General features: G+C 55.9%; 57 protein-coding genes (2 of these 57 running past the window's edge). 38 read left to right on the forward strand and 19 right to left on the reverse strand.

Features of this window, described 5'->3' with window-relative positions; all coding sequences use genetic code 11:
* Together M5M_RS17735 and M5M_RS17740 are read right to left on the reverse strand one after the other, a co-directional pair.
* On the reverse strand, positions 1 to 47 hold the beginning of the coding sequence (locus M5M_RS17735) for a pirin family protein (protein WP_015048890.1). It extends 754 nt beyond the left edge of the window; 47 of the gene's 801 nt are visible here — the first part of the coding sequence; the start codon lies at positions 45 to 47; its stop codon lies off the left edge, out of view.
* A 9-nt stretch (positions 48 to 56) separates the two neighbouring features.
* Complete coding sequence (locus M5M_RS17740) at positions 57 to 623, reverse strand: FMN-dependent NADH-azoreductase (RefSeq protein ID WP_015048891.1); 567 nt, start codon at positions 621 to 623, stop codon at positions 57 to 59.
* Positions 624 to 736: 113 nt separating this feature from the next.
* On the opposite strand from M5M_RS17740, the gene M5M_RS17745 reads away from it, so the two are divergent.
* The 5 genes from M5M_RS17745 to M5M_RS17765 all read left to right on the forward strand — a co-directional run bounded on the left by M5M_RS17745 (position 737) and on the right by M5M_RS17765 (position 4,880).
* The gene (locus tag M5M_RS17745) at positions 737 to 1,639 is read left to right on the forward strand and encodes a LysR substrate-binding domain-containing protein (RefSeq protein WP_015048892.1); all 903 of its coding nucleotides are present in this window, start codon (positions 737 to 739) and stop codon (positions 1,637 to 1,639) included.
* 155 nt (positions 1,640 to 1,794) lie between these two features.
* The gene (locus M5M_RS17750) at positions 1,795 to 2,514 is read left to right on the forward strand and encodes a putative porin (RefSeq protein ID WP_015048893.1); all 720 of its coding nucleotides are present in this window, start codon (positions 1,795 to 1,797) and stop codon (positions 2,512 to 2,514) included.
* A gap of 123 nt (positions 2,515 to 2,637) precedes the next feature.
* Positions 2,638 to 3,831: an alkane 1-monooxygenase gene (locus M5M_RS17755; protein WP_015048894.1), complete on the forward strand. Its 1,194-nt coding sequence runs from the start codon at positions 2,638 to 2,640 to the stop codon at positions 3,829 to 3,831.
* A 12-nt stretch (positions 3,832 to 3,843) separates the two neighbouring features.
* Positions 3,844 to 4,326 (forward strand): DUF4124 domain-containing protein, encoded by a 483-nt coding sequence (locus tag M5M_RS19755; RefSeq protein ID WP_015048895.1) that lies wholly within the window; start codon positions 3,844 to 3,846, stop codon positions 4,324 to 4,326.
* 131 nt (positions 4,327 to 4,457) lie between these two features.
* Positions 4,458 to 4,880: a group II truncated hemoglobin gene (locus M5M_RS17765; RefSeq protein ID WP_015048896.1), complete on the forward strand. Its 423-nt coding sequence runs from the start codon at positions 4,458 to 4,460 to the stop codon at positions 4,878 to 4,880.
* A gap of 27 nt (positions 4,881 to 4,907) precedes the next feature.
* Here M5M_RS17765 and M5M_RS17770 read toward each other — a convergent pair whose 3' ends face one another.
* Genes M5M_RS17770 through M5M_RS17800 form a run of 7 tightly spaced genes read right to left on the reverse strand, consistent with a single transcriptional unit; the run spans position 4,908 to position 11,731 of the window.
* Positions 4,908 to 5,774 (reverse strand): MOSC domain-containing protein, encoded by an 867-nt coding sequence (locus M5M_RS17770; RefSeq protein ID WP_015048897.1) that lies wholly within the window; start codon positions 5,772 to 5,774, stop codon positions 4,908 to 4,910.
* A gap of 13 nt (positions 5,775 to 5,787) precedes the next feature.
* Positions 5,788 to 6,102: a DUF1244 domain-containing protein gene (locus M5M_RS17775; protein WP_015048898.1), complete on the reverse strand. Its 315-nt coding sequence runs from the start codon at positions 6,100 to 6,102 to the stop codon at positions 5,788 to 5,790.
* A 2-nt stretch (positions 6,103 to 6,104) separates the two neighbouring features.
* Positions 6,105 to 6,623, reverse strand: a complete 519-nt coding sequence (moaB, locus tag M5M_RS17780) for a molybdenum cofactor biosynthesis protein B (RefSeq protein ID WP_015048899.1) — start codon at positions 6,621 to 6,623, stop codon at positions 6,105 to 6,107.
* The gene (mobB, locus tag M5M_RS17785; RefSeq protein WP_015048900.1) at positions 6,607 to 7,134 is read right to left on the reverse strand and encodes a molybdopterin-guanine dinucleotide biosynthesis protein B; all 528 of its coding nucleotides are present in this window, start codon (positions 7,132 to 7,134) and stop codon (positions 6,607 to 6,609) included. The genes moaB and mobB overlap by 17 nt, the downstream gene beginning before the upstream one ends.
* 36 nt (positions 7,135 to 7,170) lie before the next feature.
* A complete protein-coding gene (locus M5M_RS19760; protein ID WP_015048901.1) occupies positions 7,171 to 8,580 on the reverse strand; it encodes a cytochrome c3 family protein in 1,410 nt (469 codons plus the stop codon).
* Between the two features lie 56 nt (positions 8,581 to 8,636).
* On the reverse strand, positions 8,637 to 9,479 hold the full coding sequence (locus M5M_RS17795) for a hypothetical protein (RefSeq protein WP_015048902.1): 843 nt from the start codon (positions 9,477 to 9,479) through the stop codon (positions 8,637 to 8,639).
* Complete coding sequence (locus M5M_RS17800; protein ID WP_015048903.1) at positions 9,476 to 11,731, reverse strand: FAD-dependent oxidoreductase; 2,256 nt, start codon at positions 11,729 to 11,731, stop codon at positions 9,476 to 9,478. Before M5M_RS17800 ends, M5M_RS17795 begins: the two co-directional genes overlap by 4 nt.
* A gap of 150 nt (positions 11,732 to 11,881) precedes the next feature.
* Here M5M_RS17800 and M5M_RS20420 point away from each other — a divergent pair, with 150 nt between their 5' ends.
* The 8 genes from M5M_RS20420 to M5M_RS17835 all read left to right on the forward strand — a co-directional run bounded on the left by M5M_RS20420 (position 11,882) and on the right by M5M_RS17835 (position 17,697).
* On the forward strand, positions 11,882 to 12,022 hold the full coding sequence (locus M5M_RS20420) for a hypothetical protein (RefSeq protein ID WP_156025693.1): 141 nt from the start codon (positions 11,882 to 11,884) through the stop codon (positions 12,020 to 12,022).
* A 134-nt stretch (positions 12,023 to 12,156) separates the two neighbouring features.
* Positions 12,157 to 14,208, forward strand: coding sequence for a DNA polymerase III subunit gamma/tau (gene dnaX, locus M5M_RS17805; protein WP_015048904.1), 2,052 nt, complete (start codon positions 12,157 to 12,159; stop codon positions 14,206 to 14,208).
* A 13-nt stretch (positions 14,209 to 14,221) separates the two neighbouring features.
* The gene (locus M5M_RS17810) at positions 14,222 to 14,545 is read left to right on the forward strand and encodes a YbaB/EbfC family nucleoid-associated protein (RefSeq protein ID WP_015048905.1); all 324 of its coding nucleotides are present in this window, start codon (positions 14,222 to 14,224) and stop codon (positions 14,543 to 14,545) included.
* A gap of 43 nt (positions 14,546 to 14,588) precedes the next feature.
* Positions 14,589 to 15,182 (forward strand): recombination mediator RecR, encoded by a 594-nt coding sequence (gene recR / locus M5M_RS17815; RefSeq protein WP_015048906.1) that lies wholly within the window; start codon positions 14,589 to 14,591, stop codon positions 15,180 to 15,182.
* Entirely contained in the window at positions 15,182 to 16,333 is a 1,152-nt protein-coding gene (gene rnd, locus M5M_RS17820) for a ribonuclease D (protein WP_015048907.1), read from the forward strand. The genes recR and rnd overlap by 1 nt, the downstream gene beginning before the upstream one ends.
* Entirely contained in the window at positions 16,330 to 16,626 is a 297-nt protein-coding gene (locus M5M_RS17825) for a YcgL domain-containing protein (RefSeq protein WP_015048908.1), read from the forward strand. Before rnd ends, M5M_RS17825 begins: the two co-directional genes overlap by 4 nt.
* A complete protein-coding gene (locus M5M_RS17830) occupies positions 16,626 to 17,075 on the forward strand; it encodes a YcgN family cysteine cluster protein (protein WP_015048909.1) in 450 nt (149 codons plus the stop codon). Before M5M_RS17825 ends, M5M_RS17830 begins: the two co-directional genes overlap by 1 nt.
* A gap of 253 nt (positions 17,076 to 17,328) precedes the next feature.
* Positions 17,329 to 17,697 (forward strand): hypothetical protein, encoded by a 369-nt coding sequence (locus tag M5M_RS17835; RefSeq protein ID WP_015048910.1) that lies wholly within the window; start codon positions 17,329 to 17,331, stop codon positions 17,695 to 17,697.
* A gap of 67 nt (positions 17,698 to 17,764) precedes the next feature.
* Here the strand turns inward: M5M_RS17835 and M5M_RS17840 are convergent, their stop codons facing one another.
* Together M5M_RS17840 and M5M_RS17845 are read right to left on the reverse strand one after the other, a co-directional pair.
* Positions 17,765 to 19,345, reverse strand: a complete 1,581-nt coding sequence (locus M5M_RS17840) for a sensor histidine kinase (RefSeq protein WP_015048911.1) — start codon at positions 19,343 to 19,345, stop codon at positions 17,765 to 17,767.
* On the reverse strand, positions 19,342 to 20,133 hold the full coding sequence (locus M5M_RS17845) for a response regulator transcription factor (protein ID WP_015048912.1): 792 nt from the start codon (positions 20,131 to 20,133) through the stop codon (positions 19,342 to 19,344). Before M5M_RS17845 ends, M5M_RS17840 begins: the two co-directional genes overlap by 4 nt.
* Positions 20,134 to 20,241: 108 nt before the next feature.
* Between M5M_RS17845 and M5M_RS17850 the strand changes: the two genes are divergently transcribed.
* The 3 genes from M5M_RS17850 to M5M_RS17860 all read left to right on the forward strand — a co-directional run bounded on the left by M5M_RS17850 (position 20,242) and on the right by M5M_RS17860 (position 23,414).
* Positions 20,242 to 21,687 carry a hypothetical protein gene (locus tag M5M_RS17850; RefSeq protein ID WP_015048913.1) on the forward strand — a complete coding sequence of 482 codons (1,446 nt, stop codon included), beginning with the start codon at positions 20,242 to 20,244 and terminating at the stop codon, positions 21,685 to 21,687.
* Between the two features lie 2 nt (positions 21,688 to 21,689).
* Positions 21,690 to 22,355, forward strand: coding sequence for a vWA domain-containing protein (locus M5M_RS17855; protein WP_015048914.1), 666 nt, complete (start codon positions 21,690 to 21,692; stop codon positions 22,353 to 22,355).
* 117 nt (positions 22,356 to 22,472) lie between these two features.
* Complete coding sequence (locus tag M5M_RS17860) at positions 22,473 to 23,414, forward strand: sodium-dependent bicarbonate transport family permease (RefSeq protein WP_015048915.1); 942 nt, start codon at positions 22,473 to 22,475, stop codon at positions 23,412 to 23,414.
* Here the strand turns inward: M5M_RS17860 and mobA are convergent.
* Entirely contained in the window at positions 23,398 to 24,030 is a 633-nt protein-coding gene (gene mobA / locus M5M_RS17865) for a molybdenum cofactor guanylyltransferase (protein ID WP_015048916.1), read from the reverse strand. The two genes, M5M_RS17860 and mobA, sit on opposite strands and share 17 nt — an antisense overlap.
* Positions 24,031 to 24,091: 61 nt before the next feature.
* Here mobA and pdxH point away from each other — a divergent pair, with 61 nt between their 5' ends.
* The gene (gene pdxH / locus M5M_RS17870) at positions 24,092 to 24,727 is read left to right on the forward strand and encodes a pyridoxamine 5'-phosphate oxidase (RefSeq protein ID WP_015048917.1); all 636 of its coding nucleotides are present in this window, start codon (positions 24,092 to 24,094) and stop codon (positions 24,725 to 24,727) included.
* Here the strand turns inward: pdxH and M5M_RS17875 are convergent.
* Complete coding sequence (locus tag M5M_RS17875) at positions 24,705 to 25,364, reverse strand: hypothetical protein (protein ID WP_015048918.1); 660 nt, start codon at positions 25,362 to 25,364, stop codon at positions 24,705 to 24,707. The genes pdxH and M5M_RS17875 overlap by 23 nt on opposite strands.
* On the reverse strand, positions 25,365 to 25,871 hold the full coding sequence (locus M5M_RS17880; RefSeq protein WP_015048919.1) for an RNA polymerase sigma factor: 507 nt from the start codon (positions 25,869 to 25,871) through the stop codon (positions 25,365 to 25,367).
* 236 nt (positions 25,872 to 26,107) lie between these two features.
* Between M5M_RS17880 and M5M_RS17885 the strand changes: the two genes are divergently transcribed.
* From M5M_RS17885 to M5M_RS17965, 17 genes are all read left to right on the forward strand, one after another.
* Entirely contained in the window at positions 26,108 to 27,085 is a 978-nt protein-coding gene (locus M5M_RS17885) for an NAD(P)H-quinone oxidoreductase (protein WP_015048920.1), read from the forward strand.
* Positions 27,086 to 27,092: 7 nt separating this feature from the next.
* On the forward strand, positions 27,093 to 27,581 hold the full coding sequence (locus M5M_RS17890) for a TIGR00645 family protein (protein WP_015048921.1): 489 nt from the start codon (positions 27,093 to 27,095) through the stop codon (positions 27,579 to 27,581).
* Positions 27,581 to 27,949: a VOC family protein gene (locus M5M_RS17895; protein ID WP_015048922.1), complete on the forward strand. Its 369-nt coding sequence runs from the start codon at positions 27,581 to 27,583 to the stop codon at positions 27,947 to 27,949. The genes M5M_RS17890 and M5M_RS17895 overlap by 1 nt, the downstream gene beginning before the upstream one ends.
* Entirely contained in the window at positions 27,946 to 29,157 is a 1,212-nt protein-coding gene (locus M5M_RS17900) for a CaiB/BaiF CoA transferase family protein (RefSeq protein ID WP_015048923.1), read from the forward strand. Before M5M_RS17895 ends, M5M_RS17900 begins: the two co-directional genes overlap by 4 nt.
* Positions 29,154 to 31,280, forward strand: a complete 2,127-nt coding sequence (locus tag M5M_RS17905; protein WP_144062493.1) for a tetratricopeptide repeat protein — start codon at positions 29,154 to 29,156, stop codon at positions 31,278 to 31,280. The genes M5M_RS17900 and M5M_RS17905 overlap by 4 nt, the downstream gene beginning before the upstream one ends.
* A 242-nt stretch (positions 31,281 to 31,522) precedes the next feature.
* Positions 31,523 to 31,888, forward strand: coding sequence for a hypothetical protein (locus tag M5M_RS17910; RefSeq protein WP_144062494.1), 366 nt, complete (start codon positions 31,523 to 31,525; stop codon positions 31,886 to 31,888).
* 55 nt (positions 31,889 to 31,943) lie between these two features.
* Positions 31,944 to 32,351 (forward strand): hypothetical protein, encoded by a 408-nt coding sequence (locus tag M5M_RS17915; protein WP_015048926.1) that lies wholly within the window; start codon positions 31,944 to 31,946, stop codon positions 32,349 to 32,351.
* 73 nt (positions 32,352 to 32,424) lie between these two features.
* Complete coding sequence (locus M5M_RS20855) at positions 32,425 to 32,811, forward strand: hypothetical protein (protein WP_024330107.1); 387 nt, start codon at positions 32,425 to 32,427, stop codon at positions 32,809 to 32,811.
* Between the two features lie 62 nt (positions 32,812 to 32,873).
* Positions 32,874 to 33,296 (forward strand): GFA family protein, encoded by a 423-nt coding sequence (locus M5M_RS20020; RefSeq protein ID WP_081640221.1) that lies wholly within the window; start codon positions 32,874 to 32,876, stop codon positions 33,294 to 33,296.
* Between the two features lie 597 nt (positions 33,297 to 33,893).
* Positions 33,894 to 34,328 (forward strand): DUF4348 domain-containing protein, encoded by a 435-nt coding sequence (locus M5M_RS17930; RefSeq protein ID WP_015048930.1) that lies wholly within the window; start codon positions 33,894 to 33,896, stop codon positions 34,326 to 34,328.
* A gap of 86 nt (positions 34,329 to 34,414) precedes the next feature.
* Entirely contained in the window at positions 34,415 to 34,738 is a 324-nt protein-coding gene (locus M5M_RS17935) for a barstar family protein (RefSeq protein WP_016389910.1), read from the forward strand.
* A gap of 344 nt (positions 34,739 to 35,082) precedes the next feature.
* A complete protein-coding gene (locus M5M_RS17940; protein ID WP_015048932.1) occupies positions 35,083 to 35,526 on the forward strand; it encodes a hypothetical protein in 444 nt (147 codons plus the stop codon).
* 150 nt (positions 35,527 to 35,676) lie between these two features.
* The gene (locus tag M5M_RS17945) at positions 35,677 to 35,985 is read left to right on the forward strand and encodes a transposase (RefSeq protein WP_015047685.1); all 309 of its coding nucleotides are present in this window, start codon (positions 35,677 to 35,679) and stop codon (positions 35,983 to 35,985) included.
* 165 nt (positions 35,986 to 36,150) lie between these two features.
* Complete coding sequence (locus M5M_RS17950; RefSeq protein WP_015047992.1) at positions 36,151 to 36,828, forward strand: IS3 family transposase; 678 nt, start codon at positions 36,151 to 36,153, stop codon at positions 36,826 to 36,828.
* 96 nt (positions 36,829 to 36,924) lie between these two features.
* Entirely contained in the window at positions 36,925 to 37,944 is a 1,020-nt protein-coding gene (locus M5M_RS17955; protein WP_015048933.1) for a DUF4062 domain-containing protein, read from the forward strand.
* 512 nt (positions 37,945 to 38,456) lie between these two features.
* Positions 38,457 to 38,819, forward strand: coding sequence for a hypothetical protein (locus M5M_RS17960; RefSeq protein WP_015048934.1), 363 nt, complete (start codon positions 38,457 to 38,459; stop codon positions 38,817 to 38,819).
* A gap of 99 nt (positions 38,820 to 38,918) precedes the next feature.
* The gene (locus tag M5M_RS17965; RefSeq protein ID WP_015048935.1) at positions 38,919 to 39,719 is read left to right on the forward strand and encodes a polysaccharide deacetylase family protein; all 801 of its coding nucleotides are present in this window, start codon (positions 38,919 to 38,921) and stop codon (positions 39,717 to 39,719) included.
* Between the two features lie 137 nt (positions 39,720 to 39,856).
* Here the strand turns inward: M5M_RS17965 and M5M_RS17970 are convergent, their stop codons facing one another.
* The 4 genes from M5M_RS17970 to M5M_RS17985 form a co-directional block, all read right to left on the reverse strand.
* Positions 39,857 to 40,492 carry a flagellar brake protein gene (locus M5M_RS17970; RefSeq protein WP_015048936.1) on the reverse strand — a complete coding sequence of 212 codons (636 nt, stop codon included), beginning with the start codon at positions 40,490 to 40,492 and terminating at the stop codon, positions 39,857 to 39,859.
* 123 nt (positions 40,493 to 40,615) lie between these two features.
* Entirely contained in the window at positions 40,616 to 41,461 is an 846-nt protein-coding gene (locus tag M5M_RS17975) for an HDOD domain-containing protein (protein ID WP_037433659.1), read from the reverse strand.
* Between the two features lie 144 nt (positions 41,462 to 41,605).
* The gene (locus tag M5M_RS17980; RefSeq protein ID WP_015048938.1) at positions 41,606 to 43,768 is read right to left on the reverse strand and encodes a M3 family metallopeptidase; all 2,163 of its coding nucleotides are present in this window, start codon (positions 43,766 to 43,768) and stop codon (positions 41,606 to 41,608) included.
* Positions 43,769 to 44,036: 268 nt separating this feature from the next.
* Positions 44,037 to 45,215, reverse strand: coding sequence for a dipeptidase (locus tag M5M_RS17985; protein WP_015048939.1), 1,179 nt, complete (start codon positions 45,213 to 45,215; stop codon positions 44,037 to 44,039).
* 470 nt (positions 45,216 to 45,685) lie between these two features.
* Here M5M_RS17985 and M5M_RS17990 point away from each other — a divergent pair, with 470 nt between their 5' ends.
* On the forward strand, positions 45,686 to 47,311 hold the full coding sequence (locus tag M5M_RS17990) for a CocE/NonD family hydrolase (protein ID WP_015048940.1): 1,626 nt from the start codon (positions 45,686 to 45,688) through the stop codon (positions 47,309 to 47,311).
* Between the two features lie 38 nt (positions 47,312 to 47,349).
* Here the strand turns inward: M5M_RS17990 and M5M_RS17995 are convergent, their stop codons facing one another.
* Positions 47,350 to 48,483: a helix-turn-helix domain-containing protein gene (locus M5M_RS17995; protein WP_015048941.1), complete on the reverse strand. Its 1,134-nt coding sequence runs from the start codon at positions 48,481 to 48,483 to the stop codon at positions 47,350 to 47,352.
* Between the two features lie 318 nt (positions 48,484 to 48,801).
* Between M5M_RS17995 and M5M_RS18000 the strand changes: the two genes are divergently transcribed.
* From M5M_RS18000 to M5M_RS18010, 3 genes are all read left to right on the forward strand, one after another.
* Positions 48,802 to 51,918: a glycosyl hydrolase gene (locus M5M_RS18000; RefSeq protein WP_015048942.1), complete on the forward strand. Its 3,117-nt coding sequence runs from the start codon at positions 48,802 to 48,804 to the stop codon at positions 51,916 to 51,918.
* 619 nt (positions 51,919 to 52,537) lie between these two features.
* Complete coding sequence (locus M5M_RS18005; protein WP_015048943.1) at positions 52,538 to 55,474, forward strand: TonB-dependent receptor; 2,937 nt, start codon at positions 52,538 to 52,540, stop codon at positions 55,472 to 55,474.
* 231 nt (positions 55,475 to 55,705) lie between these two features.
* Positions 55,706 to 56,400 carry the start of a tryptophan halogenase family protein gene (locus M5M_RS18010; RefSeq protein ID WP_015048944.1) on the forward strand. The gene runs 868 nt beyond the window's last position, so only the first 695 of its 1,563 coding nucleotides appear in the window; its start codon is at positions 55,706 to 55,708; its stop codon lies off the right edge, out of view.

Genomic DNA, 56,400 nt, shown 5'->3' on the forward strand with positions numbered 1-56,400 from the left:
CCATCCCGGCTGGGTTGTGCTTTCAGAATACGGATCGGCTGTCTCACCTTGTCTCCTCAGGCCGCAATGGCGGTCTTGGCGTTGTTGAGCACCTGGTCGCGGTTCGGACCGGCAAGGGTTTCGGCGTAAATGAAATCCACGGATTTCAGGCCGATAAAGCCCAGAAATTGTTTCACAAACGGTGCCTGATGATCCATCGGTGTATCGGCGTAGGCGCCGCCGCGGGTGGCAAATACGGTCACGGGTTTATCGGCCAGCAGACCTTCGGGGCCGTTTGCGGTGTAGCGGAAGGTGCGACCGGCCCGGGCGATGTGGTCCATCCAGGCCTTGAGCTGGGTGGGCACGCCGAAGTTGTACATCGGCAGGCCGATAATGATCTGATCGGCCGCTTCGATTTCAGCGATCAGCGTGTCGGACAGCGCCTGAATGGCTGCCTGGCCCGCATCGGGCGTGGTGGCATTGATGGCCGCAAAGCGTTCGCCATCGAGGTGGGGGATGGGATCTTGTGCCAGATGGCGCTCCACCACGTCAGCGGGTTGGTGTTGTGCCAGCCAGTGATCCAGTAACTGATCGGAGCTGGAGTTTTCGCCCAGAATGCTGGTGCGGAGGACAAGTACACGCATGGGAATCACCTTTGTTCACTAAATTTGAAGATGAATTCACTATATATATTTGCCCTACCTATTAATAACGGTATATTTTGACGCTATCAATCAAAAATATTGAATAAAAGGCCATGATTACACTCGATGCGTTGCAGGTACTCGATGCCATTGATCGCCACGGCTCCTTTGCGGCAGCCGCCAATGCGCTGCACCGGGTGCCGTCTGCCTTGTCATACACGGTCCGGCAGCTGGAGGACGGGCTCGGCGTGGCCCTGTTTGATCGTTCTGGCCAGCGTGCCCGGTTAACGGCCACCGGCCGCATGGTGCTGGAGCAGGGGCGCGAGCTGTTGGCGGCGGCCGACCGGTTGAGTTTGCGTGCGCGCCAATCGGCATCGGGCTGGGAGCCAAGAGTCCGGCTGGTGGTGGAAGCGGTGCTGCCCATGCAGCCGCTGATGCCGTTGGTGCAGCAATTCGCCACCGAGCAACCTCTGATAGAGCTTGAGTTGCGCGAAGAAGCACTTAACGGCAGTTGGGAAGCATTGCAGGAACAGCGGGCGGATTTGTTGATCGGCGTTGGCAGAGATGCCCCGGCGGGCATGTCGGTGGAGTTTGCCGCGCTGGGGGATCTGTCGTTTCAGTTGGTGTGTGCGGCGCACCATCCTCTGGCGTTGCATGAACCCGGACAGCTGACGGCCGATGATTTAAAAAACCATACCCAGGTGGTGCTGCGCGACAGTGCGCGTCAGATGCAGGCGTTGTCGGTCGGGTTGTTCGAAACCCAGCGACGTTTACAGGTTAACCATTATGGCGCAAAGAAGATGGCGATTATGGCGGGGGTAGGCTTTGGTCATCTGGCTGGCAGGGACGTGGCAGACGCGGTTGAGCGGGGGCAGTTGGTTGCACTTTCCCATATCAAGCCGGCTTACAAAGTGCCCATGTTTATGGCGTGGCACAAACACCGCGCCGGTGAAGGCACGCGCTGGTGGCGCAAGCAGATAAAAGCATCCGGTTGTTTTGATGTGGCACTGGGCTAGGCGTTTTTGAATAAACTGCTAGTACGCCCGTGCTTGGCTCGCACAAAAAACGTGCGGTTTTAGTGGTTGCCGCACAAAAATATTGCATTTGGTGACCGGCTGGTTACTATCGCCCGCGCTCGCATTCGAGGAGCTTTATTCACAAGGAGTTTGACATGTTTTCAGTTCGTAAAATTTCTCTGGCTGTTGCACTGGCAGCAGCGCCTTTCCTGGCCACTGCCCAGGATTATCAATTTGAAGTAAAAGCCAACTACGCCAACACCGAAGTAGAGTCCTCGGATTTTGACGTGACCACTTTGGCGGGTACTTTTTACTGGAATCAGGTTTCCACTGCCGGTCACCCCTTGGCCGAAGCCGCATTTCTGGAGCGCCAGGGCGGCCTGACTGTGAGCTACCTGAACGTAGAAAATTTCGACGTCTGGGGCCTGGAAGCCGACCATTATTTCGACAGCGGTCTGTACCTGGCGGGTCGCTACAATATGCCGGAAGAGGGTGACAACACCTTCGGTGCGTCGATCGGTTTCAGCCCAGCCGCCGGTTTGTTGTTTGTACTGGATGCAGACGATGACAGCGAAGATATTAATTATGCCGGTCGCGTGAAGTACGTAGGTGATCTGCAGGGCGACGCTGCATTTGGTCTGGAAGCCGGTGTTGCCGAAGACACCGTATCTATTTCCGGTGACTACTTTTTCAACCGTCAGTTCAGCATTGGCGCCGAAATTGTTAACGACAGCGACATCGACTACACGCTGCTGGGCGTTGAAGCGAAATACTTCATTGCGCCTAACTTCTGGGCCGGTGCCGGTGTTGGTACTAACGTAAGCGGCGATGCCGACACCACCGTGTGGCAAATCGAAGCCGGCTTGCGCTTCTGATTTACCCGATTCCTCATTCCCTTGGGCCGGCATTTGCCGGCCTTTTTTATGGGCGAGTTTTTGTTGGCTTGAACCCGGTCCACAGATAGTTGATGATGGGTAAAAAATAACCGGAGGTCGACCGTGTCCTGGCTAAACCCTACTTTTGTAGCAGAAGACGAAAACGGCTCAACCGTGTCCTATCGGGATGGCAAACGCCTGGCATGGGCGTGGTCGGTGATCAATCCTTTTTTTGCCTGGATCGGGATCGGGTTATACGCGTTGACCGACCAGCTCTGGTGGCTCTGGTATCCGGTGCTACAGGGGTATGTGATATTCCCTCTGCTGGATGCCTGGCTTGGCGAAGACACCAATAATCCGCCCGAAGCCGTGGTGCCCCAGTTAGAGCAAGACCCCTACTACCGCTGGCTCACGTATCTGGTGGTGCCCATGCATTACATTGTGTTTGTCGGTGCCGCCTGGTGGGTGATGCAGGCCGCTCTGCCGTGGCATGGCTATCTGGCGGTGGCGATTGCGGCCGGACTCGCTGCCGGCTTGGGCATCAATACCGGGCATGAATTGGGGCATAAAAACCGTGGTATCGATCGTTGGCTGGCCAAATTGGTATTGGCTGTGCCGTTTTACGGGCACTTCTGGATCGAACACAACCGCGGGCACCATCGGCATGTGTCCACGCCGGAAGATGTCGCCAGTTCGCGCATGGGCGAAACCATTTACCAGTTTGCGCTGAGAGAAATGCCCGGCGCGGCGCGGCGCGGCTGGCAATTGGAGGCCGATCGTTTATCCCGCAAAGGGGTGTCGGTCTGGTCCTGGCAAAATGAAATTCTGCAATCCTATGCGGTGTCGTTGTTGCTGCAAGGTGGATTGGTTGTGTGGCTGGGCCTGGGGGTTCTGCCCTTTTTGCTGATCCACAATTTTCTCGCCTGGTGGCAGTTGACCAGTGCCAACTATGTAGAGCATTACGGCTTGTTGCGTGAAAAGCGCGACAACGGCCGGTATGAGCCCTGCCAGCCGCACCACTCCTGGAACAGCAATCACAAATTAACCAATCAGGTATTGTTTCATTTGCAGCGTCACAGTGACCATCACGCCAATATGATGCGTTCCTACCAAAGCCTGCGTGATTTTCCCGATCTGCCACGCCTGCCCAACGGCTATTACGGGATGTTTTTGCTGGCCTATGTGCCTTCGCTTTGGTTTAAGGTGATGAACCCGCGCCTGCTGGCGCTGCCGCACGTACAAGGGGACTGGAAAAAAATCAATGTGTTGCCGGCCAAACGCGATGCGTTGATGCGACAATATGGCAATTCTCTTTAAGCCGGGTGTTCAATGACTGGTGTTATCGTCAAATGGTTGTTCAAAGGTCTGCTGATGTCATTGGTGATGTCCAGCATCATGAGTTATTTATTTTATATTCAGACCGGCCGCACCCCTTGGTCGCTGCTGGGTATTCATTCGGTCGCCGATCTCAAGCCCGATCTTTCGCCCGGTGCGAGTATTGAAAATCTGGCCGATACCGTCAGCCGTGAAGCCAGACAACTGGCGGATAAAGCCGGTGATCTGGTGCCCAGCGCGCCCGCTCAACCCACCCAGGTGTACCGTTGGGTGGATGCCCAAGGTGTGACCCATTTCAGCGAAACGCCGCCTGCGGGTGTGGACGCGGTAGCCATTACCGTTGATCCCAATCAGAACGTGATTCAGGGCTTGCCAACGGAATCCGCCGATCCGGTGCCGACCCAATCCCTGGATCAATTAAAACAGCAGCTGCAACAGCAGCAGGATGCCAAGCGCGCGTTGCTGGAAGAGCACTGACGCAACGGCCAGAGACTGCCGATAGCCCATTAAAACACTAAAAACCCCTTATTTTCAGGGGTTTTGTTTCGCTTGAGTGAATATCAGTGCCCGCGTAGTATCCGCGTCTTCATGACAAATCAGGCAGTACCATGGCGAATATTCAGGCAAAACGTCCCTACGGTTTAATGGACAATTCTTATCAGTCGGCCGGCGGCTTTGAAGGCTTACAGCAACTGGTGGGATTATTTTACGATGTAATGGCCGAGTTGCCCGAGTCGGAAAACATTCATCACATGCACACCGACCCGCAGCCGGTCCGGCGCGATAAGCTGGCGCGTTTTCTGGCCGGTTGGCTGGGTGGCCCACGCCTGTTTTCGGAAACTTACGGGCCGATCAATATTCCGCAGGTGCACGCCCATCTGGTGGTGAATGAAGCCGAGCGCGATGCCTGGCTCTTGTGCATGGAAAAAGCCCTGGCGCAGATGCCCTATGAGCAGGACTTCAAAGAGTACCTGCTCACCCAGCTGCGCATTCCCGCCGAACGCATCCGGCAGACTGCGCGCCGGCAATAAAAACCGTTTCAGCGCGGCAGGTTTGGCTCAGGTGTTTTTCCACGCACAGAGGCTATCGCCCACGGACAGGGTGGCGTTTGCCGGCGCATGCAGTAGGGCGTTTTCGCCGAATGCCGGCGCTTTGGGGTTGGCAGGTTTGTGGTGTTCGCCTTCGCCATAGGCGGGCATGGCATTGATGGATGCAAGCGTGCGATAGGGCTCCATGTCCGGGTGTTTGATCCCGGTTTCCTGATCCACCGTGGTCATTACGCAACGTTCGCAGGGATAGCTGAACTTGAGTGCGTAGTGGTTGTGTTGCAGGCCCTGCAGGCGATGTTCGGCAAACGCTTTGATACCACTGATCACCACATTGGGTCGGAATCGGTTCATGGGCACCGGTGCCAGGCCTTTTTCAATCAGCGCGCGATTGAGCGCATCGAGACTGGCGCTGTTGGCCACCAGCAGTGGCGCCATGTCTGCAAACACCGTGTGGGTGTTTTCGCCCTGGTATTGCGGCTTGGCTTGCGGCCGTTGCGCGGCCAGCCGCACCAGTCGCAGGGCGGGCAGATCGGGCAGCAGGTCCTGGATAAACGCGGTCACCGGTTGGGTTTCCGCTTTGACCTGTACCTGATCAGACCAGATGGTGGCCGGCTCAATCGGGCTGTCCGGTTCGCTGCGGGCAATGCGGATTTCCGCAGCGCCGGCGCTGAGGGTGAGCGCGTCCTGATCCAGCCGGGTGTGCAGTCGGGCCAAGGCCGGCCATTGGCGTTGGGTGACAAAGCGGTTGTGCTCGTCAATCAGCATCCAGCGCCGGTCGTCTTCCAGTCCCCGGATATCACAACGGCGGGTGTTGAGGGATATACCTTTCAGGCTTTTTACCGGATAGATGTATAACTCGCTGATGCTGATTGCCATCGCAAATCCTTATTTATTTGGCTTTTTGCCGCGCTTCAAACGCGGCCATCTGTTCGGCCGTAGCAGGTTGTTGGTGATGCTCTTTCCATTCGCTGTAAGGCATGCCGTACACGCGTTCGCGGGCATCTTCGTAATCCAGCGTCAGTCCCGCGTCTTTGCCGGCGGCCACATACCATTTGGCCAGGCAGTTGCGGCAGAAATCCGCCAGGATCATCAGGTCGATATTCTGCACGTCCTTGTTGCTGTCCAGATGCGCGAGCAAGCGGCGGAAGCTGGCGGCTTCAAGCGCCTGTTGGGTGTCTTCAGGTAAGTCGGCAATACGGGTCATGATCAGTCTCGGGATTTTTGTTGAAGAAGCGCAACAAAGTTGCAGGGTTTGTGGCGCGCGTCCAGTTGCGGTTCAATCAGGCGCCAACCGGTTTTGCAGGCATTGGTGGAACCGGGCAGACAAAAAATGGCTGTGTAGTTCGCCAGCCCACCCAGCGCGCGCGATTGCATGGTGGACGTGCCAATCTCTTCATAGGACACCGAGCGGAACAATTCGCCAAAGCCCTCAATGGTTTTGTCCAAAAGTGGTGTTACAGCTTCCGGGGTCGAGTCGCGGCCGGCAAAGCCGGTGCCGCCGGTGATCAGCACCGCCTGGATATCGGGCTGTGCGATCCAGCCGGACACTGCGGCGCGGATCTGGTAAATATCGTCTTTCACTATTTCGCGTGCGCCGAGTGTGTGGCCGGCGTGGGTCAGTGCATCCACCAAGGCCTGGCCGGAGGTATCGGTGTCCAGACTGCGGGTGTCCGACACGGTCAGGATGGCAATATTGAGCGCGACAAAATCATTGGCGTGAGTCATGGGACAGTCCTGTAAAGTGGGCCACAAAATCGGCAATGGCCTCGCTGTCATCGAGGTCGAGGCGCGGGCCGTGGCAGCCGTATTCGGTGGGGTTTATCTGTTCATCGTCGGTGGCGATGGCCACCAGATTGCTGATGTCGTCGGGCAACCGGTCCCGGTTATTGCCGGCGCGGATAACCTGTAATTTGGGGTGCCCGGACAGCTTGAAGCCTTCCACTATGACAATGTCCACCGGGTCCAGGTGTGTCAGCAGTTCATCCAGTGTGGGTTCGGGTTGGCCGCGCAATTCGGTCATCAGCGCCCAGCGCTGACTGGAGGCCAGAAGCACCTGGCCTGCGCCGGCTTCGCGGTGCAGGTAACTGTCGCGTCCGGGTTGATCCACATCGCAGCGGTGGTGTGCGTGTTTGACCGTGGATACGGTGAAGCCGCGATCCGCCAGCGTGCGCACCAGTTTCGCTACCAGGGTGGTTTTACCACTGTTTTTCCAGCCGGTTACGCCAAAAACTTTCATGCAGGCACCTCTCAGAAGGGCGCCAGTTTAGCAGATTCAACGCGGCTCTGTGGCCGGCCACACCACACGGTGAAACTGGTGGCAGGTGGCGCATTGGTCGAGCGGCGCTGGCGCCTGTTGATTGTGGCACTGGCTGCAATTTTCTTTTACCGGCAGCAGCGAATCCGAACTTTGCGTGGATGTGGCGGCGGCGTGGCAATCGGCGCATTGAAGCCGGCCTTCGTGCCGTTTGTGTGAAAAGCGCGCCTTGAATGCCGCCGGCTGATAGCGCCATGGGCTTTGATCCGTGAGGCTGTCGAGGTTGCCGTCGGCCAGGGTGGCGGTGTGGCACGAGCGACAGGTATTGGCATTGACCACGGCTTGCACCCGCGCGGGGCTTAAGCCCTGTTGGGTGGCAAACACCTGCATGGCGGCCAGGTTGCCGTGAGGCCAGTCGATCTGATCGCGCGGATCGCGGGTGTTGTGGCATTGGCTGCAACTGTTGTCAAACCGCACGGGTGCGGGATTGCCATCTGCCCACTGGTGGCAACTGAGGCAGGTCAGGGGCGCGGCGTCGGCGTCGAGGCCCGGGTCCAGGTGCTGTTGGTGGTTGAAGTTGAATGGCGGGGCAGGCGCGCGGCTGAATGCCGGGTGTTGACCTTCGAAGCGGGCAAAGGCGGTCAGTGCGTGTTGGCTGCCCGGTGTCAGCACCTGCGCAACCACCGCCATATCGTTGTGGCACTGGCTGCAGAGCCGGCTGTCGCCTTCGATCAGGTTGGCGGGTTCGTTGTGTTCCAGGTGGCAAGTGATGCATTGGGGGTGGACGCCGGTTTTTTCTTTGCTGAAATGCCGTTGCATGTCGTGGCAGGCAAAACAGCTGTGGTTTTCTACCGGGCCGCCAGCCTGGGTGTGGCAGTCGCCGCATTGGGCCTGCTGGTGCGCCGGGTGCAGCGGGCCGGTGGCGAGCCAGTGTTCAAGTGGGTGTGCCGGTGGCGGGGCTTGTTTGCCCTGTTCGGGCGAGAAGGGTGTGGTGTCCGGCGCGCCGAATTGAATCAATGACCAGGGCACAATGAACAGCGCGGCGATCAACGCCAGCAGCAATAGCCGGCCAAGGGTTTTATGGGGCCGGGTGGGTGCGCCCGGTGTGCCGGTATCTGTCCCTGTGCGCCAATAAAAGGTCAGCGCGCCTTGGTCGTTGATGCCATCAAAGCGCAGCTCATGGCCACCAAATTTCAGGCGGTCACCGGCGTTCAGTCGCACACGCCGCTGCGGGACACCATTCACACTGACCGGGCTGTCGGCGTCCAGCAGGGGCTGCTGGTCGGGCTCCAGCCAGAGCGTGAAGGTGTGTTTACCCGGTGCCCACAGATGGGCATCCGGTTTGTCGCCCACCACAAGTTGCGCGCAATCCAGCCGCAGGGTATCGGGAATTGCCTGGGGCTGGTGGATGATCAGAGTGCAGGGCATCGGGGGTGTTATCGGCTTCAGCTGCGATTCTTGTCCATGAGTGTAGCAGTCGCTCTTCAGTAGATGAGCACCACCACTATGTGTACGATCAGCAACGCAAAAAACGCCATGGACAATTGCAGGTGTACCTTCAGCCAGTGGCCGAGAATAAACTCCACCACCAGAGCCTTGCGGTAGGCCTGTAACATCTGGCTGCGCGCCTCGACGCGCACGAGCAGGGCTTTGTCTGCGCGATACTGGTGTAACAGCTGCCCCAATACCTGCTGGCGGGGATTGGCAACCAAGTGGTAGCTGCCGTCTCTGGCCATTAACAAGTGCGACTTGTCGGCATTGAATATCAGCGCGCGCAGGGATTGCGGTATCCAGGTCCGCTGGATAGCCGATACCAGCACGCAACCGATTTCCGAACCGGCAGAGCGTGCGAGCGCCAGCAGTTGTGTGTCGGCCGATCTGATGTCGGCCAGCAATTTCCGGGCGCCGCCACCCTCGCTCAGGCCGCGCAGTTTTTTGGGTTGGGTCTGATACAAATAGAGACCATAAAAGCCCGAGGCCACGTCCAGCACCATCAGTACAAACAGTGCCGCGTGCAAGCCGTTGCCAAGTTGAAAACCGCTGTGCAGCAGTACCAACGGGATCAGCAGCAAACCGAACAGGATGTGCGCGGCCACCCATTGCTGCTGGCTGCCCAGGCGATTGATCCACCAGCGCCGGCGCGCGCCCAGCATCAGCAGTGCGCACACCACCCCGGCTGCCAATGTGCCCAGCACATAGCCCAGCCAGGTGTCGCCATTGCGGGGTCCGATGGGGTCGGTCAACAGGTAGGTCAGCGCGCACAGCGCAAGCGCCAACAGTAAACCCTGGGTGAGTGACAAAGCGCGTCGTTGGTTTGGGCGGATCATGAGAGGTTCACCAGGGCAATTAAATCCTGTGGCGCCATGCGCTGGGCCGCGCCGGTGGGGCACGCCTCTACGCAGGCCGGGCCGGTTGATCGGGTTCGGCACAGGTCGCATTTCAACGCCACGGCCGGTGCCTTGGTGCTTGCGGCGAAAGGGTTCATCTTGTCCAACCACGAGCGGCTGTCGGGCGACGCAATTGTTATCGCGTCAAACGGGCACAGCTGGGCGCAATTGCCACAACCAATACATTGATCACTGATCTGTACACTGCCGTCCGGCGCCCGGGTAATGGCATCGGCGGGACAATCCTGCATGCAATAGGCCTGTTGGCAATGGCGGCAGCTGCCCGGTAAATGGGCGTTGGCGATGACGCCACCCTGGCCGCGATTGACCCGCGATACGCCGTTGTGGGTGGCCGCACAGGCAGTCTCGCAATTGTCGCAACCCACGCACTTGTCTTTGTCGATGACCAGCAGGTTATTGGCATTGGTCACCTGTTCGGCGTCAAAAAATTGCACCAGCGGCTTGCTGATACTGGCGCCCCGGTTATGCAGCAGGTCGGCCAGATGAGTGTCTGGCGCGAGCAGATCTTTCAGTGGCCCGTAGGGCAGCGTCAGCAATTCAGTGCGCGTACTTTCAGCGTGCAATGGCTGCACCCGCTGGCGGTTTTCAGGGCCGATCATTTGTCCGGGGTTGAGGGTGCGTTTGTGTTCGCCCGCAGTCATCGAGACCTGACCGCTCAGAATAAATGCTACCTGATCGTTGAGCGGGTACGATTCGCCGCGTGCAAGACTGACGGTATTGGCCGACAGCAACAGCAATTTTGTCAGCCGGCTCGGCAAGGGGTAGTGCAGGCGGGCGGTGAGATAGCGGCGAAAATACATCAGGGCAGTCTGGCGCCAGAAGCGCGGGTCCTTTGCCCACAAAGGTTCAAGCACGTTGCGCGGAATGGCGATCACGTCGCAGTTGGTGTCGGCCACCACGTCACAGCTTACCGGCTGACGCGACAGCAGACTGAATTCGCCAAAGATATCGCCCGCTTCCAGATACACGGGTTGTGTCAGCGCAACCTGCGCCTGACCTTGCTTGAGGATGCAGAGCGATTCGGAAAAATGCCCTTTGTGCAGCAACGTTTGCCCACTCAGGGTCCGCCGCACGTCGATCTTTTCCATCAGTGTCAGCAATTGCCGGCGGTTCAGTTGTTTGAACAGCGGGTGCTGCGCCAGCCACTGGGCCAATGCGGATGCGTTTTCCCGGCTGCCCAGCTGGGTCAGCCGTTGGTTCAGGGCTTGAAACACCAAGGGTTCGGCGGGGCGGCCCACAATGTGTTCTACCACGTTGAAACCCTGATTGATGCCGGGTTTGATCAGTGGTTCGCCCGCCAGCGCACCGATCACATAAATGCCGGCCCGGTTGGTTTGGTTGTGTTCATCCAGCGCCGGGAATTGGGCGCGCGCGTCGTCAAAGTGCAGGCCCCACTGTTCCAGTTGTACCCGGGGTGATTGGGTGCCAATCCGTGCCATCAGTTGATCCGTTACCAGGCGGCGTTTTTCGCCCTGATGAGAGACCAGCAGACGAGTGGTTTTGCCGCGGGGTTCTACCGCCAGCAATTGGGCGTTGGCCAGGTACTGAACCCGGCCTGCCGCCACTGCGGCCTCAAAGCGCTGCCGGTTGGCGGGTTTGGCGCGGGCAAAATTATCCTTGCGGTTCAGCAGCAGGACGTTGTTGTGTTCGGCCAGTAACAGCGCGTCTTCCAGTGCAGAATCGCCGGCGCCCACAATGGCAATGCGCTGATCGCGCCAGCCAGCCGAGGGAACCCGGTATTGCACATCCACCAGATTAGCGCCGGGCGCCGGCAGCGGTGTGGGGTTCCCCTGAATGCCGTAAGCCAGCACGATGTGCCGGGTTTGGTAGTGCACGCCTTTACTGGTGGTAATCACGTACTGGGGCGCTTCTCCGTCAATGCTGACCAGCGACTCGTTGCAATGCAGTTGCAGTTGGTGCGCTGCGGCCACCGCTTCCCACTCCGACAGCAGGGTTTCCCGGTGGGCGGCGTCGAACGGCAGGGGGCTGCGTTTGGTCAGCCGGCTGGGTTCAGACATGATCCACTTGCCGCCGGTGAAACCGCGGATGGTGCCGGCGATGGCGTCTGCCGCCTCCAGTACCAAACAGCGCAGGCCGCGCTTGGCAGCTTGCACGGCGGCACTCAGCCCGGCGGGGCCTGCACCAACAATAATCAGGTCTAGCTTCTGCATCGCATTGCCACTCAATTTCAGATGGCGCCAGTGTAGGGATCGGGCGGCCCGGCTTGCATTGGCCTCATGTCGTAAATGGCCTAGGCCAAACGGGGGCCGCCATCCGGCCGATTTTCCCGGCGGGTGGCGGTTGCGATACTGGTCTCCATCATGGCAATGGCATCCGCGCGGCGTTTTCTGGCGCGCACATATGGGGAGGTAAACGTGGGTAAGCGCACGGGCGTATTGATTGAGATTCTGGTCGCGATCTGGTTTGGCTTTCAGGTGTACGCCGCAACGGCGGGCCTCTAGCGTGTTAAAGGACACGCTTGAGTGGTCTGCCGCCCGCGGGCCCTGTCTGTCCGGAACGCCACCTCCCGGACCCCGTGTTTCTCAAAGTGAGCTGAGATATACTGCAACGTTCGTATTATCAGGCACTTACACTCATGAGTTATCAGGTACTCGCCCGCAAATGGCGGCCGCGCATATTCCGCGAGATGGTGGGGCAGGAGCATGTGCTCCAGGCGTTGATTAACGCCCTGGACCACAACCGGCTGCACCACGCCTACCTGTTCACCGGCACCCGCGGGGTGGGCAAAACCACCATCGCCCGTATTCTGGCCAAATGCCTTAACTGTGAAACCGGCGTCAGCTCAGAGCCGTGCGGCCAGTGCTCGGCCTGTAATGAAATTGCCGAAGGCCGTTTTGTCGACCTGATCGAAGTGGATGCCGCCAGCCGCACTAAGGTGGAAGACACCCGCGAGCTGCTGGAAAACGTCCAGTACGCGCCCACCCGTGGCCGCTACAAGGTCTACCTCATCGACGAAGTGCACATGCTCTCCACCAGCAGCTTCAATGCCCTGCTGAAGACCCTGGAAGAGCCGCCACCCCACGTGAAATTCCTGCTTGCCACCACCGATCCGCAAAAGCTGCCGGTGACGGTGTTGTCGCGCTGCTTGCAGTTCAACCTCAAGAACATGAACCCCGAGCGCATCGTGGGCCATCTGGCGTACGTGCTCGAAAAAGAGCTGGTGCCGTTTGAAGAGGCCGCGCTCTGGCAGTTGGGGCGCGCGGCCGATGGCAGTATGCGCGATGCGCTCTCGCTCACCGATCAGGCCATCGCCTTTGGCAATGGCAAGGTGGCCGAGGCCGAGGTGCGGTCTATGCTCGGCACCCTGGATCAGCAGCTGGTGTATGCCCTGTTGTCTGCGTTGGCGGCAGCCGACACCCAGGCGCTGATGAGCGCCGTCAACCAGCTGGCCGAACACTCGCCCGACTATCAGGGCGCGTTGGCGGAAATGCTGTCGGTGTTACACCGCATTGCCATCGCCCAGGCCATGCCCGAAGCCATCGACAACTCCTTTGGCGATCGCGAACAGGTGTTGGCGCTGGCTCAGGCCATGCCCACCGAAGATGTCCAGCTCTATTACCAGACCGCCTTATTGGGCCGCCGCGATCTGCCGCTGGCACCCGATCCGCGCAGCGGTTTTGATATGGTGTTGTTGCGCATGCTGGCGTTCAAACCCCAGGGTGTGGTCGATTTGCCCAAGACCGCGCTGGCGCAGCCGGCCAGTGTTCAGCCAGCCAGTGCGCCGCAGGCAGCGCCGCCAGTCAGCGCGCCACAACCCGCGCCTGAGACCCAATCTGCTGCCCAGCCAGCCGCTGGCGCCGCCGGAGTGGAGACGGCGAGGGCGCCTGCACCGGCAACGCCCCCGCCGGCCGAGAGTCTGCCGCCCCGGGATGACACCCCGCCCTGGGACGAAGCACCGCCCGGGCTGGACGGCGATGAGGATGATCATCAGCCAAGCGCATCCGCGGAAAAAAAAACACCTGAACCGGTAGCAGCCCCGCAACCGTCGTCGCCCGCTCAGGCTGAACCTGTCCGGGCCGAATCTGCCCGGGCCGAACCTGGTCTGGCCGAACCGTCTCGCGCAAACAGCCAATCCTTGACGCCCGCACCTGTGGCCGCGCAGCCTGCTGCACCTGCACCTGCACCTGCACCTGCACCTGCACCTGCACCTGCACCTGCACCTGCACCTGCACCTGCACCGGTACAAAGCAAAGCGCCTGCACAACCGGCGACACACGCGCCGGTCAGGTCCTACCACCTGGTCACCCTCAAACCGGGCGATTGGGTGGGGCTGTATCTGGAATTGAAAGTGGCCGGGGTGCTGCAAAGCACCGCTGCGAACAGTGAATTGGTGGCGGTAAATGGCAACCAGCTGAGTTTTGTCCTGGATGCCGCCAACGCCAACCTGTACGACCCCAGTCACCAGCAGCGGCTGGCCGATGTGCTCACGGCCTATTTCAACGAGCCCGTGCAGGTGAATATCGAGCCCGGTGAGGTGAAAACGGAAACGCCGTCGGCCACCGCTATCCGGCTGCGCGCGGAGAAACAGGCGCGCGCCCTGGAAAGTCTGAAAACCGATTCGCTGTTGCAGAAACTGGAAGCCACCTTTCAGGCCGCATTGGACGAATCCACGGTAGAACCCCTTTAACGCTGAGGTAAACATGTTCGGAAACATGGGCGACCTGATGAAACAGGCGCAGCAGATGCAAGAAAAAATGCAGAAGATGCAGGAAGAAGCGGCTAACGCAGAAGTGACCGGTCAATCGGGCGCGGGTCTGGTGTCGGTGATTATGAATGGCCGCCACGACGTCAAGCGCGTGAGCATTGATGATTCGCTCATGTCTGAAGACAAAGAAATGTTGGAAGATTTATTGGCGGCTGCCGTCAACGATGCAGTGCGCAAAGTGGAAGATAAAAACCGCGAGATGATGCAAAGCCTGACCGGCGGCATGCAGATGCCGCCGGGATTCAAGATGCCTTTCTGAGTGACCAGAAACCAGCGACCAGAATCCAGAGACTGTTTAATTAATGTTCAGCCCTTTAATTGATGAATTGATGAGTGCCTTGCGTGCACTGCCCGGTGTTGGCCCCAAATCGGCCCAGCGCATGGCGTTGCATTTGCTCGAGCGCGACCGGGAAGGCGCCAGCCGGTTGGCCACGGCACTGGCCACCGCCGTGGAAGGCGTGGGTGAGTGCGATCGTTGCCGCACCCTGACCGAGCAAACCCTGTGTTCCATCTGCGCCAACAAACGGCGCAATCAGGCGCTGCTTTGTGTGGTGGAAACGCCAGCCGACGTGCTGGCCATTGAGCAGGCCGGCACCTACCAGGGCACCTATTTTGTGTTGCATGGTCACTTGTCTCCCATCGACGGCATCGGGCCGCAGGATCTGGGTTTGGACCAACTGCATAGCTTGCTGGCCGCCGGCGGCATAGAAGAAGTGATTCTCGCCACCAACCCCACCATTGAAGGCGAAGCCACGGCCCATTACATCAGCGAGCGGGCGAAAAAACTCGACGTTCCAGTATCGCGCATTGCCCACGGCGTGCCTTTGGGCGGTGAACTTGAATACATTGACGGCGGCACCCTGGCGCACGCCTTCTCCAGCCGACAGAGGGTGTGATGAGCCGTATCGCCACCGACCCCATCTGGGTCGATACCGAAGCCGAGCTGGCGCAGTTATGTGCGCGTTGGTCGCAGCAGGCGGCCATCGCCATCGACACCGAATTCATGCGCAGCCAGACCTACTATCCTCACGCCGGCCTGATTCAGGTGGGCGATGGCAAAGGCTGTTACCTGATCGATCCGCTGGCCATTAAAGACTTATCTGCGCTGGCGCAATTGCTGGTGAATCCTTCGGTCATAAAAGTCATCCACTCCTGTTCGGAAGATCTGGAAACCTTCCGGTTTTTATTGGGTGTGGTGCCCAAGCCATTGTTCGACACCCAGGTTGCCGCGGCGTTCGCGAACATCGGTTTTTCCATGGGTTATGCCAATCTGGTGAAAGACCAGTTAGGTATTGAGCTCGATAAAGGCGAGACCCGTTCCGACTGGATGCAGCGCCCGCTGAGCCAATCGCAAATGCATTATGCGGCGTTGGATGTGGCCTATTTGCTGGTGGTGTACGGCAAAATTTTAATCAGGCTCAAAGCCCTGGATCGGCTCAGCTGGGTGCAGGAAGAATGCGCGCAGCTCGTGGCCAATGCCGAAGCGCCGGATCAGTTTGATGATGCCTATACCAAGGTCAAACTGGCCTGGAAACTCTACCCGGATCAGCTCGCGATTTTAAAGCCCTTGTGTATCTGGCGCGAACAGGAAGCGCGCAAGTTGGATGTGCCGCGCAACCGTTTGATGAAAGAAGGCGCCGCCTGGGAAGTGGCCCGACGCAAACCCACCACGGTAAAGCAGCTGTCCGCCATTGATGGGATGGGCAATCGCACGCTCAAGCATTATGCCGACACGGTATTGGGCTTCGTGGCCGATGCCCAGCAGCGCAAAGAGGATTTACCGGCGCGGTTGGACAAGCCGTTGACGCCGGCGCAAGGCGATATTCTCAAACAATTCAAAGCCTGTGCCGTCGCAGTATCGGAGACCGCGCAGGTGACGCCGGAAATTCTTACCCGCAAAAAAGACCTTGAACAACTCACCCGCAGCGTGATTGCCGGTCAGCCCGAACTGCCCGATGGGCTCAAAGGATGGCGATACCCGGTAGTCGGCCAGCAACTGGAACAGCTGGCGCAAGCCTTATGTGAACAAAACCCGGAGATGTCATGACCGACGCCATTAAATACCTGTGCGATATTTATCGCAGCCCCAAGGATGGCGATATGTACCTTTACGTGTTGAAGTCCGACGGACTCAGCCGCGTGCCGGAAGCACTCACGGCCCGATTCGGCCAGCCCAAACATGTGATGACGCTGTTATTGCGCGAAGGCCGCAAGCTGGCGCGAGTGGATGTGGAAAAAGTCAAAGCGGCGCTGGACAGTCAGGGCTTTTATCTGCAGTTGCCGCCGCCCAAAGACGACTACATGACCGACATTAACAAACACAACTCCAAGTTGATGTAATGGCCTGGCAACGGGATTTCTGGCGCACCACAAAGCTTTCCGACATGAGTCGTTACCAGTGGGAATCGCTGTGCGATGGTTGTGGCAAATGCTGCTTGCAGAAGCTGGAAGATGAAGATTCGGGCGAGGTTTATTTCACCCGCCTGGCGTGCAAGTTATTGGACATCGAATCCGGCCGCTGCGGCGACTACCCGCACCGGCTTGAGCGCGTGCCGGGTTGCCTGAATCTCACCGCCGACAAAATCGAAGAGTTCCATTGGTTGCCGGTGACCTGTGCTTATCGGTTATTAGCGGAAGGAGAAGACTTGCCGGAATGGCATCCGCTGATTACCGGCGATCCGCAAGCCGTGCACGCCGCCGGCATTTCCGTGCGCGGCCGCGCCATACCTGAAACGGCCGTGTCCGAAGAAGATTGGGAAAACGAAATTGTCCATTGGGTTGATTTGTAGAAACCAGTCTCTAGTTTCTAATTGCTAGAGACTAGAGACTAGAGACTAGAGACTAGAGACTAGAGACTAGAGACTAGAGACTAGAGACTAGAGACTAGAGACTAGAGACTAGAGACTAGAGACTAGAGACTAGAGACTAGAGACTAGAGACTAGAGACTAGAGACTAGAGACTAGAGACTAGAGACTAGAGACTAGAGACTAGAGACTAGAGACTAGAGACTAGAGACTAGTCCTTACATTCGGAGAGTGAATATGAATGAAGTAATGGCCGATCCGTTTGTGCCTTATATGTGGTACAGCTATTTTGCCGGTGTGGCGGGGCTGATGCTGGCTACCTGGTGGTTATTCCGTAAATACAGTGAGCTGGCGCAATTCTGTACCGTCACTGTCGGCGCTTGGTTGCTGACGCCGGTAGCACTGTCACCGGATCACCCACAAATGGCGCCGGCGTTTTTTGTGTTTGTGCTAGACGGAATTTTTACCGACCAACCCATCGCCCGCGCTGCCTGGCCGTTGGCGGTGGTGTGGGTTGCCGCCTTGCTGGTAAGTTTGTTGTTGCGTCTGGCGTGGAATCGCTGGCGTAAGAAAAAGGCCGAAGCACCGGCGGCGGAGGCCAATTAATCGCTTCAGTATATTCGCGGCGGGGCGGCCATCCGCTTCCCAGCCGCGGATGGTATCAGCACCCAACCTACCCCAACGGCACATACTTCTGCGCCACCTCCGATAAATAATCCTCTTCTTCCGGCAATTCTTCGTCTACCTCGGTATCTGCCAACGGCAACTCCACATCAAAGACCACACCGTTGACGTTCATTGGTTCAAACACCAGGCGCCCCCGCTGTTTGTTATGGGTCACCGTCAACTGCCAGCGCGGTGGCAGCCCGGGCGTGGGTTCTTGTTGGCAAAACGCGGTTTCCTGTTCGAAGTCGGAAAAGGACCAGGTCTGTGCCTGGCTGCGGGCGGTGATTTCCACGCTCACAATGGCCTGGGTAAATTGCCAGGCCTGGTGCGGCACAATCTGTGGCCGGTCGTCGTTGGCGGCATCGGATACCATGCGACAGCCGGGTTGCTGGTTTTCCACCACCACTTCTACCACTTGGGTTTGCACCCGTTGGCTAGCCAGGCCGTCATGGGTTTCTATGCGGATAGAATAGCTTTCCGGTTGGTTGTACCAGTTGCGGTGGCGGATTTTGCCTTCGTAACCCGACACTATTTGGCTGACAAAGTACAGGCCCAGTCCGCGGCCGTGGATCTGGGCATCCTGCCGGGTGGTGAAGCCCAGCTGGTAAATTTTTTGTTGGTTGGCGTCTTCAATGTGCGGGCCCGGGTTGTACACGCTGAAGCGGGCTTTGCCCTCCTGGGCTGTCAGGTTCAGGACAATGGCCGGGCGAGGCCCCAGACCTTGATCCTTGTGATAAAGCGCATTCTTTATCAGGTTTTCTGCCAGCAGTACCAGATGATTTTCATTGCCCAGCAGTTGGCAGGTTTTGTCCAGATAAAAACGAAACTGGCTGTCCAGATGCGTGCATTCCAGCGCGTCCGGCTTGTTCAGCCACTGCAATCGTTCGGCGCTCTGGGTCACGGGGGTCAGCGCGCGCACCAGTGCCCGATAGGCCGGGTAGCTGGGTTCGAACGGCGCAGGTTCCGTGGTATTCAGCTGTTGTTGGTAGTAGTAATTTTCGCAGTCGCATAAATGGTTATTGATATGCAATGCCATATTGTCGGCGGTGGATAAATCCAGCAGGTCCCACAAATAGCCGAGACCCGCCAGCGCTTCGTCGTAACGGCTGTCGTCCGGCAATTGACTGCGTGCCGTTTGAAGTGCGTCCAGAATGATGTCGTAACTGATGATGCCATTGTGGCGAACTTCGGCGGCAATGCCCTTGAAGTGCAGGTATTTTTCGTCGTACTCAATGTACTCCAGTAATTTGTCGCCGATGAAGGCTTTGAGTTTTTCGGTTTTATTGGAGTAGGTATGGGCTTTTTGTTGTAAGCGTTTTTTATCCTCCGCCAACTGCAGGCATTGATCGGTGAGGTGTTGCGCTTGTTTATGGAAACCGCGCAACTGCCGGTGAAAGCGCAACAAATCCCAAAGCACCAATGCTAACGCTATCGATGTGACACTCCACAACCAAAGATCCGGCAGCGGCTGCAGCAGCATGCCGTCCGGCAGTGCCACCGGCCAGCGGGCCAACTGCCAGAGCGCCAACGCCAGCAACAGGCTCACACTGCTCAGCCACGGATAAGAAATGTTTGCTTTTGTGTTCATGCATCGGCCTCGGAAGGTGGAACCCAGCGATAACTGCCCGCGTCGCCTGCGGTCACCAGACCCAAGCCCTGTTTGCAAAGCGTGGAAAAGGTACGCTGGCTGACGTTATCGATTGCATCGCGCAAGGTGCGGATGTGTTGACGGTAGGCGGCGTTGGAAAAGCGTTCTTCATCCAGTGCCAGCGCACGGGCCACCTGAGCGGCCGTCTGTGGCCGGGGCGAGTGCTCCACCAGATAATGCAGGATTTTGCGCGGTGTCGGGGGCAGGGCGCGGCGTGGATTTTTCGGGTTGTGCAGCTTGTTGCCGGCCCAGTAAATATCCCAGCTGACCAGATCAATTTGCAGCGGACCGCTGCGCACGCAATCGGTTTGCGCACTCGGTTGGCTCAGGGCGCGCTGACGCAACAGCGCTTTGATACGCCAGCACAATACCTGTTCCACATTGCGTTGATGCTTGGCAATAAAGTCCAGTGTGCTGTGCAAACTGAACGCCTGCGCTTCAATCTGGGTGCCGCTGTGTTCCGACAAATAAATGATCGGCAGATCCGGCCAGCGTTTGCGCAGGCTTTGTGACACGGTAAAACCGGCCTGGTCATCGCCATGCATGCGCGCGTCCAGCAAGGCCAGATCCGGTGTCGCATTGCCCTCGAGGCAGAATGCCTGCACGGCCTGCACCCCGTCCAGCACAATCAGCTGATTGGGGGCGTCGTCAAATGCGGTATTCAGCAGGCAATCGGAAAATTTATCGATCCAATGCCGCTGGTCTTCTGCCCAGAGAATGGTTGCCATATTTATGTGATCTTCTTCACATTATTTGCCTGATGCGTGTTTTGCTCACAGATTACTCACACGGGGTGAGTTTACTCGGATGGTAGGCAGACAAGAGGAGAACCTATCATGCCAACCGAACTCATTCATCTGTGGTCCGATAATGCGGCCGCCAGTCTGGCGATCTGGTTGTTTGTGCTGGTGTTGGCCATGTACCTGGGCCGCAGCCAGTCACATGCCTTGTTACAGGCGCTGGCGCGCAGTATTTACCGTTCAGCGCGCCTGGGCGCGCGGGCCTTGTCGCGTGCGCAGCAACAATTGCGTGAGCGCAATCGCGCGGTGTTGCAATCGGCCGGCGAGCAGCAGCTGCAGCGTGCCATTGAGCGCGAATTTGTGCGGGTCAACAGCATAATTACCCGCGATCTGGCTCATTATCCGAGTTTGCACCGGCAAATCAGCGATACCGTCAGCAAAATCGAAAAAGACTATGAAGCCGCCATTGACACGCCGCCCATGCCGCCGGCCTGGGTAGAAGTGGTGGAAACGGTGGCAGCGATTCCGCGCAGCGGCGATGCCGCCGTGGCGAAAATTCTGGACAAGATTCACGAAACCGTGGAATCGGCACAAGCAGAAAGCCTGCAGGCGTATCAGAAAAGCAGCCAGGTATCGCACAAATTGTTGAGCCGGATGCAGCCCCTGTGGCGCAAGTTGGACGGCGATCTGGCCGATGTGAAGCAGCGGGTCGATAGCCTGGAAGACCGCGCCAGTGTGATTGATGGCTTCATGACCGAATACCGCGCTATTCGCAGCGGCGCGCAGGAAGCCATGGCGCGTCTGACCAGTTCATCGCTGACGCAGTTTTTTGTATCTGCATTAGTGTTAATTATCGCCGTGTTTGGCGGCCTGATTAACTTCCAGCTGATTGCTATGCCCATGTCGGAAATGGTGGGCGGCACCAGTTACATCGGCGCCATGAAAACCTCGGACATTGCCGCGTTGGTGATCATTATGGTGGAAATTGCCATGGGATTATTTTTGCTGGAATCCCTGCGCATCACCCATTTGTTCCCGATGATTGGCAGCATGGACGACAAGATGCGCCGGCGCATGGTGTGGATTACCTTTACCATCCTGACGGTACTGGCCACCATTGAAGCGTCTTTGGCATACATGCGGGATCTGCTGGCCCTGGACCGCGAAGCGCTCAAGCAGTCGCTGGCCGGCGCGTCGGTGGTGGAAGCGAATTTCCGCTGGATTCCCTCCGTGGGCCAGATGGTCATGGGGTTTGTGTTGCCGTTTGCGCTCGCCTTCGTGGCCATTCCGCTTGAATCTTTCATTCAATCCACGCGCACGGTTTTGGGCATGTTTGCCGAAGCAACATTGAAAGTGCTGGCCGTAGTCTGCCGATTGCTGGGCGCGGTGGTGCAGCAGATGGTGCGCTTTATCATTCACCTGTACGACCTGGTGATCATGGTGCCATTGGCGTTCGAACGTTGGATCTCGGCGGGCCGTGCACGCATGGCCAAGTCGAATGACAGCCGCACCGAACCCGGTCTGGATTATTCGGAGGTGTAACCATGACTTATTTACGCGTAAATACCGGCCTGATTATCGCCGCGCTGCTGCTCACCCTGGTGGGCTGCGGTGAAACCCGCCCGCAACACCGCGCTGTCTATTTGTTGATGGATACCTCGGGGACTTACACCGAAGAACTGGCCAAAGCGCAGGGCATCATGAACTACCTGCTGGCCACGCTCGACAGCGGCGATGCCGTGGCGGTGGCGCGCATCGACAGCGGCAGCTTCAGCGAAAAAGATATTGTTGCCAAAGCCACGTTCGATGAACGCCCGAGTGTGGCCAATCAGCAGAAGCGCGCATTCAAACAACAGCTGGATGTGTATGTGAAATCGGTGCGCCACGGCAGCCGCCACACGGACATTACCGGTGGCCTGTTACAGGCCAGTGAGTTTCTGAATGAAACCGGCGCTGGCGAAAAATACGTGCTGGTATTTTCTGATCTGGAAGAAGATCTTGAAAAAGGCCACATCCGTGACTTTCCCATTGCGCTGGAAGGCATCCGGGTGGTGGCGTTGAACGTGACCAAGCTGCGCACCGACAACATCGACCCGCGCGATTACCTGCGCCGTTTAGAGGCCTGGCAAAAGCGGGTAGTGGAGGGCGGCGGCCAATGGGCGGTGATGAATGATCTGGAGCGCCTCGACCAGCTGATCGCCGCGCGCTGATGTCAACCGGTCTGCCATTGCGATGCCAGGGACGGCGTCGCTTTTTTGGTTTGCCCAAAACACCTTCACCTTTCCCCCACCCCCGCTAAAATGCAGCCTCCCTGATTGGAGGACACTATGCCCGATATCGTCGTCATGTTTTTCCTGTTGGGGCTGGTCGCCGGCCTCGTGCGTTCAGACCTCACCATTCCCAAAGCCGCTTACGATACCCTCAGCCTGTTATTAATGCTCACCATTGGCCTTAAGGGCGGTATGTCGCTCTATGGCAATTTGCGCTGGCAGCTGATTCCCGAACTGATTGCCGTGATGGCGCTGGGTGCCATCATTCCGTTGGTGCTTTTCCCCTTGCTGCGCAAGCTGGTGCGCCTGAGTCTGGAAGATGCCGCCAGTATTGCCGCCCACTATGGTTCGGTGAGTGCCGGTACCTTTGCGGTGGCACTGGCCTATGCCGAAGCCAATGATCTGGCCATTTCGCCGGAAGTCACTCTGTATCTGGTGGCTATGGAGTTGCCTGCGATTATTGTGGGTTTGCTGCTGTACCGCCGTTACAACAAATCCGATGGCCCGGCCCAACCGTCATTGGCCAAGCTCTGGCATGAGGCCTTTACCAACCGGGGTGTGATCTTGCTGCTGGGCGGTGTGATTATAGGCTTCATGTACGGCCCGGTGCAGGGTGCTTCGGTCACCGATTTGTACACCGGTGCGTTCAAAGCGGTACTGGCACTGTTTCTGTTGGAAATGGGCCTGGTGGCGGCGGAAACCTTACGCCCCTTCCCGTGGCAGCACTGGCGTTTGCTGACCTTCGCCTTGCTGGCGCCCAGCGTGCTTTCGCTGGTGGGAATCGCCACCGGCAAAATGCTGGGGCTGGCCATTGGTGGTCAGGTGATTCTCGCCAGCTTAACCGCCAGTGCGTCTTACATTGCCGCACCGGTGGCCATCAAAGGCGCCATACCCAAGGCCGATATCGGCCTGGCCATGCTGTCATCCCTGGGGCTGACGTTCCCGTTTAACGTGATAGTGGGCATCGGCTTCTACCACTGGATTATTCTGAGCGTGTAAGCGCCTCAAAATCCTCTTGGGTGTTGATGTTGTGGAAGTGGCGTTCGTGTTCGAACGCCACCCAGCCCGCGCCCAATTCACTGGCTAAGGCCATCAGTTTCCAATTTTTATCTTGCAGCGCCCGGGTTACCTCAACCAGCAATGACCGGTGCCACACACCAAAAAGGGGATGCTTGTGCCCGCCCGCGCAGGCCAGTAACAGACGTTGTTGCCGGTATTGGTTGGCGACGGTGGACAGCAACGCAGTGTCTATGTCCGGGCAATCGGCCGGTACCGTTAATAGCCATTGTTCCGGCTGATCCTGTAACCAGCTGAGCCCGGCGTGGATGCCGCTCAATGGCCCGCAGTGGGGCTCGCGATCGGCAATGATGCTGTCATGCGACGGCCAATGAGCCGGGTAAAAGCGCGTTACATCGCCATTGGCGTTTAACACACAGCGCGTCACCTGCGGCTGCAGACGGGCACGGGTGTGGGCCAGCAGGGTGTCTCCGCGCCAGGGCAGCAGGCATTTATCCACCCCGCCCATGCGCGTGCCCTGGCCGCCGGCCACGATCCAGCCGGCCGTGTTGTGTTTACCGGGCAATGGCCTGTTATTGGGGGCGGTGAGAGTGGTCATGCTCGTCCATCGTGGGAGTGAGTGCGTATAATAAGGCAAAACTCACCCGGGTGACTGTTGTATGCAACTGGAAGACTTACGCCGCGATTACCTGATGGGCGGACTGGAAGAGGCCGATCTGGATGCCGACCCTATCAGCCAATTTGAACATTGGTTGCAGCAGGCCATCGAGCTGCAATTAAAAGACCCCACCGCCATGACTGTCGCTACGGTGGATGCCAGCGGTCAGCCATCCCAGCGCATTGTGCTGCTCAAGCAGGTGGATGCCCGGGGCTTTGTGTTTTTCACCAACTACGGTTCGCGCAAGGCGCAGGAGCTCTCCGCCAACCATAAAATCAGCCTGCACTTTCCCTGGCACGATATCGAACGGCAAGTGAAAGTGTGTGGCGTGGCCAGTAAAATCAGCGCGGCCGAATCGGCCAAGTATTTTCTGAGCCGGCCGAAAGAGTCGCAACTGGCCGCCTGGGCATCGCACCAAAGTCACCCCGTGTCGACCCGTCAGCTGCTCATGCAGCAGGTGGCGCGCATGAAAGAAAAGTTTGCCAAGGGCGACATTCCCGCGCCGGATTTCTGGGGCGGTTTTCGCGTGGTTCCGCACGAGATCGAGTTCTGGCAAGGCGGTGCCAACCGTCTGCACGACCGCTTTGTGTATCAGCGCGAGGGCGACGCCTGGACTATTGCCCGCTTGGCGCCGTAGGGGTGGGCGCCGGCAGCGAGGGTGCGGTAATGGCGGGTGCCTCGTCGGCGGGCTCGGGCGCTTTGACCAGCGCCATCAGCAGTCCGCGTTCTTCCCACAGGGTAATTTCAAAACCGCGCGCAAATTGAATGACAGGCGTGGCTTCCACGTTAATGTCGTGCAACAGTTTTTCCTGTGCATCGGTGAACGGCGCCTGGTACAGGGTGTCGTCGCCTAAACGCAACTGTGCGGCCGTTTTTCCCTGGAGGGTGCAGTAACGCGCGCCGGTGAGGCGCGCTTCCAGATCGGGTAGCATCCAGCTTTCTACCAAGGTGAAATCCAGTTGCTCCATGGCCTGGCTCAGTTGCACCACCGAGTTACCGGTCACATCCAGGGGTTTACGTTGCACGTGGTTGTCTACCACCTCGGTGGCAATGGCGGCGATGAGTGCCTTGCGTTCGGCCGCCAGCCAGTGCGCGTGTGCCATGAGCCCGAGGCCTGCAATCAGGATCGCGCCCGCCACCCACACCAGGGGATTGAACCGGCGCTTTGCTGTTGGCTGAGCCTGCAGGTGTGCGTTCAGGCCCGCCAGCTCTTCGGGGCTGAGCGATGCCGCCCCGATCTGCTCGCGCGCTGAGTGTTTCAGTGATTCGGTCATTCAGTTTGCTCCTGCCGCGCCGCCGCCGGCCATCAATCGCTGGCGCAGGCGGTGAATGCGCGCCAGTACTGTGCCCTTGGGCAGATTCAGTTCGTCAGCCACCTCCTGGGTGCTGAAGCCGAGCCAGGCCCAGAGGTAAATAATATCCCGCTGCTCGGGGCTCAGGTCCCGCCAGATGCCCGCCAGCTGCTGGCGCTGCATCACCACATCCTCCAACGCCATGCCGGTGCTGTCCACCACGGCATCGCTTATATCATCCAGCGGTTGGTGTACGGGTAGGCGTTGTTGCCGACGCCAGCGGTCGTAGTGCAGATGACGGATGACCTGGCGCAGGTAAGCCTCCAGCTGCAATGGCTGGGTGGACTTCACGCGCAGCAACCGCTCAATGGCACTGTGCAGCAGGTCCAATGCGTCTTCGCGGTGCTGGCACAGGCTGTAGGCAAAGCGGAACAGGTTCTGCCATTGGGTGTCGGTAATGGCAAGGGGCATAGCCACGGGGTTGGTCATAAAACTCTCAGTCCTCAGCTGGCGCACACTCTGGTCGAAAATGCCGGGTTTATCAACAGCCTGCTAGTGTCCTGTCTGATAATCAACGCATTACCCGGACAGGACACTGGGTACTGTGATTAAAACGCCGGGGCGGGCGATTTGATTGCCGCTTGTGACATAATCGGTTTCGTTTTGTAACCGATCGTAATGTAAAGGATTCTTTGGCGAAGGGTTCTTTTATGAAGGAGAGCAGTATGCGATTTGTGGACCTGCCCCAGTTCGGCGCAGCCGACGTGATGCGGCTCGCCGATGGCCCTGCGCCCGTTGCGGGCCCCGGCGAGGTATTGATCCGCGTGGCTGCCGCCGGCGTTAACCGGCCCGATGTGGTGCAGCGCTTGGGCCGCTACCCGGCGCCTGCCGGTCACTCGCCCATTCTGGGCCTGGAAGTGGCCGGGCACATCGCCGCCCTGGGCGACGGCGTTACCGGCTTTGCCATCGGGCAAGCAGTCTGCGCGCTCACTAATGGCGGTGGTTATGCGGAGCAGGTGACGGTGCCCGCGGGCCAGTGCCTGCCGGCGCCGGCCGGCTTGTCGCTGATTCAGGCGGCCGCTTTGCCGGAGACCCTGTTTACCGTGTGGGGCAACGTGTTTGAACGCGCACGCCTGCAGCCCGGTGAGCGGTTACTGGTGCACGGTGGCAGCAGCGGTATCGGCACTACTGCCATTCAATTGGCCGTAGCACATGGTGCCGAGGTCTACGCCACCGCCGGCAGCGCAGAAAAATGCCGGGCCTGTGAACAACTGGGCGCGCGCGCGGCCATCAATTACCGCGAGCAGGACTTCGTGACCGAGCTGAAAGCCCGCGTGCCCGAGGGCCTGGATGTGATTCTGGACATGGTGGGCGGCGACTATGTGGCGCGCAATCTGGAACTGGCGGCGGTGGAGGGGCGCATTGTGAACATTGCCTTCCTGCAGGGCCCCAAGGTCGATATCAACCTGCTGCCGGTGATGCTCAAACGCCTGACCCTCACCGGCTCTACCCTGCGCGCGCAGCCCAACGCCGCCAAAGCGTCCATTGCCAGTGCGCTGCATTCGAAGGTGTGGCCGTGGCTGGAGTCAGGTAAAATCCGCCCGGTCATTCATGCCACCTACCCGTTGGCGCAGGTGGCCGAGGCCCACAAGCTGATGGAGTCTTCCCGGCATGTGGGCAAAATTGTATTAACTGTAGATTGAGGTAAGCGTGGAAAAATTTATTGAAAACCTGATGTACAACTCGCGCTGGCTGCTGGCCCCTATTTATCTGGGCCTGAGTCTGGCGGTGATCGCGCTGGGCATTATGTTCTTCAAGGAAATGGTACACCTGCTGTTCCATATCTTTACCCTCACCGAAGCCGACATGATCCTCATCGTGTTGAGCCTTATTGATATCGCCATGGTGGGCGGGCTGTTGGTGATGGTGATGATGAGCGGCTACGAAAACTTCGTATCTCAACTGGACATTGACGACAGCAAAGAAAAGCTCAGCTGGCTGGGTAAAATGGATGCTTCGTCGTTGAAAGCAAAAATCGCCGCCAGCATCGTGGCCATTTCGTCCATTCACCTGCTGAAAATTTTTATGGCGGCAGAAAAAATCGATAACGACAAATTAATGTGGTATGTCCTCATTCACATGACCTTCGTCGCATCTGCCTTCCTGATGGGTTACCTGGATAAACTGACCAAGCACTGATGCAATTCAACCACTTCAATTTAGAGGTTCCCGCCGATCAACTGGACAAGGTAAAACAGTTTTACCAGCAGGTCTTTGGTTGGCGGGAAGGTGACCGGCCGGCGTTTTCCCGGCCCGGTTACTGGTTGTATGAAGGCGACTTGCCCATTTTGCATCTGGTGCAACACCGTGGCGGGCAAACCGCAGCTGGCAATGGCGCACTCAATCATCTGGCATTCCGCACCTCTCAGCTCGCCGCCTTCCGCAACACCCTCGATAAACTCAATATTCCTTACCGCCAGGTGATATTGGCAGATGCCGGCATCAGCCAGTTATTTTTTCACGACCCCACCGGTCTTAAACTCGAGGTGAATGGGCCCGCACTATGACAGCCAAACCATTGGACGGTATTCGCGTAATAGAAATGGGCCAGTTGATTGCGGGCCCCTTCACCGGCTGTATCCTCGGCTATTTCGGTGCCGAAGTAATCAAAATTGAACCGCCCGAAGGCGGCGACCCGTTGCGCGGCTGGCGCGCACTGGATGACACCGGCACCTCCTATTGGTGGCGCGCACTGGCGCGCAACAAAAAATCGGTCACGCTGGATTTGCGCCAGCAACAAGGTCAGGCGCTGGCAGGGCGCTTGATTGAGAAGGCTGACGTACTGGTGGAAAACTTCCGCCCCGGTGTGATGGAAAAATGGGGCCTGGGTCCCGCGGTATTCGAACAGCGCAACCCGGCATTGGTGTACGCGCGCATTTCCGGCTTCGGCCAAACCGGCCCCTATGCCCACAAACCCGGCTTTGCGTCTGTGTGCGAAGGCATGAGCGGTTTTCGTTACGTGAACGGTTTTCCCGGTGAAGCGCCGGTGCGGCCCAACCTTTCCATTGGCGACACCATCGCCGGCCTGCACGCCGCCCTCGGTATTGCGTTGGCAATTCTCGCCAAACAAGGCTCCGGCAAGGGCCAGGTGGTGGACGTGGCGTTGGTGGAATCCATGTTTAATTTAATGGAAGGCGTGGTGCCGGAATATTCCGGTGCGGGCCTGGTGCGCGAAGCCGCCGGTACCACCGTGACCGGCATTGTGCCCACCAATACCTACCGATGTAACAACGGCAAATACGTAGTGATTGGCGGCAACGGCGATTCCATTTACAAGCGCCTCATGGTCGCCATTGGTCGCGAGGATCTGGCCAATGACCCGCGCATGGCCAACAACGTCGGCCGGGTAGAGCACCAGGTAGCCATCGATAACGCCATTGCCGGCTGGTGTCTGGCGCACAGCAGCGATGAAGTGATTCACGCGCTGGAGCAGGAGCGTGTACCGGTAGGCCCCATTTACAGCGTGCAAGACCAGTTCAACGATCCGCACTTTCAGGCTCGCGGCCTGTTTGAGCAGGTGGAGATAGATGGCAAACCGCTGGAGATTCCCGCGATTTTGCCGCGCCTGGCAAACACGCCCGGCGAAACCCGCTGGCCGGGTGGTGCCATCGGCAGTCATAACAAAGCGGTACTGGGCGAACTGTTAGGGCTTTCAGAAACTGAATTGGCAGCGCTCGCTGAAGCCGGTGTGATTGCCAGCGGGGCCGCCAGTTGAGGCGCTCATGGCTGTTGCTGGGGCTGGCCTGGTGTGCAAGCCTTGGCGCACAAACCCGCGACTATGTGGGCAGCCAGGCCTGTAAAAGCTGCCACGCACAGGAATACACAGAATGGCAAAGCTCCGATCATCACGGCGCCATGCAGCCGGCCACGGCCGAGTGGGTGTTGGGTGATTTCGGGAACCATGAATTCCGGTTCGGCGGTGTTGTGTCCCGTTTTTTTCAGCGCGACGGCAAATACTGGGTAACCACCGATAACGCCGCGGGTGAACTGCAAACCTTTCAGGTGCTCTATACCCTGGGCGTGCGGCCGCTACAGCAATATGTGATAGACACAGGCAGTGGTCGCTACCAGATGCTTACCATTGCCTGGGATGCGCGACCAAAAACCGACGGTGGCCAGCGCTGGTTTCACCTGCAAACCGAACAGGATGCCGCTGCGGGTTCGCCCCTGCATTGGACCGGCACCTTTTACAATTGGAATACCCGCTGCGCCGCCTGTCATACCACTAACTTAAAAAAACATTACGCTACCACCAGCAAAACCTACAACACCCAATGGGATGAAGTGACGGTGGGCTGTGAAGCCTGCCACGGCCCGGCTGCACAACATGTTAAATGGGCCGCCAAGCCCGATGCGCAGGTGGCGCTGAAGGGATTTTTGCAATCACTCGATGACCGTGGCGACTGGGCCATGCCGAAAGACAGTCACACCCTCAAGCGCACCGATGGCCTGCGCCCTCAGCAGCAGCTCACCCAATGTGCCCATTGTCATTCGCGTCGCCAGCAAATAACCGAAGCCGCTCATGGCGAACATTATCTGGATCACCACCAGACACAATTCCTGGCGCAGGGGCTGTATCACCCGGATGGACAGATTCTGGATGAAGTGTTTGTGTTTGACAGCTTCCTGCAAAGCAAAATGCACGGTGAAGGTGTGGTGTGCAGCAATTGCCATAATCCACATTCCGGCAAATTGCGGTCAGAGGGTAATGGCGTGTGTCTGCAGTGCCACGAAGCCAGCACCTTTAACGTGACCGCACACCACAAGCACCCGGTTGAAACCAGTGGCGGCAAGTGCGCCAATTGCCACATGCCGGAAACCACCTACATGGTGGTAGATCCCCGGCGCGACCACAGCATCCGCATTCCGCGCCCGGATTTATCCGATGCGTTAAATACGCCCAATGCCTGCATTCAGTGCCACACAGAAAAATCCAACGCCTGGGCTGCAGAGGCCGCTAAAAAATGGTGGGGCACCATGCCTGCCCATTGGGGTGAAACGTTGCACAGCGCCCGTGCCGGCAACGCCGGGGCATTACCCGATTTACTGGCAATCGCAGAATCAAACGCGTACCCGTTAGTGGTCCGTGCCACCGCACTGCAGCAGGCAGGCGACTTTCCCTCGGGGCAGGTCTATCAACAAGCGGTAAAACAATTACAGGCTAAGGAACCCGCCTTGCGATTAGCCGCAGTGCGCGCGCTCGCATTTCTGCCGGCCAATGGCCGGCAAGTGCTTTATCCGCTGATGCAAGACCCCATTGCCGCGGTACGCCTTGCCGTGGCCCTGCCCATGGCGGAAATCCCGGAACAACAAATCCCCGGCCAATGGCGCAAGGCGCGCCAACAACTGATTACCGAATACATCGACCTGCAACTACTGCACGCCGATACCCCAAGTGCACAACTCAATCTGGGCACCTTATACCTGGCTGTGGGCGATGCCGTCATGGCCGAAGCCGCGTTTAACGAAGCGTTACGGATCACCCCGGCCTATATCCCCGCGCTGCTCAATCTGGCCGACCTGCTGCGCTTCACCGGCCGTGACGCCCAGGGCTTGTCCCTGCTCGAGCGCGCCATCACCGCCGCCCCCGAAAATGCCAACGCCCATCACGCGCTCGGCCTCTACCGCATCCGCCAACGGCAATTGCCCGAAGCAATAAACTCGCTCGCAAACGCCTATAGCCTGGCGCCGGAAAATATCCGCTTTGGCTATGTCTACGCCGTGGCCTTACACAGTGCGGGGGACAAAGCCAAGGCAGTGGATTTACTACGGAAACTTCAGGCTCTGGCGCCGGAAAACAATGAGGTAGGGCAGGCGTTAAAGGCCTACGGCGGTTAGCTATTGAAATTCAACGGTTAACGTGGCGCTTAAAACCGAGACAAAAATGTTGATCTACGCGCCACGGGTGCCTACGAGCAGCTGCCACATATAGACAAGGATGCCATATCTGGACATGCTACATATAGACAATGCAGATATAGACAATTTTCGCGGAAATTGTCTAAATGTGGCATCCGATTGTCCAGATGTAGCACCTTGTCTATATGTGGATGGGTCTGTTATTCACATTGTTATTTCCTATGAAGAAGATTGCCCTATTTCTGCTTTGTTTTAGCTCTGTAGTAGATGCTTGCTGCGATAACAGCGAGTACCAAGGGTTAGTTAAGACTGATGTAAGCGATGATGCTTCTGGCGGAAAAGTGATTCGCTTTACGGTACCTGAATCGATAGATGGTGAGGTGATAGAGCGCTTTGGTCTTTGGTTGGTTTCCATGCAGAATGGAAAAGCAAATGAGTTTTCATCGGAGCTTAAGTACGTTATAGAAGATGGAAATGCTGTTGCAGAAATATTTTCCAATGGAAGTTGGAATGATCTATCAATAATGGTCAAATATACTGGCGAAAGGTGTCCGCCAGTATTGGTAAAAAATATTGAAAGGAAATAACAAGCACAAGCAGCCGACTCGCTACGCTCCCGGCTGTTGTGGGCGTTAACTTTCAATGAATATCGAACAGCTACGTAAAATTCGAAATAAGAACGTCCAACAGCAGAACGAGCTTTTTTACCTTGAGATTAAAGAGATTGCCAAGTCATTTCGAAGCGAGCCAGAGAGCTATCCTTGGCTAATGACATTGCTTTCGATGAAGGATCTTAATCCAAACCAAGGGTTGTTGGTGTCGTGCTCCTCAGTGCCCGAGCAAGGTGGAAATCAATGGATGGGGACTTGGTTAACCAAAAGTCAGGTATTTATAGAATTTGATGTTATGGCTGACTACCAGTCAGGTAAATTGCTAGAAGTTGATGGTTGGGACGTGGTTAACCCAGCGATAAATGCATACAACAAAGGTACTGGAAAGTCATTTGGGTATTTGGCGCTCCAATTGTTGTCAGAGTATGAAAAAAGTTAACAAACGCAATCAAACCGGCCTACCGGCCTCGACTCGCAAAGCTCGCGTTTGTTGCGGGCGTTATGAGTAGACCATGAAAAAATACATAATTCACGTTGCAATATTTCTTTGTTCTTTTGTATCGGGAACGTTATGCGCAGTCTCGTTTGCAAACTACTACTCAGAAAGGGCATGGGCATTCAAGGCGGATATATTAAAAGAAGAAAGTACATGGAGTAGTAAATTTAACGTAAGTATGGGGTCAAATATTTACGATTTGGTCGAAAAAAATGACCGTGAAGGCCTGCTAAATTTCTCTTGCCAGTTGATGAGTATGTTCATTGAGCATATTGATCCTGAAGTTTACCGCGGTAGCCCAGGCCGGGTTGCGGAAATAAAAGAAGAGATAGAGGTATATAAAAACAAGATCGCTACGCTCAGGGAGCAAAATTATTGTGACTATACTGATGAAAACTCATAACAAACGCAACCAAACCGGCCTGTCGGCCTCGACTCGCTACGCTCGCGTTTGTTGCGGACGTTATGCATCAAAGTGAAGATAATACATTGAACAGAAAGGCCGAATGTTGCTGTGGCCAGCTATCCATCGAAGTTTATGGCGAACCATATCTTCATAGTATCTGCCACTGCAATGACTGTAAAAAACGAACGGGATCAGCCTTTGGGATATCATCCTACTTTAAAAAGGATGAAGTAGTTGCAAAGTCTGGAAAATCAGGTGAATACTCTTTTTTTCATGAAGAGAAAAACCATGAGCAATCACGCCATTTTTGTCCGAGTTGTGGCACTACACTTTATTGGTACGTTTCGTCATATCCAGAGCTAATTGGTATTGCTGGTGGCTGTTTTGTTGAGCAGTCTCTAGGGGAGCCTAAATATTCGATTAGTCATGGTGGTAAACTACCGTGGGTCAAAATTAATGAAAGTATTGAAAATAATGCATAACAAGGGCAGGCAAAATGGGCCGCAAAAAGCGCGGCCCGGACTCGCTATCGCTCGCCTTTGCTGCCGGCGTTATGCATAAGGCTGGATATGCTGAATAAGAAAGTACTTATTGTCGTATTTATTCTATTGCCATGTCTTGGGTTGACGATCTTGCCTATCTGCGCCATTGCTAGCGGCTACTTTATGCCAAGTCAGGAGCATTTGCTCAGAGCGAGAGACCGTTTGCCTGTTGGGAACATACTGCAAATAGGGTTTTCCTCTGGAAGTGTGAAATGCGATGGAGAGAAGTGCGATTACAGACAAAGCTTTGATCAAAAACAATACATAAGCACCGGAGATCCGGCTAAAGTTGTTAGCATTAAAAAAGGATATGATGGTCTTTGGTCTATATCGGAGTCCCGCTTCACTTTTGCTTCCGGTCTTTCTCTCTTGGCTCTTTATATGATTGTATTCGCAGGGCTCACGTACTCGGTAAGAGGTCTTAAAAGTGCATAACAAGGCCAGCCAACACCGGCAGCGCAAAAAAAAGCGCGCTGCCTCGACTCACTCCGCGTTGCTCCGTTCGCGGTTGCTGGCGGCGTTACATGTAGAGCAAGAATGAAGAAAATATTCACCATACTGGCTTTTTCATTTCTAGTTGGTTGTGCACAGCAATCGAGTATTACTCAGACTGGGGAGTTTAGGCATTTTCTATGGAAATTCTTCAATGATCCAGAATTCCAAAAAGAACACGTATTGTTTCCTTTAGAGTTCGTATACTACCAGCATGATGAAAACGAATTTGATGCTGCCCTAGCAACTAGATACATAGATAAAGAAAACTGGAAAACTTATACCGGACCAAACCATTATAGGTGTGAAACAAGTTGTTTTGACCTTGTAATGTATGACAATTTCGAAAGGAAACACAAAGATTCAAATAAAAGAGTGCTGTCTTTCGAGGGGGTTCACAATGGCATATTTTCGTCTCTATATTTTGAGCGTATAGAAAGTAAGTGGTACCTGGTGAAGCACGAGGAATTTGATAATTGAAAGCATGTAACAAACGCAACCAAACCGGCCTATCGGCCTCGACTCGCTCCGCTCGCGTTTGTTGCGGACGTTAGCACTACAAAACCATGAACGAAGAATTGCTTATAGATATGTCAGGAATCATGGATGAAGAAACATTTCATGAGTATGTTTCCAAGAAACTCAACTTCCCTGGATACTATGGCTACAACCTAGATGCATTCTGGGATTGCATCACGGATGAAGATCAATCATCTATGCCCAATAAACTAATAGTTGAGGGTTTGGCAGCCCTTAAGCAGTTTCTTCCTGAAATACATGATGGTTTTGTTGAGTGTCTGAAAGATTATGAAAAAGAGTACCTAGGTCGTGAGGTTGTATTTCGGCAAGATAGCCCCTCGGGTGAAGGTATTGAATTCGAAAATGAATAGTAATCAAGCAGCAATCAATAGTGCTAACAAGGCCAGCCAGCATCGCTCACTTCGTTCGCTGGACCTCGTTTCACTCGGCCGCTGCTGGCGGCGTTATTTGCTTGTAGAAGGAATTTAATCTTTCGTCAGGCTTCAAAGTTTTACCGGTGCAATAAGTGGCACCAAGGGCATAAAGGATTGTGCTGCTTTCAGAGCCTATCAATCCTTTCATTGTGCCTCAGTATGGATTTATTAGGCGGCTAAAAAGCCGCCAGATTGTGGTGTGCCATTAAGATGGTTCATCTCAGGGCGGCAAGTAGAGTATTCTTGCCTTTAATGGCCAGGCAAAGCTAAGGCATCAAGGTATGGGGCATCTTTTAAAGAAAATGATTTATGCAAATAACAAGCAAAGTCATGCGACCCCAAACCTTCGCTCCGCTACGGTTTGGGCCGCATGCTTTGGGCGTTATGAAATTAAGAAAGAAGGAATGAATTTAATGAAATACGGACTTTTGATCCCCGCTTTTATGGTTGTAGGTTGTGCCCAAATGTTCCCAGCAGCTTATAAGGAGCTGGATGAAGGAAAATATTGGATTCAGGCAACTGGAAATGCGTTTGCTACGCCAGAACAATTAAGTGCAAAAGTTGAAAAAAGAGCCTCGCAATTGTGTGGTGAAGGCGGGTACGTCCATGATGAGCCAGCGAAGCTAGAGGGGCACACCCAAAAAACATATAGCGGAACGATGGTTATAGAAGCGGGCTATTCAACATTTACTAGTACCGTAAAGTGTAATGATAAAAATTCATAACCAACGGCTATTGGTGGCCGCACAGAAAGCGTGCGGCGGGACGGCTCCGCTGTCGCTCCGCCGCCCCAAAGCCGGGCGTTATGCAACCAAGTTACCCACGAATAGTAGACACCCTGTATAGTTATATTAAGCCTATATGGAGGTGTCCTTATGGCACGCAAAAAGCATCAGCATTACACCGAAGAATTCCGTAAAGAAGCGATAAAGCGCTCTGAACAGCCGGGTGCTACCCAAGCTTCCGTTGCGAAGGAGCTTGGGATTAGTGCCCAGCAGATCGCCAACTGGAAGCGTCAACTCACCCGCCTATCTGATAAGCAATTCAATACCTTGGATGGTGTGGATTACTCGAAGAAAGAAAGTGAGGAGATGCGTGAACTACGGCGAGAGAATAAGCGCCTGAAAGAGGAGATGGAATTCTTAAAAAAGGTGTCTGCGTACTTCGCGAAAAACCAAGAGTGAAGTACGCATTGATTTTGGAGTATGTTGGCCAATACAGCATATCCCTGATGTGCGATGTACTAGGCGTACATAGATCTGGCTTCTATCGCTGGTGGGATGCTCCTAAAACCAAACGTGACGTAAGGAAGAGGTTAGGCGAACTGGTGAAAGACACCTTTGAGGAGTTTGAGGCTGCCCTATGGAGCCCCAAGAATCGCTCAGGAGCTGAACGACCTAGGGCATAGGTGCTCAGTCAATTTTGTAGCCAAAATCATGCAGGAACAGGGTATTTTGGCCAGAAACGGCAAAGCCATTTTGGCCAGAAACGGCAAAGCCTTTAACTATGGCGGCCACGCATTAACGATGCACAATGTTGCGGACAACCTCCTTTGGCGCGACTTTTCGACTGACCGGCCGAATCAAAAATGGGTCACAGATATCACGTATGTTTGGGTGAAGAATCAGTGGCTATATCTGGCAACTGTAATGGATCTGTATTCCCGTCGGATTATTGGCTGGAGCCTCGATACCGGCATGACTGAGCAGCTCATAACGCGGGCAATGCAGATGGCGATTGATGCCAGAGGTGTGGCACCAGGTCTCATCGTCCATTCGGACCGAGGCACACAGTACCGCTCAAATAGCTACGTTGGCTTCTTGGAAAAGCACAAGATCACGCGCAGCATGAGTAGAAAGGGTAATTGTTGGGACAATGCAGTAATGGAGTCGTTCTATGCACGACTAAAGGTTGAGCTTATCTATGCCAAGAACTATCAGTCGATTGGTGAAGCTCGTTCGGGTATATTTGGGTACATTGAAGTTTTTATAATCGCAAGAGAAGGCATTCAGCGAACGATGGGCTAAGTCCCGTTGATTTCGAAGAGAACGCAGCAATAGCTGCATAAGTAGAGTGTCTACTTTTTGTGGGGAACACCACTATATAAGGATGCTAAAACCAGCATGGAGAAAAAATACCAAATATTTATAAGCTCTACCTATGAAGACCTTAAAGAGGAAAGGGAGCAAGCGATAAAGGCTGTTCTCGAGATGGGGCATATCCCAGTTGGCATGGAGATGTTTAGTGCCGCAGATGAAGAGCAGTGGAAATTAATTGCTCGGCAAATAGAAGCAACTGACTACTACATAATCATTATTGGACATCGCTACGGATCAGAAACTGAGGATGGTATTAGCTACACCGAGAAAGAGTATGATTACGCTGTTTCTTGCGGTGTTCCCACGCTCGGCTTTGTCATTGACGATGAGGCACCATGGCCAAAAACGAAGATAGATAGCGCAGCACGAAAAAAGAAAAAGATTGAATCCTTTAAAAGCAAGGTGAAAGGAAAGTTGGTTCATTTTTGGTCAGCCAAAGAAGATCTACATGGAAAAATATCTATTTCACTTATAAAGGCAATTAATACCAATCCAAGGGTCGGATGGAAACGAGCTGATGTTGAGATAGGAGCAGATGTAGTAAAAGAGCTTTCTAGATTGAGTTCTGAAAACTCTACTTTACGGTCTGAAATAGCGAAGCTCAAGGCTGCAAGTGAAGAAGCGGCAGATGAAGTCAGAGATGTCGTTAATATTATGCACTCTAACAGGAAGATCCTGCAAATTAGGAAGACTAGTAAGTGGGAGAACGCTGAAAAGCATAAAACTCAATTGTTAGATATATTTTTATCGATCGCTCCTAATTTAATAAATGAAAATAGCTCTACAGAAATTGCCAATAATATCGCTTTATCTTACGTTGGAACCCCGTATTTCAAACCATGGCCAATTGGAAGAAATATCGTATCTGGGTTAATTGCTGATTATGTTGCACTCGATGCAATAGAGCCCTCAAAGAAAAAGCACTCAGTTCACGACAAGGAAAGTTATTGGTCATTGACTAAGCTTGGGAAGCAAGTTTTAAAAAGGGCGAGACGGATACAATTAGAAGAAGGCTTGCCAACTGATGATGAAGAAAATAGTTAACAAGTCAAAGCACTCGGACGCAGCGAGCTGCGCCGGTGTTTGAGGCGTTAAGTCATCGAAAAGAATATGCCAAAAATTAAAGTGCCAGAGAGGCATGCTAAGTTCTACAGCCGATACATGCTAGCAATAGTTATTTGTTGGTTAGCTTATGGCTATTATTTTGGAATTTTTGATACCAATTCAGAGGCAAATGATGCTGAGCGTATTATCTATTTCTTAGGCGTCGTTACGTCCATAATGGCAATTGCATGGTTACGTAAAGTTGAATTTAAATGCCCAAGCTGTGGTTCACATCTACCAAAACCTGTGACTGATCATGTCGAGAGTGGTGATCCAATATATCACCATTGTAAAAAATGCGATGTCCTTTGGCATGTGGATACCGACCACAGTGAATAGTGACTTAACAAGCGGCTCTTGTGTGCCGCACAAAAGACGTGCGGCAGGGACGGCTACGCTGTTGCTTTGCCGCCCCAAAGCCGGGCGTCAGTTTCCACAAATAGGAACGAGAAATGTTCGGAATATTCAAGAAAAAGGAAGTTGAATGGCCATTCGATCAGCCGAAAAATTGTGCTGTTTTTACTATTCGCCAGATCATTGAGGGTGAATGTCCGATTCAAGTTGTATACCACGACTTAGAAGATGATGGTTGGCAGTTTGTAAGCAATATTGAATACACCATGGAAGATGCCAAGTTGGTTGGCTTTGAAGAAATTACTAAGATTGATCCTACTGTATTCGAGGTCGCCAAGATTGAACCAGGCTACCATGCTTGGAGAAACAAAGTCGGAGATAAATGGACAATAACCAAAACACCCAATAATTGGGGTCAGATAAGAGTTATGTCGTCAAAAGCCTCGCAGATAGAAAAATAAATTTGGATCCAATCTGATTGACGCATGCGTCAAAGAAAAACACCACTAAAAATCCAATATCAGGAAAAACCAAAAAGAACTGTGGCAAAGTAAGCAACTATGAAACACCTCAATTTCCTACTCCTAGCCATCACCCTATGTACACCCAGTACATATTCCAACGAGCTAACCTGGCCACAAGGCCAACAAGCCGCAGTCAGCCTGTCTTACGACGATGCACTAAACACCCAGCTGGATAATGCCATCCCCGTTCTCAATCAACATCAAGTCCGCGCGTCTTTTTATCTCACCATGGCCTCGCCGGTGGTAGCGGCCCGGTTGGACGAGTGGCGTGCCGCTGCACAGCAGGGCCATGAGTTGGGTAATCACACTATTTATCATGCCTGCAGTAAAAGTCAGCCGGGTACCGATTGGGTGTTGCCCTACAACGATCTGGATAAACGCGTGGTGCAACAGGTACGCGATGAAATACGGGTGGCCAACGGCTATCTGAAGGCCATAGATGGCCAGACCCAGCGAACGATGGCACCGCCCTGCGGCCATACAGATGCGCGTGACGGCAATTATTTGCCTGCAATCGCCGATGATTTTGTGGCAATTAAGGGCGCTGAGGTCGGGTATCCCCCGGGGTTTATTGTTTATTTGTTGCCGGATGGCCACTCGGGGCAGCAGCTGGTTGATTATGTAAAGCAGTCTGCCAAACAGGGTGGCGTGGTGAATATTATCTTTCACGGGGTTGGCGGCGATCATCTCAGTGTGTCTGTAGCGGCCCATCGCGAGTTGGTGGAGTATCTGGCCCGCCACAAAGCCATCTATTGGACCGATACTTACCAGAATATTATGTCGCATTTGCAGCGTCAGCCGGCGCGCCAATCGAAGTTACCCGAGAAAGCGCAATAGTGCGCTAATCATTTTCGCGTGCGCATGTTTTCATTCCGTTCTTGTAAGCGTCCTATTTAGTCTCTGAAAGACTTCAGGAAAAAACAGGCCTGGCACAGCCAACCTGTTCAGCGCTTAGACTGTATGACACGTGGTGTTTATTGCCGCAGTTGGAAATACACAAACGCATGCAGTATCAATTTGGCTTCATCTTTCAGATCGCCGAATGCCAATCCATACACATAGTGATTCTTGCCGTCATCTTCGCTGATCAACGCTTTGATTTCGCAGTTCAGCTGAATAATGTGCGGGCTGCCTGCGGCCTCCATTTTGGTCACCAGCGTGAACCGGCTCCCCAATTCTCCCAGTGCATGTTGAGAATCGAGCCGGCAGCCGGTGGTGCTCAGATCCACAATGGTGGCAGACAGGCTTTTACCGTCGATTTTTATGGTGGAAATCAGGTTGGTGGACACCCGCACGGCTTTGCGTACTTCGCCGGTGGCGATTTCGGTTGGGTATTCAAGGTACAGCAATGGTGTGGGCGACACTGTCACGTGGATGATCTGGCTGCTGAAGGCGATGGCCGAGTTGCATTCGTTGGAAAACAGGCGCACGTTCAGTTGCTCGCCCACTTTGACTGCCCGCGCGCCGCCATTGACGGTGGGCGTGCTCACAATGACCGAGTTCTTTTTGATGTAGCCCACCAACACTGAACGTTCGCGGATGTCGGGAGAGTGTTTGAACTGGAGTTGCAGCGGGGAGCCGGGCAGTAGTTTTAGTCCTTCAAATTTCATCGGTGTCCTGATTCCGGCGGTGATTAGTCGGGTGGTTGAGTCTAAGTGTAGTCAGAAGTCGGATGTGTGTGGTTGCTATCTTCAGCCAGCTGGCATTAGGCGGCAGCCCGGTGCGGCCCGGATTTACAGCGCCAGCGCAACGTAGTCGGCAATGGCATCCTCGTGCTGGCTGATGAGTTGCAGCAATCCGATGGAATCCAGTGGCTTTAGGCCGTTGGGCAATTTGTTGTAACTGGCCAGTTGCTGAATGGGCGGCAGGTCATGGGCTTGGGAAAATATCACCAACGAGTGGTAAAGCGAGAGATTGATTAAATCGAGCGCCGTCATGGCGTTGGTTTGGCTGTATTGCCAATTGCCGGCCTGACGCACGATGTCGATATAACTGTCATCCAACTGCCATTTCTTTAACAGGATGATCCCCAGGCGCTTGGCGTACTCGCGGCACAGGACAATAAAGTCCTGCTCGCTGGGGGCCCGGGGTTCATTGTTGAACGCCGACAACACCGCCAGCGTGCCCACTTCACTCAGAAAGCAGCCGGTGACCGGCAAAAAGGTGGGTGTGAATTTGGTTTGCCGGGTAAGCAAAATACAGATGGCGGTTTTCACCGCCTGTCGGCGCCAGCTCAGCATAAAGAGTTGTTTGAGGGCGGCGGAGCGCATCACGAACAGGCTTTTTACACTGTGGTTCATTACCAGCCCATCTACCACTTCCCGGCCCAGTAAGCGAATGGCATCGTTCAGGGTATTGGCCGGGGCCAGGGTTTTGTACAGGGCGCTGTTGGCGGTTTTCATGATCAGGGCCGAGAGCGCCGGGTCCTGCATAATCAGGCCGGCAAGTTTGCTGTGCGGCGTGTTGGTATCGCTGATGGCGCGGCGGATTTTCAGGGTAATGGCCGGCAAGCTGGGCAAGCGTTCTTCACCCTGCATTACCTGATTGATGACGTTGCGATAGACGGAAATGGTGGCCATGGGCTGAGTGTAGCAGCTGGCCAGGACAGCAGCGAAAAGTACCAAGGGGCCAGACCCCTTGGTACTTTCAGGAGCAAATTTGTGCCAGTCCATCCATGGACATAAAAAAGCCCCGCGGTGCGGGGCTTTGGGGATCTGTGGTTATCAGTTCAGGCCGCGACGTTCCAGCAAGGGTTCGATGTTCGGCTCGGCGCCGCGGAAGTTTTTGAACACTTTCATGGCGTCTTCAGCGCCGCCGCGGGAGAGCAGGGTCTTGCGGAAGTGGTCGCCGTTTTCGCGCTTCAGGCCGCCGTTCTCTTTAAACCATTCAACGGTATCGGCATCCAGCACTTCACTCCAGATGTAGGCGTAGTAGCCAGCGGCGTAGCCGCCCATGATGTGGGAGAAGTAGGTGGAGCGATAGCGGGGCGGTACCGTGTCCATTTTGGCGCCGGCTTTTTTCAGCGCGGCGGTTTCAAATGGCACAACGCCTTCGGCATCCGGTACCTGGTCTGGTGTGAGCTGGTGCCAGGCCTGGTCAATCAAGGATGCCGCCAGGTATTCGGTGGTGGCAAAGCCCTGATTGAATTTGTCGGCTGCCAGTACTTTATCCAACAGTGCCTTTGGCATGGGCTCGCCGGTCTGGTAATGCTTGGCGTAGTTGGCCAGCACTTCCGGCCAGGTGGCCCACATTTCGTTCACCTGTGAAGGGTATTCCACGAAGTCGCGCGGTACCGAGGTGCCGGAGAAGTTGGGGTACTTCACGTCGCTGAACATGCCGTGCAGTGCATGGCCAAACTCATGGAACATGGTGTTCACTTCGTCAAAGGTCAGCAGCGTCGGCTCACCTTCCGGCGGCTTGGGAATGTTCTGGTGGTTGGCCACTACCGGCTTGGCATTGAGCAGATCGCTTTGCGATACGTAAGCGTTCATCCACGCACCGCCGCGTTTGGAGGGCCGGGCGTAGGGGTCGAACAGGAACAGGGCCAGGGTGTCGCCGTTCTCTTCGAACACTTCAAATACGCGCACGTCCGGGTGATACACGGGCAGGTCTTTGCGCTCTTTGAAGGTAATGCCGAACAATTTGGTGGCGGCAAAGAACACGCCATCCTGCAGTACGGTGTCGATTTCGAAGTAAGGCTTCAGCTGGTCGCCGTCAAAGTTGTAGCGCTCGGCGCGGACTTTTTCGGTATAGAAGCTCCAGTCCCAGGACGCCACTTCAAACTTGCCGCCTTCTTTGTTGACCATTTTTTGCAGGTCGGCTTGTTCGCGCTTGGCGTTTGCCACGGCGCGCGGGGTGAGGGTGGCCAGGCGTTTGTTGACAGCGTCAGTAGTCTGGGCTGTCTGGGTTTCCAGTGAGTAGGCGGCGTGGTTGGGGTAACCCAGCAGTTGTGCGCGTTCAGCGCGCAATTTGATCACCTGTGCCAGCACGGCGCGGTTGTCGAACTCACCGCCGCGGCTGCCGCGCGACAAGGACGCTTTGTGGATGCGCTCGCGCAGGGCGCGGTTGGTGAGAGATGACAAGGGCGGTTGGCCCGAAGTGTTTTGTAGGGCAATCACGTACTTGCCTTCCATGCCGCGCGATTTCGCTTCTTCTGCGGCAGCGGCAATGGCGTTGTCAGACAGACCTGCCAGCTCTGCTTTGGTGTCGACCACCACAGCCAGGGCATTCACTTCTTTCAGCACATTCTGGCTGAACTGGGTCTGCAGGCTTGCCAGCTCGCCGTTCAGACGCTTGAGGGTTTCTTTCTGTTCGGCGGTGAGGTTGGCACCGGCGCGGACGAAATCGCGGTAGTAGGTTTCCACCAGGCGATAGCTTTCCGGGTCGAGTTTGAGCGTGTCGCGCTGGTCGTAAACTGCTTTTACGCGCTCGAACAGCTTGCCATTGAGCAGAATGGCATCATTGTGCGCCGACAGTTTGGGCGCCATTTCGGAGCGGATTTTTTCCAGCTCGTCATTGGTGTTGGCGCTGGTCATGGCGAAAAAAACACGCGCCACGCGATCCAGTGTGCGGCCGCTGCGCTCCATGGCAACAAAGGTATTGTCGAAGCTGGCCGGCGCAGGGTTATTGGCAATGGCTTCCACTTCGGCCAGGTGCTGTTTCATGCCCAGTTCAAAGGCGGGGCCGTAATCGCTGTCCTTCACTTTGTCGAAAGCGGGGTACTGCATGTACAGGGGGCTTTCGGTGTAGAAAGGGTTGGCATCCGCGGATGCTTCGGCAACGGCCTGACCCATGGTGTTGGTGGTGTCCTGAGCGTCCTGGTTGCTGCACGCCGTGGTGGCGATAGCGATGGCTGCAGCAAGCAGCAATGGCGAGCGAGAGCGCATAATCGAGTCCTCTGTTTTCTTATGGATAGGGTTGGCTTACAGCCCTATTAATGTCGCGGGGGTCACCCGCATACTCTGGTGGCGGATGACACAGGCCTGAGCATAGCAGCCGGGTTCAACCCGGCGTGTATGGCCCTGCACCCCTACCAGAGGACGAATAAACGGCTTGGGGTATCAAGCCGTTGTAGAGACTACTGAATGGTGCGCGTTGGCGCTATCGGGCCGGATTCGTTTCATCGGCCCCAGCGCTCGGTTGGTCTTTGAGGTGTTATTGCGGCGGCAATTGCGCCTGCAGGAAGCGCAGTTGATTGCCACCCATCACTTTGCGGATAACGTCGGCGCCGACGCCTTCATCCAGCAGCGCCTGGGTTATCTGGGCCATTTGGCCGGCGTGGATGGAGGTTGCCACCGCGCCGTCGAAATCCGAGCCCAGCGCCACGGCATCTTCACCCAGACGCTCCACTGCGGCTTTGAGCGCACGCGCGATGCCGCGTGGGCTGGCATCGCAGATGGCACCGGACCAGAAGCCGATGGCCACCAAACCGCCGCCCCGGGCGATATCCTCCATCAGAGCGTCGGGGATGTTGCGCGGGCTTGCGCAGTGCCCGTGGGTGCCGGTGTGGCTGACCACCAGCGGGGTTTTGCTAAGGCTCAGCGCCTCTCTGACCACGGCGGGCGAGGAGTGGGAGACATCGATAATCACACCCAGCCGGTTCATCTCGGCAATGGCCGCGCGGCCAAAGTCCGTTAAGCCGGCTTTGCCCGACCCATGCAGGGAGCCGCCCAGGGCATTATCGAAAAAGTGGTGCAGGCTCATCATCCGGAAGCCGGCATCGTACAAGCGCTGGATCTGGGCGAGGTCGCCCGCCAGAGCATGCGAACCTTCGGTGCCGAGCATGCCGCCGACCAGCGGTTTACCGGCGGCGCGTTGGGTCAGCAGGCGGGTCAGATCCGCTTGGTTCTTCACCAGCATCAGGCTGTCCGGGGCGTCTGAGGCAAACCGGTGCAGTTTTTCACTCTGGTATAAGGCCCGCTCGGTAAGATCCTGCCAGGTACGCATGGGCCACAGCTGGGCCAGCGCCAGCAGGGTGACATTGTCGCGGCTGTCGGCGCTATTGTGGGTGTAGTTGAGGCCGGCCGGGGTTTTGGTGACCACAGTAAATACCTGCAGTGCCACATTGCCTTCCTGCAAGCGGGGAATGTCCACCTGGCCACGATCGCTGCGCTCGTTGAGGTTGCGGTTCCACAGCAGGGAATCGGCGTGCCAGTCTGCGACCTGCAGTGAGTCGTGCAGTGCTTGTGCCGCTGGGCTGATGCTCAGCAAGTCCTGTCCGGTGACTTTGTTCATACTGCGTTCGGCCATGCCGGGGCCGATGGCGACCGCAACGATGATCGCGGCAAGCAACAGAATGGCCAGGCCCCATAGAATTCTGAATGTTATTTTCATTTGGGCATGTTAACACTATTTTTGCTGCCGCTGCTGGAGCCCATTTTTGTGCCCAGCAAGCGGTTCGCCGCCCGGGCGTAAGGAGTGTTATATAGCGGGCTAAATGAGCGACTGACAACGAAGCTGGCGCGAAAATGGGGCCAGCCCTTCGGGTTGGGCTAAAAAAGCGTCACTTGTCGTTGCTCTTTGCTCATTTGGAATAACCAAATCACACTCATCGCGTCGGAGTGCCGCATCACTAAATTGACGATTTTTTAGCCGCAACAGCGGTAGTAAAAATAGTGTTAACAGGCCCTAATATTTTCTCTGTCTATTGCTGACCGGTACGTCAGTGTCTGACTGCTGAGTCTACCGGTTCTTTTGGCGATTTTTCTTGGTGTTTTGTTTTTAGCTGGCTAATTTTACGCAATGTGCAAAGCGGTCCGGTTGCACAATGGCAATAAAAATAAAAAAACCAGAAGGACAAAGCAATGAAAAACTCTCCGAGCCGGCAGTGCTTGCTGGCGCTTATTACCTGTTTATTCTTTATTCCCGTCGCACAGGCGCAGCTGTGTTTTGGCGTACCTTTGCCGGCCAATCCGGATTATCACTACGACGACAGCTTGCTGGTGCAATCGCCCGATGGCACCGCGATTGCCGCCAATGTGTTTACGCCGTCGGCCACTGCACCTGCCGCCGGCTACCCGGCGATTATTTTCGTGAATTCGTGGGTGTTGGATGAGCACGAGTACCTGGTGCAGGCGGCTAAACTCGCCCGCAAGGGTTATGTGGTATTGAGTTACAGCGCCCGTGGCTGGGGTTGCAGTGGTGGCGAGGTGTCGGTGTTATCCGATGGCGACATGCTCGATCTGACCGCCGTGGTAGATTATCTGGCCGCACGTGGCGACGTGGATATGGCCAATATCGGTATCAGTGGTATTTCCTACGGCTCGGGTATCAGCCTGAAAGGCCTGGCGTTGGAACCGCGCATTAAAACCGCGGTGGCCATGAGCAGTTGGGGCAATCTGGGCGAGGCGCTGTACGGCAATGAAACGCCGCGGTTGTTCTGGGGCAGTTTTTTAACCCTGAGCGGATTGATCACTGCTAATTTAAGTGACGAGGTGCCCAACAATTACGCCGACCTGTTAGCCCATCGCAATATTGAACAGGTGTTGGCCTGGGCCAATCATCGTTCGCCTATGACCTTTATCAATCTCATCAACGAGCGCCGGGCACCGGTCTACATCGCCAATAATTTTGGCGACAATTTGTTTCAGCCGAACAACATTCTGGCATTTTTTGCGGCACTCACCGGCCCCAAGCGCATGGATCTGAATCAGGGTACCCATGCCAGCGCCGAAGGCTTTGGTTTGATCGGGCTGGAAAACGAAACCTGGGATAACACGCTGGACTGGTTTGATTACTGGCTCAAGGGCGAGGCCACCGGCATCATGCAAAAACCGGTGGTGAATTTGCGTACCGATTTGCAGTACGCGGCCGAAGGCTATTCCCAATGGCCGCCGGCGCAATCCTCCGAGCGCACCTTTTATCTGGGGCGGCGCGGGCTGATCGGCCAGGGCAGTTTGCGGGATTCGCCCTACAAGCCCTGGTGGCCCAATTCAGACAGCATTTTGTCCGGCATTGATTCCGGCGCCTCCACCGGAATTCCCGCGGTGTCGGCCCTGCTCGATGGTCACACGGGCATTCCGGTGCTCTGGCCCCTGGGTTTAACCAATCGTGTGAACGGCATTGTTTTCCAGACCGAGCGCCAATTATGGCCGATGAAAATCCGTGGCAATCCACGCTTGTCATTGGAGCTCACGCCGTCTTATTCACGCATGCAATTAGTGGCTTATTTATACGATGTTGATGCCTGGGGCATGGGCAAATTAATTACCCATGCGCCGGTGACCTTGCACAGCGCAAAAGCGGGCAAGCGCCAGACGGTGGAATTTGAATTGGTGGCCACGGCCTACGATTTACCGGCCGGCCATAAGTTGGCGGTAGCGCTGGATACGTTTGATTTACTATATGCGGTGCCTACGCTTGTGCCCTACAGCGTGACCTTTAATTATTCGTCGGCTTACCAGTCTACATTGGTGGTACCGGTACTGTGAGCATTGCGCTGGTGCTGTGCACCAGCGCGTCAGAATCATTACGCTTGCTGCCGGCTTTGCTTGCGGAATTCCGACGGCGACATGCCCACCAGGCGGGAAAAAAAACGGTGGAATGCAGATTTGCTGTTGAAGCCCGCCGCCAGCAAGATGTCCAAAATGGTCTGGTTGTCGCAGGCGGGGTCGGCCAGCATTTGTTTGGCGGCTTCCACCCGGTAGCCGTTGATGAATTCAAAAAAATTGCTGTTGAAGTGTTTGTTAATCACGTTCGATACTGTGCGCACCGGCAAGTTGATGCGGCTGGCAAAGCCTTCGATGTTCACGTTCTGTTCCAGGTATAACTGATCCTGTTCCATGGCCTGGCGCACTTTCTGCACCGCCTGTTCATCCAGGTCCTCGTCTTCCGCTGGTGCTTTATTGGTGGATTCCGGCTGGGTCACCAGCATGGATTGCGCATACACCAGGCTGTAGATAAACAGCGCATTGAGCAGAATAAAGGTGACGTAGTTGTCTACTATGCCGAGTTGGTCTGCCAGTGCAATGCTGGCGTACTTGGCGATCCAGTGCACCACCAGGGTCCAGACCCAATTGGCCATAAAACCGCCGGCGAGCAGGAACAGCCACACCAGTTCGCGCCGGGAATAATGGGAATACTCTTGCTGCAGGGCGCGCTGGTAACGCATCACCCGCCACAGGCACCAGCCGGCATAAAATACCGGCTGGATTTTGACAAAATCCCATAGCAGTGTGCCGAGCCAGAAGGTGTCGGATTCCGCTTCCAGGCGCATGGCACTGGCATCTACACCGTAAGCCAGCATGGGTATCCAGACGAGTAACAGGGGCAAAAGGTGCCAGGCATCGCGCAGGCTTACCGGCACGGTTTTTTGCGTGAGTGAGCGGATGTACAGATACAGCAAGGGGCCGTGGGCCAGCAGACTCAGGGTGAGCAGGTAGGGCAGTAAGCCATCGGCCAGCCAGGCGGGCGGGTGTATCTCGGTATTCCACAACAACAACACAGAAAAACTGGAGAGCGCCAGCGACAGTAAAAAGGCCGCCAGCAGGCTGCGTTCCCGTCCGTTTTCAATCAGCAGCCACTGAAACAGTGACAACAGCAGGCACACGGCCATGGAAATGAACAGGAATACGTCGTGCAGGTTAAATAAATGCTCTTTCATTTTTTATAGGTATAAATTCTTAAGAGGGTAATGATGCCACTTTTTCAGCGGGGCTCCCACGTCTGAAATGCAGAAAGTGGGGCGTTTAGTATTCCCAGCGGTTTGGTTTCTCAGGTCATCCCGCGGTACGGGTGCGCCAGCTTAGCAGGTCATAGAGAATGATTGAGGTGCCAAAACGCACCACTTTGCCCGTTTTACCGAAGGTGGGACGATCCAATTGCCGCTTGAATTCAACGTTGTCTCGCACCCGGCCTGCATGGCGGGTGTTATGCCGTGAGCGAAACCGCTCACCACAATAAGCATAACGAGGCTCAAGCAATGAAAATTACCAAACGCAACCTGCGGGTTGCCTCGGCGTTTGCCGCCCTGCTGAGTGCGCCGGTGTTCGCGGCACTCACGCCAGTCGGTGCCGGCAATATCAGCGATACCATCAATACCGCAAGTCACCGCTGTGTCATCGACCACGGCACCTGGATCTGGAATGCCGGCGTGGTAGAGCCGGGCGTGTCCGGCTGTAACCCCATTGGCGCGCCCACCCCGCGCTTTCCTCAGGTACAGGATCAGGCGGCTAACCAGCCCACCATGACCCACCGCTGGTGGGGCTCGGTATCGTTTATGGGTGAACACGGGATCAATGACCCGGCCGGCGCCGGTTACCTCACGCCCGATCCGTTTGCGGTGCGCATCAGCAATCGCGGGGCGCGCCTCGGCGGGATACCCGCGGCGCTCAGCACTAATGCGAGCCAGACCGTCAGCACTATCCCGGACCCGTTCGCCGAGGTCTTTGATGGCATCGCCGTGGGCAACAGCCAGCACGGCAATCTGCAGGCGCGGCTCAGTAATTACAGCGATGGCTCGGTCACCGTGGCCTGGAGTGATGGCGCCACCCGGGTGATGGAAGCCACCTTTGTGCACGGTTCGCCCTACGCCTATTTCACGGTCCAGTCGGGGCAGTTGCAACTGCGTACCAAAGCCGCCAATGGCGGTGAGCGCGGCGTGTTTCACCAGGATGGCAACAGCCTGGGGGTGTGGACCGATGTGGCGGGTATCCGCAACCACTTCCTCGCCGTGGTGCCATCGGGCAACAGCTTCAGCGGCGTGAACGGCCAGACGGTAACGCTCAGTGGCAACCGGCTGACGCTGGCGTGGTTGCCCACAGCGCCCGATGCCAATGTGATTAATCTGCTCAAGGCGCACGCGTTGAAGCCGGTGGATGAGGTGCGCATCGACTATGCGGTGGACCACAACTCCCAGGCGGTGACCGTGACCCACAGCTACCGCTACCAGGGCCAGGCACAGACCACCCTGGCCGGTCTTCTGCCGATGGCGTGGAAGCGGAGTAATCAACCACTTACCGGCTACGCCACGCGCAGCGCGCGCGGTGTGACCCGATTCGCTGAAACCCACCAGTTCAGTTACACCCTCCCGTTTGTGGGTCTGTTGCCCAGCCTGCCGGCCTTTGGCAATTACGATCAGGCCGCGCTGGCAGCATTGGTGCGTGAATTTACCGATCGCCCGCAAAGCGAGTGGAATACAGCCACTGATACCTACTGGGCCGGTAAGAACTACGGCAAGGTGGCGGAGCTGGCGGCATTGGCGCGCAGCCACGGGCTGATAGCGGAAGCAGATCAGCTGGTGGGCTGGCTCAAGGGCGAGTTGGAAGACTGGTTCCGCGCCGATACCAACGGCAGCCTGGATGTGAGTAAGTACTTCGTTTACGACGCCAACTGGAATACCTTGCTGGGCTTTGATGAATCCTTCGGCGCCCAGCAGCAGTTGAACGACCACCATTTCCACTACGGTTACTTCGTGCGCGCGGCGGCGGAAATCTGCCGGGTAGACCGTAGCTGGTGTGGCGACAATGCCTGGGGACCCATGGTGGAGTTGCTGATCCGCGATTACGCCGGCGGCCGCAATGATGCGCTCTTCCCTTATTTGCGCAACTTTGACCCGGCCAATGGGTTTTCATGGGCGTCGGGCCACGCCAACTTTGTGCAGGGCAACAATAATGAGTCCACCTCCGAGGCCGCCAACGCCTATGGCGCCATGGTGTTGTACGGACTGATTACCGGCAATGAGGCGATCCGTGACCGAGGTGTTTACCTGCATGCTTCGTCCACCAATGCCTATTGGGAGTACTGGAACAACATCGACCGCTACCGGGGCATGGGTGGCAACCGCGATAATTTTGATCCGGCCTACCCGAAACTCACCACCTCTATTATCTGGGGCAGTGGTCATGTGTTCTCCACCTGGTTCAGTGGCGCCTATGCGCATATTCTGGGGATTCAGGGGCTGCCCCTGTCACCACTGGTACTGCACATCGGGCAGGAGGCCGATTACCTGCGCGATTATGTCGCCCTTGGCCTGAGCGAGTCGTCCAACGGCAAACCGTCTGGCCTGGTGGATGATCAATGGCGCGATGTGTGGTGGAACATCTGGGCCATGACCGATGCCGAAGCCGCCTTTGCGGATTTCCAGAGCTACGGCACGGGCTATGCACCGGAAGCGGGTGAAACCAAAGCGCACACCTACCAATGGCTGCAGGCCTTTCGCCAGTTGGGGCAGGTAGCGGCAGTACCGGCCAGTTCTCCCGCGGCTGCGGCGTTCCGCAAGGCGGGCGTGACCACCTATGTGGCCTACAACTACGGCAACAGCTACCAGTACGTGACCTTCGCCGATGGCATGGCGCTGAGCGTGGCACCCCACAGCTTCCGCATCCGCCGCTCGGGCGATGCGCCGGATCAACCGGGCCAGCAAACACCGGCCGATGGCGTGGTGAATGGCGGCACCGGCGGTGGCGGTGACAATGGCGGTGGTAACGATGGTGGCGGCAATGACGGCGGCGGTAACGATGGGGGTGGTACGCCTACCGATTGCAGCAACGGGTGTGCAACAGAGTCTGGCGCCAGTCTGATCCTGAGCCTGACCCGGGGCGATATTGTGGACCTGCACTTCCGGGTTAATGGTGGCGCCCAGCAGAACTTGCGCATGACCGCCACCAGCGCGGGCTGGACCTATGAAATCGCAAGCTTGAATGCCTTTGATCAGGTGGATTACAGCTTTACCGTGATTACCGCAGGCGTGGGCGAGGACATAGGCTGGCGGACCCATACCTTTAACGGCACCGGCGGTGGCGACGGCTCAGGCGGCGGTAACGGCGGTGAGCCACCCGCCCCCGATTGCCTGAACGGCTGTGCTTTGTCTGTATCCGGTGGCGTGCTGTTTGCCGCCGATGAGGCCGACATTGCCGATGTGCACTACAAGGTCAATGGCGGCGCCCAGCAGAATGTGCGTATGCAGCGCGAGGCCACCGGCTGGCGCTATCAGGTCACCGGCCTGCAGCCAGGCGACCAGGTAAGCTACAGCTTCACCCTGATCACCAATGGCGTCGGCCGCGATACCGGCTGGGCGCAGCACACAGTCACCAACTAAGCGATCAGTACCAAGGGGCCAGACCCCTTGGTTTTGAAGTACCAAGGGGTCTGGCCCCTTGGTACTTTGTTCTATTCTGCAGGGAGCTCTTTTCCAGAATGGGCCGGCAGCAGGAGAGACATTTCGGGGACGCGTGAATACCCTTCGGGGCCGGCCACCAAGCACAGCTTGGCGTCGTTCAGCTGCGCGCGAAGCAGTGCTTCGCAAAAACGCTTGCTTCACCCTTGTAGCTCGACGGCGCCCCTTCGGGCCCGGCCCTCAATCGTAGATTGAGGACGTTTCAGCTTTCGCAAAGCGGTGCTTTGCAAGCAAAAGCTGAAACCCCTGGCGCCGACGCCCCGCAATATCTCTCCTGCCGCCGGCTACCTAACGGCAAGCGATGGTGATTTCTACGGCAAATTTGCCCTATAAATCTCGTGCCAGTTTAGGTTTCATTTTCTGTAACCTTCTGAAATTTATGGAAATTTTAATTCCCACTTATCCTGTCTGCAAAGTGGGACGCGCCATGTTCAAAGTTCTGTCAAAGTGGGACGACTCCCCCGGAGGCTCAGTCGCAAAGTAATGCTGGGCGGCTACATTCCGGTACCGCTACTAAAATAATAAGGTCGAGGAGACTTGCATGAGCAACAGAATACGCAAATACCCCCGCACGCTGCTGGCCATTGCCGTAGCCAGTGCTTCCTTTGGCGCCGTGGCCCAGGACGAGGGTATGGACCAATTGGAAGAGGTGGTAGTCACCGGTATCCGTGGCAGTCTTGAGCGCTCCATGGACATGAAACGCGACGCCCAGGGCGTGGTGGATGCCATCTCTGCTGAAGACATCGGCAAAATGCCCGACACCAACCTGGCAGAATCCCTGCAGCGCATCACCGGTGTGTCCATCGACCGCCAGAACGGCGAAGGCAGCCGGGTGACCGTACGTGGCTTCGGACCGGACTATAACGTGGTGACCCTCAACGGGCGTCAGATGCCGGCGGCCAATATTGAGGCAACATCTGCCTCGTCCTCCCGCTCCTTCGATTTTGCCAACCTCGCTGCCGAGAGTGTGAGTGCGGTTGAAATCTACAAAACCGGTAAGGCATCCCTGTCCACCGGTGGTATTGGCTCGGTGATCAATATTCGTACCGCCCGCCCGTTGGAGCAAGACGATCTGGTGGCGAACGTGGGTATCAAGGCCATGCACGATACCTCCACCAAAACCGGCGACAGCTGGACCCCGGAAATCTCCGGAATATTCAGCACCAAGTTTGCCGATGACACCATGGGCATTGCGCTCACCGGTTCTTACTCCGATCGTCAGAGCGGCTACGCCAAAGCGGAAACCGGCCCAGGCTGGTACACCATTCCCGGTGGCCAGGGCGATTGGGGCTCCATTGCACCGGATAACCCGAATTTTGAGAACGCACCCCAGGCCGGTGACGTCTACGCCGTGCCTCGTGGGATTGGCTTTGCGTTTGGCGAAATCCAGCGTGAGCGCACCAATGCCCAGGCCACTTTCCAATGGGCTCCAACCGATAAGCTGGAAGCCACGCTCGATTACACCTTCTCCGAGCAGGATGTGGAGCAGCAGTACAATGCCATGGGCGCCTGGTTTAACGGCGTGCCTGTATCAGGTGCCTTTACCCCGGGTACCGGCAATGGCAGCGTAGTTGCACTGACCGAGTACACCGACGGCACCGGCTCAGACGTGACCTTTAACGCCGGCGAATGGGGCACGAAAAATACCAATAACTCGCTGGGTCTGAATGTGGCCTGGCATCCAACCGATGCGCTGACGCTGGTATTTGATTACCACAATTCCAGTGCCAAAAATGGTGCCAAGGATGACCGGGGTACTAACAACAATATCGCCGGCGTGCAGTACAACCGCGCAGCCACCACGGTAAATTACACCACCCCGCTGCCCACTGTTTCATTTGAATTCAATGCGCAGGGTCCGTTCGACCCTTCACAAATGCTGACGTCGGGTACTGCTTTCCGCAATGCGCTGATGAAGCATGATATCGAGCAGGCGAAAATCGACGGTACCTTTGAGTTTGAAGACTCAGCGGTGCGCAGCATCGATTTCGGTCTTTCCATGTTGGAATCGGAAAACCGTTCTGCCTTTGCCAATGCCCAGCGCGATACCTGGGGCGGTTATGGCACCGCGGCAGATTACGATGACAGCCTGTTTGTGCAGAAGAGCATGGCCAGTGCGCTGGACCAGTTCAGCAGCGCGTCCAGCCCGGATATGACCCCTTACTACTATGCCTCTGACTTCAATGGCATGAATGACGCCATTGCCGCCATTGCGGCTGCTAACGGCGAAACCTTGGTAGGCGCCTGTGGCGATCGCTTGTGTGCAAGCAACGATTTCACCACCGATCGTACTACCCAAGAAAGTCAGAAGGGTGCCTATGTGCAGGTGAATCTGGGTTGGGATGACCTGGCTATGCCGATTAATCTGGCTGTCGGTTTGCGCTATGAAGACACCAAAGTAGATTCCAAAGCGTTGGTGCCGCAGTACGACTCCATTATCTGGGCTGCTGATAACGAGTTTGTGGCTCAGGCCAATGGTGTGGATTTCACCCAGCTCAAGGGTGCATATAGCAACTGGCTACCAAACATCGATTTCGACATTGCTTTTACCGACGATGTTGTGGGTCGTGCGTCGGTGAGCAAAACCATTTCCCGTCCCGGTTATGCGGATATTCAGGGCGGTCAGACCATTGACCCGCTGGTACGCTTCAATGGTGGTACCGGTTCCCGCGGTAACCCGGATCTGGATCCGTTTGAATCCACAAACTTCGAATTGTCGGTTGAGTGGTACTACGGCGAAGGCAGCTATGTGTCGGCCGGTTACTACAAGAAAGACGTAGAGAATTTCATCGGTCAGACTTCATTTGAAGAGACGGTGTTTGATCTTGCTCACCCTGTTCAGGGGCCACGTTACCAGCAAGCGGTTGCCGATCTGGGTACATCTGACGCCGGTGCTGTTCGCGCCTACATGGAATCACTTTACGGTGCGCCTGTAGAGGGTTCAGCCGCCGATGGTGACACAGCAGCGGTATTCCGTATGATCGCGCCGGTGAACGCTGAAACCGCCAAGATCGATGGCTTTGAAGTTGCAGTACAGCACATGTTTGGTGAGTCTGGCTTCGGTGCCATCGTCAATTTCACTACAGTTAACGGCGATATTGCCTACGATAATTTCAATACCAATAAAGGCGCGGGTGTTGAGAACCAATTTGCCCTGTTGGGTCTGAGTGATTCCTTCAACATTGTAGGTTTCTACGACAAGAATGGTATTCAGGCGCGTATTGCCTACAACTGGCGTGATGACTTCCTCAACAGCACCTTCGATGGTAATGGCGAGCGCAACCCGATCTACACCGAGGCCTATGGCCAGTGGGATGTGAACGTGAGCTACGATATCAATGACAATTTCGCGATCTTTGCGGAAGGTATCAATATCACCAGCGAAACCCAACGTTTGTATGGCCGTCATGAAAACATGATGATTGGTACCATCCAAACCGGTGCCCGTTACAACCTAGGTGCCCGCTACACCTTCTGAGTTAACTGCTCTCATTCCAACCGGTTCCGGTTGGGGTGACTCATCGCGGGTTTGGATGTATGCCACACCCGCGATTTTTTTGGTTTTCTTTGCATGGGGCGCCGTGTTCGCTTCATGCAAAGGCGACTAAAGTTTTTGAAAAATGCAGGGTTTCCTGTCACATTGTCTGAATGCAACTCAGACCATGCACCGGCGGAAATGCCTGAGCACATAATAAGCAGGAAAACACCTGTGAGCAGTAATGAAATAGAGCAAATTCTTGTGCTTGGCGGCGGTGCGGCCGGTTGGCTGACGGCGGCGCTGTTGGCGGCGGAGCACGGCCTGAAGCAGGGCGGCCAGTGTCGGGTGATGCTGGTGGAAGCGCCCGGTATCCCCACCATCGGTGTGGGCGAAGGCACCTGGCCCTCCATGCGCGATACCTTGCGCCGCATCGGTTTACCCGAGATTGCCCTGTTCAGCCACTGCGATGCCTCCTTTAAGCAGGGCTCACAATTTATCGGCTGGCGTGACGGGGCTGCCGGCGACAGCTACTACCACCCGTTTTCTCTGCCGCACGGCTATTTTCAAATGGACCTCGGCCCTTATCGCCAGGGGCGGGACTATGCCTACGGCGTGAGTGCGCAGGCAGCGGCGTGCGATGCCGGGCGCGCGCCCAAGCAACTGGCCACCCCCGAATACGCCGGCGTATTGAATTACGGTTACCATTTTGACGCCGGAAAATTCGGCGAGTGCTTGCGTGAACATTGTGTTCAGCAGTTGGGTGTGGCCCATGTGCAGGCCGAAGTGGTCGCCGTGGAAGCGGATTCGGGTGGTTTTATTACCGGCTTGAAAACGTCAGCCGGTGATACGCTGGCGGCCGATTTCTTCGTAGATTGTTCGGGCAGTGCCAGCCGTCTAGTTGGCGAGCATTATCGGGTGCCGTGGGT

Origin of the sequence: Simiduia agarivorans SA1 = DSM 21679, from assembly GCF_000305785.2 — a bacterium.
GTDB classification, from domain to species: Bacteria; Pseudomonadota; Gammaproteobacteria; order Pseudomonadales; family Cellvibrionaceae; genus Simiduia; species Simiduia agarivorans.

Bases quoted from the DNA above. Each gene is read 5' to 3' on its own strand.
- M5M_RS17740 (WP_015048891.1), bottom strand. From the start codon at position 623: ATGCGTGTACTTGTCCTCCGCACCAGCATTCTGGGCGAAAACTCCAGC.
- M5M_RS17745 (WP_015048892.1), top strand. From the start codon at position 737: ATGATTACACTCGATGCGTTGCAGGTACTCGATGCCATTGATCGCCAC.
- M5M_RS17750 (WP_015048893.1), top strand. From the start codon at position 1,795: ATGTTTTCAGTTCGTAAAATTTCTCTGGCTGTTGCACTGGCAGCAGCG.
- M5M_RS19755 (WP_015048895.1), top strand. From the start codon at position 3,844: ATGACTGGTGTTATCGTCAAATGGTTGTTCAAAGGTCTGCTGATGTCA.
- M5M_RS17765 (WP_015048896.1), top strand. From the start codon at position 4,458: ATGGCGAATATTCAGGCAAAACGTCCCTACGGTTTAATGGACAATTCT.
- M5M_RS17770 (WP_015048897.1), bottom strand. From the start codon at position 5,774: ATGGCAATCAGCATCAGCGAGTTATACATCTATCCGGTAAAAAGCCTG.
- M5M_RS17775 (WP_015048898.1), bottom strand. From the start codon at position 6,102: ATGACCCGTATTGCCGACTTACCTGAAGACACCCAACAGGCGCTTGAA.
- moaB (WP_015048899.1), bottom strand. From the start codon at position 6,623: ATGACTCACGCCAATGATTTTGTCGCGCTCAATATTGCCATCCTGACC.
- mobB (WP_015048900.1), bottom strand. From the start codon at position 7,134: ATGAAAGTTTTTGGCGTAACCGGCTGGAAAAACAGTGGTAAAACCACC.
- M5M_RS19760 (WP_015048901.1), bottom strand. From the start codon at position 8,580: ATGCCCTGCACTCTGATCATCCACCAGCCCCAGGCAATTCCCGATACC.
- M5M_RS17795 (WP_015048902.1), bottom strand. From the start codon at position 9,479: ATGATCCGCCCAAACCAACGACGCGCTTTGTCACTCACCCAGGGTTTA.
- M5M_RS17800 (WP_015048903.1), bottom strand. From the start codon at position 11,731: ATGCAGAAGCTAGACCTGATTATTGTTGGTGCAGGCCCCGCCGGGCTG.
- M5M_RS20420 (WP_156025693.1), top strand. From the start codon at position 11,882: ATGGCAATGGCATCCGCGCGGCGTTTTCTGGCGCGCACATATGGGGAG.
- dnaX (WP_015048904.1), top strand. From the start codon at position 12,157: ATGAGTTATCAGGTACTCGCCCGCAAATGGCGGCCGCGCATATTCCGC.
- M5M_RS17810 (WP_015048905.1), top strand. From the start codon at position 14,222: ATGTTCGGAAACATGGGCGACCTGATGAAACAGGCGCAGCAGATGCAA.
- recR (WP_015048906.1), top strand. From the start codon at position 14,589: ATGTTCAGCCCTTTAATTGATGAATTGATGAGTGCCTTGCGTGCACTG.
- rnd (WP_015048907.1), top strand. From the start codon at position 15,182: ATGAGCCGTATCGCCACCGACCCCATCTGGGTCGATACCGAAGCCGAG.
- M5M_RS17825 (WP_015048908.1), top strand. From the start codon at position 16,330: ATGACCGACGCCATTAAATACCTGTGCGATATTTATCGCAGCCCCAAG.
- M5M_RS17830 (WP_015048909.1), top strand. From the start codon at position 16,626: ATGGCCTGGCAACGGGATTTCTGGCGCACCACAAAGCTTTCCGACATG.
- M5M_RS17835 (WP_015048910.1), top strand. From the start codon at position 17,329: ATGAATGAAGTAATGGCCGATCCGTTTGTGCCTTATATGTGGTACAGC.
- M5M_RS17840 (WP_015048911.1), bottom strand. From the start codon at position 19,345: ATGAACACAAAAGCAAACATTTCTTATCCGTGGCTGAGCAGTGTGAGC.
- M5M_RS17845 (WP_015048912.1), bottom strand. From the start codon at position 20,133: ATGGCAACCATTCTCTGGGCAGAAGACCAGCGGCATTGGATCGATAAA.
- M5M_RS17850 (WP_015048913.1), top strand. From the start codon at position 20,242: ATGCCAACCGAACTCATTCATCTGTGGTCCGATAATGCGGCCGCCAGT.
- M5M_RS17855 (WP_015048914.1), top strand. From the start codon at position 21,690: ATGACTTATTTACGCGTAAATACCGGCCTGATTATCGCCGCGCTGCTG.
- M5M_RS17860 (WP_015048915.1), top strand. From the start codon at position 22,473: ATGCCCGATATCGTCGTCATGTTTTTCCTGTTGGGGCTGGTCGCCGGC.
- mobA (WP_015048916.1), bottom strand. From the start codon at position 24,030: ATGACCACTCTCACCGCCCCCAATAACAGGCCATTGCCCGGTAAACAC.
- pdxH (WP_015048917.1), top strand. From the start codon at position 24,092: ATGCAACTGGAAGACTTACGCCGCGATTACCTGATGGGCGGACTGGAA.
- M5M_RS17875 (WP_015048918.1), bottom strand. From the start codon at position 25,364: ATGACCGAATCACTGAAACACTCAGCGCGCGAGCAGATCGGGGCGGCA.
- M5M_RS17880 (WP_015048919.1), bottom strand. From the start codon at position 25,871: ATGACCAACCCCGTGGCTATGCCCCTTGCCATTACCGACACCCAATGG.
- M5M_RS17885 (WP_015048920.1), top strand. From the start codon at position 26,108: ATGCGATTTGTGGACCTGCCCCAGTTCGGCGCAGCCGACGTGATGCGG.
- M5M_RS17895 (WP_015048922.1), top strand. From the start codon at position 27,581: ATGCAATTCAACCACTTCAATTTAGAGGTTCCCGCCGATCAACTGGAC.
- M5M_RS17900 (WP_015048923.1), top strand. From the start codon at position 27,946: ATGACAGCCAAACCATTGGACGGTATTCGCGTAATAGAAATGGGCCAG.
- M5M_RS17910 (WP_144062494.1), top strand. From the start codon at position 31,523: ATGAAGAAGATTGCCCTATTTCTGCTTTGTTTTAGCTCTGTAGTAGAT.
- M5M_RS17915 (WP_015048926.1), top strand. From the start codon at position 31,944: ATGAATATCGAACAGCTACGTAAAATTCGAAATAAGAACGTCCAACAG.
- M5M_RS20855 (WP_024330107.1), top strand. From the start codon at position 32,425: ATGAAAAAATACATAATTCACGTTGCAATATTTCTTTGTTCTTTTGTA.
- M5M_RS20020 (WP_081640221.1), top strand. From the start codon at position 32,874: ATGCATCAAAGTGAAGATAATACATTGAACAGAAAGGCCGAATGTTGC.
- M5M_RS17930 (WP_015048930.1), top strand. From the start codon at position 33,894: ATGAAGAAAATATTCACCATACTGGCTTTTTCATTTCTAGTTGGTTGT.
- M5M_RS17935 (WP_016389910.1), top strand. From the start codon at position 34,415: ATGAACGAAGAATTGCTTATAGATATGTCAGGAATCATGGATGAAGAA.
- M5M_RS17940 (WP_015048932.1), top strand. From the start codon at position 35,083: ATGGGGCATCTTTTAAAGAAAATGATTTATGCAAATAACAAGCAAAGT.
- M5M_RS17945 (WP_015047685.1), top strand. From the start codon at position 35,677: ATGGCACGCAAAAAGCATCAGCATTACACCGAAGAATTCCGTAAAGAA.
- M5M_RS17955 (WP_015048933.1), top strand. From the start codon at position 36,925: ATGGAGAAAAAATACCAAATATTTATAAGCTCTACCTATGAAGACCTT.
- M5M_RS17960 (WP_015048934.1), top strand. From the start codon at position 38,457: ATGTTCGGAATATTCAAGAAAAAGGAAGTTGAATGGCCATTCGATCAG.
- M5M_RS17965 (WP_015048935.1), top strand. From the start codon at position 38,919: ATGAAACACCTCAATTTCCTACTCCTAGCCATCACCCTATGTACACCC.
- M5M_RS17970 (WP_015048936.1), bottom strand. From the start codon at position 40,492: ATGAAATTTGAAGGACTAAAACTACTGCCCGGCTCCCCGCTGCAACTC.
- M5M_RS17975 (WP_037433659.1), bottom strand. From the start codon at position 41,461: ATGGCCACCATTTCCGTCTATCGCAACGTCATCAATCAGGTAATGCAG.
- M5M_RS17980 (WP_015048938.1), bottom strand. From the start codon at position 43,768: ATGCGCTCTCGCTCGCCATTGCTGCTTGCTGCAGCCATCGCTATCGCC.
- M5M_RS17985 (WP_015048939.1), bottom strand. From the start codon at position 45,215: ATGAAAATAACATTCAGAATTCTATGGGGCCTGGCCATTCTGTTGCTT.
- M5M_RS17990 (WP_015048940.1), top strand. From the start codon at position 45,686: ATGAAAAACTCTCCGAGCCGGCAGTGCTTGCTGGCGCTTATTACCTGT.
- M5M_RS17995 (WP_015048941.1), bottom strand. From the start codon at position 48,483: ATGAAAGAGCATTTATTTAACCTGCACGACGTATTCCTGTTCATTTCC.
- M5M_RS18000 (WP_015048942.1), top strand. From the start codon at position 48,802: ATGAAAATTACCAAACGCAACCTGCGGGTTGCCTCGGCGTTTGCCGCC.
- M5M_RS18005 (WP_015048943.1), top strand. From the start codon at position 52,538: ATGAGCAACAGAATACGCAAATACCCCCGCACGCTGCTGGCCATTGCC.